At 70.5% G+C, this 43612-nt stretch carries 45 protein-coding genes (1 of these 45 running past the window's edge); 28 read left to right on the forward strand and 17 right to left on the reverse strand.

Annotation, left to right across the window (positions count from 1 at the left end; genetic code table 11):
- From ACFXPK_RS01435 to ACFXPK_RS01450, 4 genes are all read left to right on the forward strand, one after another.
- Positions 1-1364, forward strand: the 3' portion of a protein-coding gene (locus ACFXPK_RS01435) for a DEAD/DEAH box helicase (protein WP_384995485.1). It extends 1210 nt beyond the left edge of the window; only the last 1364 of its 2574 coding nucleotides appear in the window; its start codon lies beyond the left edge, outside the window; it ends in the stop codon at positions 1362-1364.
- A gap of 73 nt (positions 1365-1437) precedes the next feature.
- Entirely contained in the window at positions 1438-2310 is an 873-nt protein-coding gene (locus tag ACFXPK_RS01440) for an acyl-CoA thioesterase (protein ID WP_384995486.1), read from the forward strand.
- A 797-nt stretch (positions 2311-3107) separates the two neighbouring features.
- Positions 3108-3437 carry a hypothetical protein gene (locus ACFXPK_RS01445; RefSeq protein WP_385006058.1) on the forward strand — a complete coding sequence of 110 codons (330 nt, stop codon included), beginning with the start codon at positions 3108-3110 and terminating at the stop codon, positions 3435-3437.
- Positions 3438-3513: 76 nt separating this feature from the next.
- A complete protein-coding gene (locus ACFXPK_RS01450; protein ID WP_385070361.1) occupies positions 3514-3918 on the forward strand; it encodes a hypothetical protein in 405 nt (134 codons plus the stop codon).
- 90 nt (positions 3919-4008) lie between these two features.
- On the opposite strand, the gene ACFXPK_RS01455 is transcribed toward ACFXPK_RS01450, so the two are convergent.
- Both ACFXPK_RS01455 and ACFXPK_RS01460 read right to left on the reverse strand, forming a co-directional pair.
- Complete coding sequence (locus ACFXPK_RS01455; protein ID WP_385070364.1) at positions 4009-4209, reverse strand: hypothetical protein; 201 nt, start codon at positions 4207-4209, stop codon at positions 4009-4011.
- A 277-nt stretch (positions 4210-4486) separates the two neighbouring features.
- Positions 4487-4642: a hypothetical protein gene (locus ACFXPK_RS01460; RefSeq protein WP_385006054.1), complete on the reverse strand. Its 156-nt coding sequence runs from the start codon at positions 4640-4642 to the stop codon at positions 4487-4489.
- A 166-nt stretch (positions 4643-4808) separates the two neighbouring features.
- On the opposite strand from ACFXPK_RS01460, the gene ACFXPK_RS01465 reads away from it, so the two are divergent.
- The 3 genes from ACFXPK_RS01465 to ACFXPK_RS01475 are packed head-to-tail and all read left to right on the forward strand — an operon-like array spanning position 4809 to position 5816.
- A complete protein-coding gene (locus ACFXPK_RS01465) occupies positions 4809-5135 on the forward strand; it encodes a PadR family transcriptional regulator (RefSeq protein WP_385070368.1) in 327 nt (108 codons plus the stop codon).
- Positions 5132-5488, forward strand: a complete 357-nt coding sequence (locus ACFXPK_RS01470) for a DUF1048 domain-containing protein (protein WP_385006050.1) — start codon at positions 5132-5134, stop codon at positions 5486-5488. Before ACFXPK_RS01465 ends, ACFXPK_RS01470 begins: the two co-directional genes overlap by 4 nt.
- A gap of 1 nt (position 5489) precedes the next feature.
- Positions 5490-5816, forward strand: coding sequence for a DUF1048 domain-containing protein (locus ACFXPK_RS01475; protein WP_385006048.1), 327 nt, complete (start codon positions 5490-5492; stop codon positions 5814-5816).
- Positions 5817-5871: 55 nt separating this feature from the next.
- Here the strand turns inward: ACFXPK_RS01475 and ACFXPK_RS01480 are convergent, their stop codons facing one another.
- Genes ACFXPK_RS01480 through ACFXPK_RS01490 form a run of 3 tightly spaced genes read right to left on the reverse strand, consistent with a single transcriptional unit; the run spans position 5872 to position 8460 of the window.
- The gene (locus tag ACFXPK_RS01480; RefSeq protein WP_385070686.1) at positions 5872-6078 is read right to left on the reverse strand and encodes a hypothetical protein; all 207 of its coding nucleotides are present in this window, start codon (positions 6076-6078) and stop codon (positions 5872-5874) included.
- Positions 6075-7019 carry a LamG-like jellyroll fold domain-containing protein gene (locus ACFXPK_RS01485; RefSeq protein ID WP_385070372.1) on the reverse strand — a complete coding sequence of 315 codons (945 nt, stop codon included), beginning with the start codon at positions 7017-7019 and terminating at the stop codon, positions 6075-6077. Before ACFXPK_RS01485 ends, ACFXPK_RS01480 begins: the two co-directional genes overlap by 4 nt.
- Positions 7009-8460, reverse strand: coding sequence for a PQQ-dependent sugar dehydrogenase (locus tag ACFXPK_RS01490; protein ID WP_385070375.1), 1452 nt, complete (start codon positions 8458-8460; stop codon positions 7009-7011). Before ACFXPK_RS01490 ends, ACFXPK_RS01485 begins: the two co-directional genes overlap by 11 nt.
- Before the next feature lie 187 nt (positions 8461-8647).
- Between ACFXPK_RS01490 and ACFXPK_RS01495 the strand changes: the two genes are divergently transcribed.
- Positions 8648-9145, forward strand: a complete 498-nt coding sequence (locus ACFXPK_RS01495) for a MarR family transcriptional regulator (RefSeq protein ID WP_385006041.1) — start codon at positions 8648-8650, stop codon at positions 9143-9145.
- 267 nt (positions 9146-9412) lie between these two features.
- The gene (locus ACFXPK_RS01500; protein ID WP_385070378.1) at positions 9413-11530 is read left to right on the forward strand and encodes an MMPL family transporter; all 2118 of its coding nucleotides are present in this window, start codon (positions 9413-9415) and stop codon (positions 11528-11530) included.
- On the opposite strand, the gene ACFXPK_RS01505 is transcribed toward ACFXPK_RS01500, so the two are convergent.
- The gene (locus ACFXPK_RS01505) at positions 11516-13579 is read right to left on the reverse strand and encodes a hypothetical protein (protein ID WP_385070381.1); all 2064 of its coding nucleotides are present in this window, start codon (positions 13577-13579) and stop codon (positions 11516-11518) included. The genes ACFXPK_RS01500 and ACFXPK_RS01505 overlap by 15 nt on opposite strands.
- Before the next feature lie 301 nt (positions 13580-13880).
- Here ACFXPK_RS01505 and ACFXPK_RS01510 point away from each other — a divergent pair, with 301 nt between their 5' ends.
- The 6 genes from ACFXPK_RS01510 to manD all read left to right on the forward strand — a co-directional run bounded on the left by ACFXPK_RS01510 (position 13881) and on the right by manD (position 20198).
- Entirely contained in the window at positions 13881-14681 is an 801-nt protein-coding gene (locus tag ACFXPK_RS01510; protein ID WP_385070384.1) for a S1 family peptidase, read from the forward strand.
- A 133-nt stretch (positions 14682-14814) separates the two neighbouring features.
- On the forward strand, positions 14815-15600 hold the full coding sequence (locus tag ACFXPK_RS01515; protein ID WP_384994093.1) for a FadR/GntR family transcriptional regulator: 786 nt from the start codon (positions 14815-14817) through the stop codon (positions 15598-15600).
- A gap of 182 nt (positions 15601-15782) precedes the next feature.
- Positions 15783-17102: an ABC transporter substrate-binding protein gene (locus ACFXPK_RS01520; RefSeq protein ID WP_385070387.1), complete on the forward strand. Its 1320-nt coding sequence runs from the start codon at positions 15783-15785 to the stop codon at positions 17100-17102.
- Complete coding sequence (locus ACFXPK_RS01525; protein WP_384994089.1) at positions 17102-18088, forward strand: carbohydrate ABC transporter permease; 987 nt, start codon at positions 17102-17104, stop codon at positions 18086-18088. Before ACFXPK_RS01520 ends, ACFXPK_RS01525 begins: the two co-directional genes overlap by 1 nt.
- Positions 18085-18909 (forward strand): carbohydrate ABC transporter permease, encoded by an 825-nt coding sequence (locus tag ACFXPK_RS01530; RefSeq protein WP_384994087.1) that lies wholly within the window; start codon positions 18085-18087, stop codon positions 18907-18909. The genes ACFXPK_RS01525 and ACFXPK_RS01530 overlap by 4 nt, the downstream gene beginning before the upstream one ends.
- Before the next feature lie 74 nt (positions 18910-18983).
- Positions 18984-20198, forward strand: a complete 1215-nt coding sequence (gene manD, locus ACFXPK_RS01535) for a D-mannonate dehydratase ManD (protein ID WP_385070392.1) — start codon at positions 18984-18986, stop codon at positions 20196-20198.
- 55 nt (positions 20199-20253) lie between these two features.
- Here the strand turns inward: manD and ACFXPK_RS01540 are convergent, their stop codons facing one another.
- Together ACFXPK_RS01540 and ACFXPK_RS01545 are read right to left on the reverse strand one after the other, a co-directional pair.
- On the reverse strand, positions 20254-20700 hold the full coding sequence (locus ACFXPK_RS01540) for a PaaI family thioesterase (protein WP_385070669.1): 447 nt from the start codon (positions 20698-20700) through the stop codon (positions 20254-20256).
- A 98-nt stretch (positions 20701-20798) separates the two neighbouring features.
- Positions 20799-21419 (reverse strand): LysE family translocator, encoded by a 621-nt coding sequence (locus tag ACFXPK_RS01545; protein WP_385070394.1) that lies wholly within the window; start codon positions 21417-21419, stop codon positions 20799-20801.
- 111 nt (positions 21420-21530) lie between these two features.
- Here ACFXPK_RS01545 and ACFXPK_RS01550 point away from each other — a divergent pair, with 111 nt between their 5' ends.
- Positions 21531-21986: an Lrp/AsnC family transcriptional regulator gene (locus ACFXPK_RS01550; RefSeq protein WP_384994080.1), complete on the forward strand. Its 456-nt coding sequence runs from the start codon at positions 21531-21533 to the stop codon at positions 21984-21986.
- Here ACFXPK_RS01550 and ACFXPK_RS01555 read toward each other — a convergent pair whose 3' ends face one another.
- From ACFXPK_RS01555 to ACFXPK_RS01565, 3 genes are read right to left on the reverse strand one after another with little or no spacing between them, the layout of a single operon-like run.
- Positions 21987-23480 (reverse strand): tripartite tricarboxylate transporter permease, encoded by a 1494-nt coding sequence (locus ACFXPK_RS01555; protein ID WP_384994077.1) that lies wholly within the window; start codon positions 23478-23480, stop codon positions 21987-21989. It abuts the gene before it with no gap.
- Entirely contained in the window at positions 23480-24103 is a 624-nt protein-coding gene (locus tag ACFXPK_RS01560) for a tripartite tricarboxylate transporter TctB family protein (RefSeq protein ID WP_385070399.1), read from the reverse strand. The genes ACFXPK_RS01555 and ACFXPK_RS01560 overlap by 1 nt, the downstream gene beginning before the upstream one ends.
- Positions 24100-25086 (reverse strand): Bug family tripartite tricarboxylate transporter substrate binding protein, encoded by a 987-nt coding sequence (locus tag ACFXPK_RS01565; RefSeq protein ID WP_384994073.1) that lies wholly within the window; start codon positions 25084-25086, stop codon positions 24100-24102. The genes ACFXPK_RS01560 and ACFXPK_RS01565 overlap by 4 nt, the downstream gene beginning before the upstream one ends.
- Positions 25087-25239: 153 nt before the next feature.
- Between ACFXPK_RS01565 and ACFXPK_RS01570 the strand changes: the two genes are divergently transcribed.
- The 7 genes from ACFXPK_RS01570 to ACFXPK_RS01600 all read left to right on the forward strand — a co-directional run bounded on the left by ACFXPK_RS01570 (position 25240) and on the right by ACFXPK_RS01600 (position 30872).
- On the forward strand, positions 25240-26013 hold the full coding sequence (locus tag ACFXPK_RS01570) for an IclR family transcriptional regulator (protein ID WP_385070404.1): 774 nt from the start codon (positions 25240-25242) through the stop codon (positions 26011-26013).
- An 18-nt stretch (positions 26014-26031) separates the two neighbouring features.
- A complete protein-coding gene (locus ACFXPK_RS01575) occupies positions 26032-26613 on the forward strand; it encodes an RraA family protein (RefSeq protein ID WP_385070406.1) in 582 nt (193 codons plus the stop codon).
- Positions 26606-27517, forward strand: coding sequence for a hydroxyacid dehydrogenase (locus ACFXPK_RS01580; RefSeq protein WP_385070409.1), 912 nt, complete (start codon positions 26606-26608; stop codon positions 27515-27517). Before ACFXPK_RS01575 ends, ACFXPK_RS01580 begins: the two co-directional genes overlap by 8 nt.
- Positions 27518-27670: 153 nt before the next feature.
- Entirely contained in the window at positions 27671-28429 is a 759-nt protein-coding gene (locus tag ACFXPK_RS01585) for an IclR family transcriptional regulator (RefSeq protein WP_385070412.1), read from the forward strand.
- On the forward strand, positions 28429-29634 hold the full coding sequence (locus tag ACFXPK_RS01590; RefSeq protein WP_384994062.1) for a CaiB/BaiF CoA transferase family protein: 1206 nt from the start codon (positions 28429-28431) through the stop codon (positions 29632-29634). Before ACFXPK_RS01585 ends, ACFXPK_RS01590 begins: the two co-directional genes overlap by 1 nt.
- On the forward strand, positions 29631-30491 hold the full coding sequence (locus ACFXPK_RS01595) for a citryl-CoA lyase (protein WP_385070416.1): 861 nt from the start codon (positions 29631-29633) through the stop codon (positions 30489-30491). Before ACFXPK_RS01590 ends, ACFXPK_RS01595 begins: the two co-directional genes overlap by 4 nt.
- Positions 30492-30626: 135 nt before the next feature.
- On the forward strand, positions 30627-30872 hold the full coding sequence (locus ACFXPK_RS01600; RefSeq protein WP_385070419.1) for a hypothetical protein: 246 nt from the start codon (positions 30627-30629) through the stop codon (positions 30870-30872).
- Positions 30873-30949: 77 nt separating this feature from the next.
- On the opposite strand, the gene ACFXPK_RS01605 is transcribed toward ACFXPK_RS01600, so the two are convergent.
- A complete protein-coding gene (locus ACFXPK_RS01605) occupies positions 30950-31630 on the reverse strand; it encodes a GntR family transcriptional regulator (protein WP_384994057.1) in 681 nt (226 codons plus the stop codon).
- Positions 31631-31789: 159 nt separating this feature from the next.
- On the opposite strand from ACFXPK_RS01605, the gene ACFXPK_RS01610 reads away from it, so the two are divergent.
- From ACFXPK_RS01610 to ACFXPK_RS01630, 5 genes are all read left to right on the forward strand, one after another.
- Positions 31790-32986, forward strand: coding sequence for a 4-oxalomesaconate tautomerase (locus tag ACFXPK_RS01610; protein WP_385070423.1), 1197 nt, complete (start codon positions 31790-31792; stop codon positions 32984-32986).
- 49 nt (positions 32987-33035) lie between these two features.
- On the forward strand, positions 33036-34061 hold the full coding sequence (locus tag ACFXPK_RS01615) for an amidohydrolase family protein (RefSeq protein ID WP_385070425.1): 1026 nt from the start codon (positions 33036-33038) through the stop codon (positions 34059-34061).
- 25 nt (positions 34062-34086) lie between these two features.
- Entirely contained in the window at positions 34087-34770 is a 684-nt protein-coding gene (gene ligK / locus ACFXPK_RS01620) for a 4-carboxy-4-hydroxy-2-oxoadipate aldolase/oxaloacetate decarboxylase (protein ID WP_385070428.1), read from the forward strand.
- A gap of 64 nt (positions 34771-34834) precedes the next feature.
- Complete coding sequence (locus ACFXPK_RS01625) at positions 34835-35758, forward strand: amidohydrolase family protein (RefSeq protein WP_385070431.1); 924 nt, start codon at positions 34835-34837, stop codon at positions 35756-35758.
- A gap of 97 nt (positions 35759-35855) precedes the next feature.
- Entirely contained in the window at positions 35856-37208 is a 1353-nt protein-coding gene (locus ACFXPK_RS01630; RefSeq protein ID WP_384994045.1) for an MFS transporter, read from the forward strand.
- Positions 37209-37280: 72 nt separating this feature from the next.
- On the opposite strand, the gene ACFXPK_RS01635 is transcribed toward ACFXPK_RS01630, so the two are convergent.
- The 5 genes from ACFXPK_RS01635 to ACFXPK_RS01655 form a co-directional block, all read right to left on the reverse strand.
- On the reverse strand, positions 37281-38984 hold the full coding sequence (locus ACFXPK_RS01635; protein WP_385070434.1) for an alpha-amylase family glycosyl hydrolase: 1704 nt from the start codon (positions 38982-38984) through the stop codon (positions 37281-37283).
- Positions 38985-39022: 38 nt separating this feature from the next.
- Positions 39023-39919 (reverse strand): carbohydrate ABC transporter permease, encoded by an 897-nt coding sequence (locus ACFXPK_RS01640; RefSeq protein WP_385070437.1) that lies wholly within the window; start codon positions 39917-39919, stop codon positions 39023-39025.
- Positions 39920-39935: 16 nt separating this feature from the next.
- A complete protein-coding gene (locus tag ACFXPK_RS01645) occupies positions 39936-40895 on the reverse strand; it encodes a carbohydrate ABC transporter permease (protein WP_385070440.1) in 960 nt (319 codons plus the stop codon).
- Positions 40896-40902: 7 nt separating this feature from the next.
- On the reverse strand, positions 40903-42252 hold the full coding sequence (locus ACFXPK_RS01650) for an extracellular solute-binding protein (protein ID WP_385070443.1): 1350 nt from the start codon (positions 42250-42252) through the stop codon (positions 40903-40905).
- 237 nt (positions 42253-42489) lie between these two features.
- Positions 42490-43518 carry a LacI family DNA-binding transcriptional regulator gene (locus ACFXPK_RS01655; RefSeq protein ID WP_385070446.1) on the reverse strand — a complete coding sequence of 343 codons (1029 nt, stop codon included), beginning with the start codon at positions 43516-43518 and terminating at the stop codon, positions 42490-42492.
- Positions 43519-43612: the final 94 nt, after the last annotated feature.

Raw genomic sequence — 43612 nt, forward strand, 5'->3', positions numbered from 1 at the left:
CGCTGAACAAGGCGGGCGACGACCCCAAGAAGCGCCGCAAGGTGGTGCGCAAGAAGGCGCCCGAGGGGTTCGTCGCCTGGTCGGAGACGACCTTCGACAAGCTGATCGGCTCCGATCCCGAGCCGCTGAACTCGCGTTTCCGGGTCACACACACCATGCTGCTGTCGGTCATCGCCCGCCCCGGCAACGCGTTCGAGGCGATGCGCCGGCTGCTGGAGGACAACCACGAGCCGCGCAGGCAGCAGCTCCGGCACATCCGGCGGGCCATCGCGATCTACCGTTCGCTGCTGGACGGCGGGGTGGTGGAGCGGCTGGAGACCCCGGACGCGGAGGGCCGTATCGTCCGGCTGACCGTCGATCTCCAGCAGGACTTCGCGCTCAACCAGCCGCTGTCGACGTTCGCGCTCGCCTCCTTCGAGCTGCTGGACCCCGAATCGCCTTCGTACGCGCTGGACATGGTCTCGGTGGTCGAGTCGACGCTGGACGATCCGCGGCAGATCCTCGCGGCCCAGCAGAACAAGGCGCGCGGCGAGGCCATCGGCGCGATGAAGGCGGACGGGATCGAGTACGAGGAGCGGATGGAGCGGCTCCAGGAGGTCACGTACCCCAAGCCGCTGGAGGAGCTGCTCGTCCACGCGTACAACACGTACCGCACCAGCCATCCGTGGGTCGGCGACCATCCGGTCTCGCCGAAGTCGGTGATCCGGGACATGTACGAACGGGCGCTCTCCTTCACGGAGTTCACGTCCCACTACGAGCTGGCGCGCACCGAGGGAATCGTGCTGCGCTATCTCGCGGGCGCGTACAAGGCGCTGGAACACACCATTCCGGACGACCTGAAGTCGGAGGACCTGGAGGATCTCACCGCCTGGCTCGGCGAGATGGTCCGGCAGGTCGACTCCAGTCTGCTGGACGAGTGGGAGCAACTGGCCAACCCCGAGGTGGAGACGGCCGAGCAGGCGCAGGAGAAGGCCGACCAGGTCAGGCCGGTCACGGCCAACGCCCGCGCCTTCCGGGTCCTCGTGCGCAACGCGATGTTCCGCAGGGTCGAACTGGCCGCGCTGGACAAGGTGTACGACCTGGGCGAGCTGGACGGCGATTCGGGCTGGGACGCGGACCGCTGGGGCGAGGCGATGGACGGGTACTGGGACGAGTACGAGGACCTGGGCACCGGGCCCGACGCCCGCGGGCCCAAGCTGCTCGCCATCGAGGAGGACCCGGAGCACGGGCTGTGGCGGGTCCGGCAGAGCTTCGCGGACCCGAAGGGCGACCACGACTGGGGCATCTCCGCCGAGGTCGACCTCGCCGCCTCCGACGAGGAGGGGCTCGCGGTCGTCCGGGTCACGGCCGTGGGCCAGCTCTGACACATCCACGGCTGTACGGCGTGGTACAGCACCTGAGAACGAGCATGAACCGAGAACGGGAGCACAGCGCACCATGACGAACCCCGCCGAGCGGCTGGTCGATCTGCTCGACCTGGAGCGGATCGAGGTCGACATCTTCCGCGGGCGCAGCCCCGAGGAGTCCTTGCAGCGGGTCTTCGGAGGGCAGGTGGCGGGCCAGGCGCTGGTCGCGGCCGGCCGCACCACCGACGGCGACCAGCCGGTCAACTCGCTGCACGCCTACTTTCTGCGCCCGGGGCGCCCCGGCGTCCCGATCGTCTACCAGGTGGAGCGGATCAAGGACGGGCGGGCCTTCACCGCGCGCCGGGTCACCGCCGTCCAGCAGGGCCGGACGATCTTCAACCTGACGGCCTCCTTCCACCACCCGGAACAGGGCGGCTTCGAGCACCAGCTCCCGCCCCGGCTGGAGTTCCCCGACCCTGACTCGCTGCCCACGGTCTCCGAGGAGGTCCGCGCGCACCTGGGCGAGCTGCCCGAGCCGCTGGAGCGGATGGCCAGGCGCCAGCCGTTCGACATCCGGTACGTGGACCGGCTGCGCTGGACCAAGGAGGAGATCAGCGGCGCGGACGCGCGCAGCGCGGTGTGGATGCGCGCGGTGGGCCCGCTCGGCGACGACCCGCTGGTGCACACCTGCGCGCTGACGTACGCGAGCGACATGACGCTCCTGGACGCGGTACGCATCCCGGTGGAGCCGCTGTGGGGACCGCGGGGCTTCGACATGGCGTCGCTGGACCACGCGATGTGGTTCCACCGGCCGTTCCGCGCCGACGAGTGGTTCCTGTACGACCAGGAGTCCCCGATCGCCACGGGCGGCCGGGGCCTGGCGCGGGGCCGGATCTACGACCGGGAGGGCAGGCTGCTGGTGTCGGTGGTGCAGGAGGGGCTGTTCCGCAGGCTGAACGGCTGACCCGCGCCGATACCGGTACCCACGCGGTGGCGCCGCGAGCCGATGACGCGCGGCGCCACCGGCCCGCACACAGCCCTTCACAAAAGAGCTGAGCCCTGGCACCCGGGGGCGATCGATCCACCACGCCTCTCTCCGCTCCGCCCGACGGAGATGGTGCCCATGGTGTGCCGCCGAGGTTGAGTGGTCCGGTCCGCTCAACCTCGCAGTGCTCCGGGGTCTTCGCCAAGAGCTCCAATGATGCGCCGAACCATCGCCTCCCGCCGCCCGCGAACGCACTCGCAGTAGGTGTCCATCACGACTGCCACGCTGTGACCGGCCGTCTCCGCCGCCTCGGCCGCGGGCACTCCGGGGTTCAGCCGCGGCGACACCGCGGCGTGAAGCAGGTCGTACGGTCGCGGAGCAAGCGGTGATGCCGCCATACAGAGCGGGAAGGCGAGCGGCCCAGCCTCGCGTCAGACGCCGAGGTACCGGGTGCGAGCCGGCCGCCCGCCGTTCGAGCCGCGGAAGAGCCGTCCGTTTACGGCAACACCGAAGTCGTCCGCACTTGACGGAAGTGCAGCCTATGTCGAATTCTTCCGAAATCCACACAGGAAGGATTCCGGCTTATTCCATAAAGGGAATTACATATTCACCCCGGCGCGCACGGAGATATTTCGGCGCGTGCGCGACCGCTATCATACACGCCGCGTTCTCGTAAGGGTGGTAAGCGTCTCCAGGATCTGTTCCGCGCGTTCTCCGGGTGCCATAAAGGAGAGGAGAGTTTTCCCACCCGAGGAAATGAGTGAATGATGCACAAAATGCGCAGTCGCATCAGGACCGTCGCGGCGCTTTCCGTACTCGCGATCGCGGGAACCGGAGTCGCCGTGGCGGCCAACCCCACAACGCCGCACGCGGCCCCGGCCGTCACGTACTACACGGGCACGGTCGGCAATGCCGTCACCCCCATCCGCTACGACGCCGCGATCCGCGACGACAACGAGTGGGGCGCCATCTACGAGGGGGAGACCGTTCTCCTCGAATGCTACGTCCTGAACAGGACCGAGAACCGGCGCTGGTACCGCATTCCCGTACAGAACAAGTACGTCTCCTCCGAACTCGTCAGCGCCAGAAACGTCCCCGCCTGCTGATACCAGCCGGACCATCGAACAATCCGCATCACCAGCGCATGTCACGGTGACACCCGCCCGCGCCGTGCCGGATCACATGTCTCAGCCAGTGGTCCGGCTCGGCGTGTATTTCTTGCTGCCAGGTCCCGGCCGTGCGCAACGTGTTTCCGACTGGCGACGGAAGCGGCGCCGGCTCCCATCTCCTCGTCAGCACCGGATCCGCACAACGGGGATCGGCAAGGGGGCGGCTGCGTCGCTCAACACCGAGAAGGCGTACGGCATCCGGTCCGCGCTGCTGCTGACCTGCTGCTCCGAGCGGGGCCTGAACCGGAAGCAGCTCACCCTCCTGGACCTGGCCCGGTCCCTGCGATGGCTGGTGGACGAGCCGCTGCCGCCACGCAGTCCGCGGGTAGCGTCCCCGCCGTGGTTCCGGCTGGAGAAGTCGGCGAACCAGGTGCTCGGTCCTCCTGGCTCGACCCGGCCACTACGACACACCCGCTGAAGCCGATGCCAGGCTCCGCGCAGTTGGACGCCAGGAGCCGTGACCTGACGAGAGTTCGGCTGGTGACGATCCACCCGTTACCACCGTCTATCAGAGTGGCAAAGCCTCATCAACCACGGTCTTCAGGTCTGCCGGCAGATCAGGTGAGTCCCGCCAGTTCTGGGCGATCAGCAAGAGCGCGACCCATGCGTCATGCGCCTTAGCGTTCGATTGTCCGGAAAAAACCGCGTCCAGAACCCGCCTGGCGAGACCGTCGACAACCTCATACAGGGCATTGGAAACCTTGCTCACGTCATCCAGAGGCGAGCCCGCAGGTTGAGACGGTGCACCGTCCAGCCGGATGGTGGCTGAGGCAGCCGAGTGCATCCTTCCATGGAGGAACTCACGAAGGCTGCCAACTTGATGACGAGACGGCAGGAGCGGCTGATCAGGGCTCTGAGACACACCGTCATCCTATGTGAGGCGGGACCGTCACTCACGCCCCTCACACAGCAGCAAAGCCCTGAACTACAACGAGGGCCACATGGACCCGAGATAAGCGCAGCCCTCAGGGCGGTGACGTAGTAGATCACCCGTACGCCGTCGATCTCGTGCGCGTAGTCGCACAGCCGGGCACCGGGGTGCCGGCCTCGGGGTTGACGCTGACGGCGACGATCGCGCGGTCCCGGCGGTGCGTCTCGGACGCGGTGAGCTGCGCGAGTTGGGTGAGCGCGGGCTCCACCATGACGGCGCGCGAGCGGCGCGCCGCTCTCAGGCGACACAGGGCCGCTCGTCCGGAGCCTTCGGCACGGGGTTGCGTCCACCGGAGACATCACCGTTCCACTACTCGGTGATACGGTATAGCGGTACTCGGTATGACGTAGTAGTGGCCAAGCTGAGGAGCACCCGCGGTGGAGGACCTGACCGAGATGCTGAAGGGCACGCTCGAAGGGTGCGTGCTCGAAATCATCGGCAGCGAGGAAACCTACGGGTACGCCATCACCCGCCGGCTGAATGAACTCGGCTTCGCCGACGTCATCGAGGGGACGGTGTACACGATCTTGCTGCGCCTGGAGCGGAACGGGCTTGTCCGGGTGACGAAACGACCCTCCGGGGTTGGTCCGCCCCGCAAGTTCTACGCGCTCAACGACTCCGGACGCGAGGAACTCGCGACGTTCTGGGCAAAATGGCAGTACCTCTCATCACGCATCGACAGGCTCAAGGGAGACAGGAGTTGAACTTCTGGGAGAAGGCCACAGGCAACGATCTCACCAGGGAATGGAAAGCATTCGAGACCCGGGCCGAGGTCCTGCCAGACGACTACCGGGCGGCGTGGGGGCAGATCATCGTCCGTCTCTTCCCCTACGGGGACTTCACCGGCCGCAACCTGATGCCGATCCTCGACTCTGCCCTGGGGCTGCTCGAAGTGGCGGCGGCGGACGGCCAGAGCGTCCACGAGGTGCTCGGCGACGACATCCAGGGCTTCTGCACCGCACTGGCCGGCGGAGCAGGGGCCCTGACCTATCGCGACCGGTGGCGCGAGCAGTTGAACAGGAACGTCGCGAGAAAATTGAGCCGACTGGGAGGCTGACGTGAGCATCCAGGACATCATCGAAGGCAAGAAACAGTGGCGGGCACACGTGGCTCGGGTCAAGGCACTCCCTCCGGACTACCGGATCGTCTACAAGGAGATGCAGAAGTACCTGTTCAAGGTCGGACCGATCAGCCTGCCTGACGGGCCTCTGCTCCCCGGGATCGTCGACTTCTTCGAGGAGGGCGTCGCCGCAGGAAAGGGGGTTGTGAAACTCATCGGCACCGACGTCGCCGCTTTCTGCGACGACCTGGTCAAGGATTCCCCTACCTATGCGGATGTCTACCAGGCATCCATCAGCGCGGAACCCGGCGCAGACCAGAAGTGACGTGTGCGGGCCGAAATCGAGAGCCCTGTGTGACCGTCGGGCAGCACCCTCGCACTCACTCCTCGTCCTCTTCGTCCTCATCCGGCTCGGGCGCGTCCGGGTCGCGCAGCGGGCTCAGGGTCCCGGCGACCGGGGTCGAGGCGGTGAAGCTATGGCGGCCGAGCAGGTTCAGGTTGCGGTGCTGGAGGTCGACGGTGACCGCCGAACGAATGCGCCTGGGGTGTGCCAGGTGAGGGCCGACCGGGCGGCCGGAATTCCTCACCTGCTGCGTCGGTACTGGGCCAGGATCTCGTCCGGGGGCAGGGCCCGGTCGAGGAACATCAGGTCGTCCATTCGGCAGTCGCAGGAGTTGGCCTCCCTGGTGTTCTGCGGGTAGCTGCCGCCGATCTTGATGCCCCGGGGGTTGGTCGGTGACGCGGTGTCGGGTTCCGGTTCGCCCTGGACGGACCAGGGGTCGCCGGTGAGGGTGTAGGAGCCGGGCAGGGGGCGGCCGTTGCGGTAGAGCGCCATGGTGCCGTCGTCGTAGTCGAAGGTGGCCGCGAGGAACACCCAGTCGCCCCGGGGCAGCAGCGTCGTCCAGTCGGCGTCGGCGGCGAAGGTCTGTGAACTCCCGCCGTCCAGACGGCGGCCGAGCGCGACCACCTTCATCTCGCCGCCCACGGTGATGAGTTCGAGCAGGGCGCGCACATCGTGGCCCTGGGAGGTGCCGGAGAGGATGCCGGCCAGTCCGATGGCGCCGTAACGGTCGACGGGGTCGGCGGAGTTCGAGTTGAGGCCCGGGTTCTCGCCGGTCATCTTGAACCAGCCCATGACGGTGGTCTCCTGTACGCCGTTGAACGCGCGCAGGGAGGCCACACCGTCCTCGGCGTAGACCCCGGCCTTCCAGTCGTCGTTGCCCGCGGTGGCGGGCGCGATCTGTCCGGTCCGCAGGACGGGGCCGCGCTCGCGGTCCCATACCCGCATCCGGGTACCGCCGTTGACGAGCTGGAGGTCGGTTCCCGACCGGCCGCGGTCGCGCTCCCAGGCGGGATTTCCGCGTACCGGGTGGGCGAAGTCGTAGTACGCGACGAGGTTCGGCCGCAGGTTCGCCGGTACGGGAGCGGAGGCGGCGGTCGCCCGTTCGGCGGGGGCGAGCGTGGCGCCCAGCAGTCCGGCGGCCAGCACCAGCGCCCCCGCGGCTCTCAGAGCGCCGTTACCGCCCACCGGTCACCTTCCAGATCGTGCCGTTGGCCTTCGACAGGACGTACAGCTCGCCCGCCCGGTCCGTACCGAAGCGGAGGTCGACGCGCTCGTCGCCGGCCAGCGACCGCATCGAGGTCACGGCGCCCCGGGGGTCGAATATCCGGAGCTGGTGGACGCGGGCGAGCGGTCCGCCGCGGCGCATCTCGCGCACCTCCGAATAGAGGACGCGCCCGCTCACGCCCTCGGCGTAGACGTACTTGCCGTACAGCTCGGGAATCAGCCGTCCGCGGTAGACGAATCCGCCGATGAGCGCGTTCCCGCTGTCGGCGCAGGGGCGGTCCGCCGGCGGGTTGTGGTCGAAGGCCGCCACCGGGTAGGTGTAGCCGTTCCCGGCGTCGTCGGCCGGGAGCGGGAAGACCCCGCAGGTGGGGTTGTCGGCCTTGCGGTAGGCGAAGGGGCCCTCGCGCTCGCTCCAGCCGAAGTTGTCGCCCGCCCTGACCTCGTAGACGGATTCGATCCGGTGCTCGCCGATGTGCCCGACGAACATCTGGTGGCGTCCGCCGGTGTCCCAACTGAACCGGTGGGGGTCGCGCAGTCCGTACGCGTAGATCTCGCCGAGCCGGCCGGGCTGTCCGACGAAGGGGTTCGAGGCGGGGATGCCGTACTTCCCGCCCGGCCCGTCGTGGCCGCGGGGGTCGATCCGGAGAATCTTGCCCTGCGGCGCGGTCAGGTCCTGGGGGACGGTGCCGCCCGCGCCCGCCCCGCCGTCGCCCACGGCGACATGGAGGAGGCCGAAGTCCCGTTGCCCGGGGCGGGCGTTCGGGTCGAAGCCGATCTCCTGGATGTTGTGGAAGACGTCCTGGAATCCGAGCCGCATCACCTCGCGCCGGGTCCCGCTGAACGTTCCGGACGCGGGATCGTCCGCGGTCCATTCGGTGATCACGGAGTGGACGCGTGTGGTGGCGGGCGCCGGCAGGTCGACCGGCTTGGTGGTCAGCGCGTCGCGTGCCTCGGTGTGGACGGTGTAGAAGACACCGTTGTGCGCGAAGCCCGGGTGGAAGGCCACGAAGCCGAACCCGCTGCCCAGTCCCCGGTGCGACCAGAAGTCGGGGCCCACGGCCGCGCCCACGTCGAGGTACGCGCGCGGGGCGCCCGCGCGGTCCAGCAGATAGAGCGTGCCGTTGAGATCGGGGACGTACAACCGTCCCGAGCGGTCGGGGACCTCACCGAGGTAGTTGATACGGGCCCAGCGCTGCAACCGGGCATCGGTGGGGGGCGGGACCGGCTCCGACTTCGGGAGGGCCGCGAACTCTTCGAGCACCAGACCGTGCCGGGAGACGACGGGGTCCGGCAAGGGGTCGTCGATCGGGTCGCCGTCCTGGGCGAGGGCCGGTGGCGCGAGAAGCGCCATCAGCAGCACACCCGCGGAGATCACCAACCGGCTCCGGCCTGACCTGGGCATTCCGCTCACCTCATCGGTTCGCCGTGCGGAGAGAATGCGTAGAAAGCGCTTCCAGCAGCGCCTGCGCCAAGCTACAAAGCGCGACCGGGTGAGACAAGGGGTGCGACATCATGGATGTGATGTACACGCCAATTTCGGCCATCGACTCCTTCCGCGGCCCGCTTCGCCCACCGGCTAAGGTGAACGCGTGGCCAGCACAGCGGACCGAGAGAGCGGGGACACGGACCAGGACCGTCCGGCACCGGCGGATCTCCAGGCGTACGCGACCCAGTTGCGCCGGATGAACGGCGAGATCAACCGGCTGGTCCACGGCTTCGCGTCCGGCCAGGGGCTGCACGCCACCGATGTCCAGGCGCTCGCGGCGATCCTGGACGCCGACGAGCCGCTGACGCCCGGCCGGCTGCGGGACACCCTCGGGCTGACCTCCGGCGCCGTCACCGCCTGCCTCGACCGGCTGGAGCGCGCCGGCCATGTCCGCCGCTCCCGCGACAGCGACGACCGCCGAGTGGTCCACCTGCACTACGCGGCGGGGGCCCGCCCGGTGGCACGGGCCTTCTTCCGGCCGCTCGCGGAGGCGACCCGGCGGGCCCAGGAACCCTTCAGCGAGGCGGAGTTGTCGGTGATCCTGCGCTTTCTCACCGGCATGAACGACGAGCTGGAGAGCGCGCGCACCGCGAAGGCGTGAGCGGGCCCCACAACGGCGCACCGGCCCCGCACACCGCTCCCCGGCGGGGTTCCGCCCGAACACCACAGCCCCTCTTCGCGCACCCCCGCGCACACCGGCGGCACCACCGCACCGTAAAGTATTTCAATGATTGAGATACTTTATTGTTGAGATGGTTCCCGGGGCTCCCATGTGCCCCGGTCGTACGTTCCGTGTTGCCGTGCTGCTGTGTCCCCGCGTTTCCGCGTTTCTCGCGTTGCCGCGTCTACAGCGTTTCCGAGGAGAGCGATGTCCCGTACCCCGCGATGGGCCCGTTGGCTGGTCCCCGTCGTCCTGCTCGTCGTCTGGTGCGGTGTCGGGGGCACCCTGGGCCCGTACGCCGGCAGGCTCGGCGAGGTCTCCACCAACGACCAGGCCGCCTTCCTCCCCAGGAGCGCCGAATCGACCCGGGTCATCGACGCCCAACGGGCCTTCCAGCAGCAGGAGACGGTGCCGGCGATCGTCGTGTGGACCGCCGACGGGGACGGCGGCCGGATCGGCGAGGAGCAGCGGAGGGCCGCGACGGACGCCCTCGCCGCGCTCGCGGGCACCCCCGGTGTCGGCGACGCCGTCTCCCCCGCCCTGCCGTCGGAGGACGGACGCGCGCTGGAGGGCGTCGTCCCCCTGAGTCCCGGCCTCGGCGACGAGTTGCGGCCCACGGTGGAACGGATCCAGCAGGCCGCCGACGGTGTCGCGGGGACCACCGCGCGCATCGCCGGCCCGGCAGCCAGTCAGGCCGATCTCTCCGAGGCCTTCGCGGGCATCGACGGGCTGCTGCTCGGGGTCGCCCTCGCGGTGGTGCTGCTGATCCTGCTGCTCGTCTACCGCAGTGTGCTGCTGCCGCTGGTCATCATCGTGGGGGCGGTCTTCGCCCTGGGGCTGGCCTGCGCGGTCGTCTACGTCCTCGCCGACCACGAGATCGTACGGGTGGACGGTCAGGTGCAGGGGATCCTGTCCATCCTGGTGATCGGGGCCGCCACCGACTACGCGCTCCTGCTGACCGCGCGCTTCCGTGAGGAACTCGGGTCCGGCGGCGACCGGATCACGGCGATGCGCGCCGCGCTGCGGCAGTCGTCCGGCGCGATCACCGCCAGCGCCGCCACCGTCGCCCTCGGCCTGCTCGCCCTGCTGATCAGCGATCTCACCAACAACCGCGCGCTCGGACCGGTCGGTGCCATCGGCATCGTCTGCGCGGTGCTCTCCACACTGACCTTCCTTCCGGCCGCTCTCGTCCTGCTCGGCAGGGCCGCGTACTGGCCCGCCAAGCCCCGGCCCGCCGCCGAGAAGTCGGGCGGGCACGGTGTCTGGGTGAGGATCGCCGACCTCGTGGACCGCGCGCCCCGCAAGGTGTGGGCAGTCTCCCTCGCCGCGCTGCTCGCCTGCGCCGCCTTCGCCCCCACGCTGGCCTCGAAGGGCGTCCCCCTCGACGAGATCTTCGTCAACGACGCCCCGTCGGTCGCCGCCCAGCGGACGCTGGGCGAGCACTTCCCCGGTGGTTCCGGCAATCCGGCGGTCGTCATCGCCGACGCCGGCCGGATCGCCGAGGTCACCGCCGCCGCGGAGGCCACCGACGGGGTCGCCTCGGCGGCGCCGGTGACCGGGGAGGGACGGCCGGGCGCCGGGGAGCCGCTGGTCGTCGACGGACGGGCGCGGGTCGATGTGACCCTGCGGAGCGCGGCCGACAGCGACGCGGCGATGGACACCGTGGTCCGGCTGCGCGACGCCGTCCACGCCGTACCGGACGCGGACGCCCTGGTCGGCGGCTACACCGCCCAGCGGTACGACACGCAGCGGACCGCGGAGCACGACCGCTCGCTCATCGTGCCCGTGGTGCTCGTGATCATCCTGGTGATCCTGGTCGGGCTGCTCCGTTCGCTGATGATGCCCTTGCTGCTGGTGGCCACCGTGGCTCTCAACTTCCTTGCGACGCTGGGGATCTCGTCCCTGGTCTTCCGGCATGTGTTCGGCTTCGGAGGCACCGACTCGTCCGTGCCGCTGTACGGGTTCGTCTTCCTGGTGGCGCTCGGCGTGGACTACAACATCTTCCTCATGTCACGGGTCCGGGAGGAGTCGCTGCGGCACGGGGTGCGCGAGGGCGTTCTGCGGGGGCTGACCGCCACGGGGGGTGTCATCACCTCGGCGGGTGTCGTGCTCGCCGCGACGTTCGCGGCGCTGGGCGTCATTCCGCTCGCCTTCCTCGTGCAGATCGCGTTCATCGTCGCCTTCGGTGTCCTGCTGGACACGCTGGTCGTCCGCTCGCTGCTGGTACCGGCGCTGGTACGCGACATCGGCCCGAAGGCGTGGTGGCCCGGCGCTCTCAGCCGTGGGGAGCACGACCCCGCCACGTCCCGCTCAGGCGAGGCGTGAGCGGTCGGGACGCGGGGTGGTCCTGAAGCCGTCGCTCAGGTCCTGCAACGCGGTGACCAGGCGTCGGCCCTCCTCGTCGACGGGTGCGAGACGGTCGATGACGGCGCGGCTGTGGGCGGTGTCGTCCGCGTCCATGCGTTCCATGATCTGGGTCAGGGTCGACCTCAGCCGCGCCTGGTGCCGTAGATGATGGTTCTCGACGGCGTCGACCAGGAGCAGGCCCTGGCTCCGCGCGACGTCCTCGAAGGTGGCGCGCGCCTGCTTCACCTGTTCGTCGATCATCTCCTTGCGTTCCTGGCGTGCTTTGTGGACCTTGGACTCACGGTCCTTGAGCAGGTCAGTGACCTTGGCGATGGCGATGGCCGTGACGACCGCCGCGCCCGCGGGAACGGCGATGGTGGCGAGGCTGAGGCTGGTCGTCAGCCAGACGGCGCCGCCCGCGATGGGACCGGCGACGCTGACGGTGTTGGCCACGGTCTGCACCAGACCGTAGACGGTCAGGGGCCGGCGGCCGTCCGACCGCATCGGGAAGAAGCTCGTGTCCAGCGGATCGGCGGTGACCAGATGGGCGTCGGTCTCCACCCCGAGGTCCGCCCGCAACAGCCGGCGGGCGTTGCCGTCGAGCGTCCGCAACTCGCTCTCCCAGAGGGTCGCCGGACCCCCGGGCGCGGTCATCCACCGGCTGAACACCTGGACCTGACGCACATCGATCTCGTTGACGTGCTCGGCGCTCAGATTGCCGTCGTCGATCAACGGGTCGAGCTCGCGGTGGAGTTCATGGGCCAGATCACCGAACGGCTTCTGCGCCGCCCGGATCCTGCGCTGCATCTCACGGTCGAGCTCCGCCCGGATACGCTCCAGGGAGTGCTCCGCGCCGTCCACACGCTCGCGCAGGCCGTCCCGCTGCGCCATCAGGTCGCCCACGGCCACCTGGTGGGTGTCGAGCGTGTCGGCGATGTCGCGCTGACGGCGGCGGACCAGCCAGCGCGCCTCGTCGGCCACCTTGGTGAGGTGGACGTTTCCGGCGCCGGACTCCATCAGTTTCCGGAGACGGTCGCGCAACGCCTCCATGCCGCTGAGGCGTCTGAGGGAGCCTCCGTCCTCGCCCCTGGCCTCCTTGAAGTCCGCTTCGGCCTCCCAGGCGGCCGAGACCGGCAGGAACCCCTCCCCGATGAACTGTCCGCCTTGGCCCCCGAAGTGCGTGTGCAGGTACTCGTTGTTCGTGGCCAGCACGCTCTTCCAGGCAGCCTGGCCCTGCTCCCGCTGGGTGGCGAGGTCGATCCCGGTCAGGACCCACAGCACCCGCTTGCCGGCGTTGCCGTGCATGTGATGGGCGTACAGGTCCCTGATGAGCTGGAGTTCGGTGGCGGTCAGCGCCGAGGCCGCCTGGCTCGCGTAGATGAAGCAGTCCGCCTCTCCCCATGCCTCCCGCATGATGAACTCGTGCTCCTCGACCGGCGACTCCGAGCCGGGCAGATCGAAGAGCTTGACCGGCAGGCTGGCTCCGGAGACCAGCATCTCGATCGCCTCGACACGGCGTCCGATGTGCTCGGGCCTGCGGTTGGTGACGTCACCGTCGGCCGCTCCGTAGGCGGCCACCACGGCGGGAGGCAGATCCGTGCCGATGTCCGCCACCTCCCCGCCCTCGAACCGCACCCGCAGCAGGGCCTTGCCCTCCGGAGCGGCCGGCTCGTCGTCCCCGACGGGGATGACCGTGCTGGGACAGGCGGTGGAGGGACGCGCCGACGACGGAAGGATGCCGAGGTACTCGGCCGCGGGCATCCCGTCCTCGTCGGTGATCGGGACGTACCGCAGGCCGCCTTGGACTCCGCTGATCAGGAAGCTCTTGCCGGAGGACTGCCGGCCGAGCAGGGCCACGTTGAGCATGCTCGACAGGGCACGGGTGCGCAGGGCTTCCAGCCGTGTGATGTCCCCGGCCAGGCCCTCGGTGTCGGGAAGGAGATCGCGCACCGCCTCCTCCATGCGTAACCACCGTTCGCAACGGCCCAGCAGGTGCTTCAGTTCGTCCCGTACTTCTTCCACCGGCATCATGTCTCCCCTTTTATCGCGGAACATCGCCCACCACCGCGGATTCCGTCAGAACGCATTCTTCCGGGTCGAACTGTGATAATTCCGCGGTCGTTTCGTGATGCGTCCCGGATTCCGGGAAGGTGCGGCCCCTCGGGCGGCCACCGGCCGGAGCGCCGAATTCCGAATTCCGGTGCGCACAGAGGACCGACGGAACTCCGGTAAATACCGAACACACATTCAGCGGTATCCGGTAGCTTCATCGTCACGTCACGCGCAAGGGCGTCAAAAGGCCCTTGCGCACCATGTTTCAGGGGGGAACATGCGGAGGAACAGAATCCGTCCGGCCGCCGCGCTCGCGGCGCTGCTGCTGCCGCTCGCCGGCGTACTGACACCGGCGTCGGCGCAGGCCCAGGAATCCCCGGGCGCACCGTCCTCGCCCGTCGCCGTCGAACAGGACAGCGACGACGGAAGCCTCGAAGCGCAGATCATCGGAGGGACCAAGCCCGAGTCCCGCGGAATCGCCGCGATCTCGCTCGACGGCAGCCCGCATTGCAGCGGGTCGATCATCGACAACTACTGGATTCTCACCGCCAAGCACTGCGTCAGGGAGAACGGCGGTGACGGCCCGAAGATCGCCTACAGCCGGCTCAAGGTGCGGGTGAAGAGCGTGTACTCGGACACCGGTGGCGGGGTCGTGGCCGTATCGCTGACCAAGTCGCGCGATCTCCAGGATCTCGCGCTGATCAAGCTCGGCCGGTCCGCGAACGCCGAGCCGGTGTCCATGGCGACGAAACACTCCGCGATCGGTGCCACGACCTATGTCTTCGGTTACGGAATCACCTCGTCCAGCGGCGCGAACGACAACCGGCTGCGCCGGGGCACCGAGCGCGTCGTGGACAACTCCTTCCCCGGGATCCTGACCACCGCGATCGACGGCAAGCCGTGCTACGGGGACTCCGGTGGCCCGCTGTTCAAGCTGGTGGACGGGGCGCGCTACCAGATCGGCGTGGTCTCGCGGCCCCCTCAGGGCGACCCGGCCGACTGCTCGGGCGGCCGTACGGTCTACTCCTCCGTACCCAACAGCCTGGGCTGGATCAAGGACACGATGCGGGACTTCTGACCTCCCTCGTACGGTGATGCCCGCCGCCGGGTCCCCGGGGCGGGCATCACCGGTCCGGTCCCCGGGGCGAGCATCACCGCGCCCCTCCGCTCCCGCCCCACGGGCGCGCGTCACCCCCTGTACTCTGCTGCGTATGCCGTCTGCCCCTTCCCCGCAGCCGGATCGTGGTGCACCTCCCGCCCAGCGCGGGCTCCTGACCGAACGCATCGCGCGTCAGCTGGAGCATGACATCCGGTCCGGAGAGATCGCCGTCGGCACGAAACTGCCCTCCGAACGTGAACTCGCCGCGCGGTTCGGCTCCAGCCGGAACGTGGTCCGCGAGGTGCTGCGGCGCCTTGAGGCCCAGCATCTGATCGAGGTCGCGCCGGGCCGCGGGTCGTTCGTCCGGGAGCAGACACCCGGCCAGGCCCGCAGCTACGACTCCCTGTACCGCGCCGGCCGGCCCACCGTCCGGCAGCTCATCGAGGCGCGCGTACCGCTTGAGGTCGAGACCGTCAGACTGGCGACGGAACGCGCGAGCGCCGAGGACATGTCGGCGATGCGGGCCGCCAGGGACGCCGTGGAGACGGCCACCGATGTCGTCGCCAAGGCGCAGGCGGACGTCGACTTCCATGACGCGATCGCCGCGGCGAGCGGCAATCCCGTTCTGCGGATCATGCTCTCCTCGATCAGCGGGATGATGTTCGAGATGATGCTCCGCTCGAACTCCGACCCGTCGATCGGTGAGCCCGGCGTCCCGCACCACCCCGAGATCTTCGAAGCGATCCAGGCCCGTGACGTGGAGCTGGCCTGCGCACGGATGCGGGCCCATCTGACACTCGGGCTGCGCACGTACGGCGCCGATCTCGATGTCAGTGTGAACGCGATGGCCCGGCAGCACATCGAGTCCCTGCTCGGCCGCGACGACCACCAGGGCTAGGGCCACCGCCCCGGCACGTTCCGTGGCGCCGCGACGGACACAGCGTCATACCGGCGCCGGAGCCTGTTCAGCGCGTGGTGTCTCTTGCTACGGTCCCTGTCACTGCCCCAACTGGTCCTACCAGTTGGACCAGACGGATCGGATGGATCGGGACGTACCGCACCAGAAAGACGAGGACGATGATGTCCACGAGCAGCCAGTTCCTCAGCCGGCGCTCCTTCGGCAAGGCCGCCGCCGGTCTCGCGGCCGCGGCGGGCATGGGGTCGCTCGGTGCCTGTTCGACCGGGGGCGGCACCGCCTCGGCGAACGCGCCGTTAAGGATCATGGCGATCAACCATGTCTGGTCCCAGGCGATCAGACAGCGCATCGAGGAATTCGAGAGCCGCGTCGGACGCAGGGTCTCCATGACCCTGCTCACCGCCGACCAGCTCACCAACAGCTACAACGTCAAGCTCAACGCCTCCGGAACCGACGTGGACGTCATGATGGTCCGGGCGCTCCAGGACCAGCTGCTCTTCGGGCGCAACGGCTGGCTCGCCGATCTCACCGGCCTGGTGAAGGGCGACGCCTCGTACGGCTGGGCGGACTTCCAGGACGCCCCGCGCGAGGTGTCGGTCACCGCGGGCAAGGTCCTGAGCGTCCCCGTGGTGACCGAACGCCCGACGCTCTACTACCGCAAGGATCTGGTGGAGTCGCTGGGCGGACCGCCCGGAACGCTCGACGACCTGATGGAGATGTCGCTCGAACTCGCCGACCGCCGCCGGAACTTCTTCGGCTATGTCGGCAGGGGGCAGCGCAACGGCGCCGTCAGCCAGTGGTCGAGCTTCCTCTACTCCCACGGCGGTGACTTCGTCGTCGACGGAGCGTCCGGCATCGGATCGCCGGAGGCGGTGGCCGCGTACACCTACTACGGCAGGCTGCTGGAGCGGGCCGGGCCGCCCGGGGCCACCAACATGAGCCTCGAACAGGCCATGCCGGTCTTCGCGCAGGGGAAGGCGGCCTTCTACGTGGACGCCGACGCCATCTACAGCAACTTCCTCGACCCGAAGATCTCCACCGTGGGAGAGACCGTCGGCTTCGCCCCCTTCCCGGCCGGTCCGGCCGGGGCCCGGCCGCACAACATCCCTTCCTGGAGCCTGGGCATCAACCGCTTCTCCCTTCTGCGCGACGAGGCGTGGGAGTTCATCCGGTGGGCCTCGGGACCGGAGATGGTGGCGGAACTCCAGGCGGCCGGGATACCCGGAGCCCGCCGGTCGGTGTGGTCGGACCCGAGGACGCTGGCCGCGTTCCCGCCCGAACTCGCCGCGGCCATGCGGACCAACGCGCGGCGCGGCATCGGTTACGACCGGCCCCAGGTCCTCCAGGTCGGCCGCTCGCGCGACATCGTCGGACGCCCGCTGGTGGCCGGGATCCTCGGCAAGCGGGTGGCGCCGGTCGCCCGTGACGCGGACGCCGAGTTCAACGACTTCCTGGTCCGCGACAACCGCCACAGGGAGTCCTGATGCACACCACCGAGACCACCACGACCACGCCGGACGGGACGCCGCGCGCCGTGCGCGACACGCGGAAGCAGCCCGTACGAGGCTCCCGCCCGCGCGCGGCCCGGTCCTTCGAGCAGGCCAACCGGCGTCTCCGGTGGGCGATGCTCGCACCGGCGCTCGGCTTTGTCGGTCTGATGATCGTCTTTCCGCTGGCCTTCACACTCAACCTCAGCCTCACCGACGCCTTCGGCGCGGTGAACTCCGACAAGAACTACGTCGGTCTCCAGAACTTCTTCGAATCCCTCGGCGACTCACGCCGCTTCTGGCCCGCCGCCCGGCGCACGGTGATCTTCACCGTGGGCGCGGTACTGGTGGAGACCGTGCTGGGTCTCGCCCTCGCGATGCTCATGCGCAAGCCGTTCCGGGCCATGCGCTGGGTCCGTACGGTGCTCATCATCCCGCTGCTCACCACACCGGTCGCGATCGGCATCCTCTGGCTGCTCATCCTCGACCCGAGCAACGGCATCGCGAACCATCTGCTCACCTCGCTCGGGCTGCCGCCGCAGGAGTTCCTCGGCTCGGTGAGCCAGTCCCTGCCGACCCTGATGCTCATCGACGTGTGGCAGTGGACCCCGATGATGACGCTGCTCCTGCTCGCCGGTCTGACCACGCTCCCCGCGGAGCCGGAGGAGGCGTCCCTGGTCGACGGGGCCAACGGCTGGCAGCGGTTCCGCCATGTCATCCTGCCGATGCTCGGGCCGACACTCGCCACCGCCCTGGTCCTGCGCGCCGTGGACGCGCTCAAGACGTTCGACGTCCTCTACGCGACCAAGGGGGCGGGCGGAGGCTCCGACTTCGAGGCGGAGACCCTCAACGTCTACGCCTACGGCCTGACCTTCGACTACCAGGAGTACGGCCTCGCGTCGGCGGTCCTGGCCCTGTTCACGCTCTTCATCATCGGCGTCGTGGTCCTGCTGCGCCGCCGTACCGGAAGGAAGAACGCATGAGTCCCGCCGCCCGGCGCCGTTACGGATCCTGGCTGCGGGGCATCGCCATCGCCGTCGTGACGCTCGTCTTCGCGCTGCCCGTCATCTGGATGTTCGCCGCCGCCTTCAAGACGAACGTCCAGGTGACCGACCCGACCGTCGGCCTGTGGTTCTCCCCCACCCTGGACAACTTCCGCAACGTCCTCGGAACGGGGCAGATCCTGCGGCCGATGGGCAACTCCCTGCTCGTCGGCGTGGTGTCCACCGTGCTCTCCGCGATCATCGCCGTACCGGCCGCCTGGGCCGTGGGACGGTTCCGGATGCGCCGTACCGGCTCCCTCATCCTCGTCGCGCGCATCGTCCCCGCGGTCTCCCTGCTGGTCCCCTGGTACTACCTGTTCGCGCAGGCGGGACTGGTCGGCTCCTACACCGTGCTGATTCTGAGCCATATGTTCGTCTCGGTCCCGCTGATCCTCTGGATCATGATCAGTTTCTTCGAGGGGCTGCCGGTCGAGCTGGAGGAGGCGGCGCGCACGGACGGGCTGTCCGCCTTCGGCGCGTTCCGGCGCATCACGCTGCCGCTGGCCGCGCCGGGCACCGCCACGGCGTCCCTGCTGGCCTTCGTCTTCAGCTGGAACAACTTCATGTTCGCGCTGATCTTCGCCGACGAAGACACCCGGACGGTGCCCGTGGCGCTGTTCAACTTCATCTCCTACGCGAGCACCGACTGGGGCGGTCTGATGGCCGCCGCCGGCCTCATCACGGTGCCGGTACTCCTCGCCGCCGTCCTCGGACAGAAGTACCTGGTGGCGGGGTTGACCTCAGGTGCCTCCAAGGGCTGACGCCCTCCCGCCGCCGACCACCGCCTGTCCCACCGTCCACCGTCCGCTCCACACAGCTCAGGAAGAACGCATTCATGAAGATCGTCGACGCGAAGGTCGTCGTCACCAGCCCCGGCCGTAACTTCGTCACGCTGAGGATCACGACCGACGACGGCCTCTCCGGCCTCGGGGACGCCACCCTCAACGGGCGCGAACTGGCCGTCGCCTCGTATCTGCGCGACCATGTGGCGCCCCTGCTCATCGGCACCGACCCGCACCGCGTCGAGGACACCTGGCAGTCGCTGTACCGCGGCGCCTACTGGCGTCGCGGACCCGTCACCATGGCCGCGATCGCCGCGGTCGACGTCGCGCTGTGGGACATCAAGGCGAAGGCCGCCGGTCTCCCGCTGTACCAACTGCTCGGCGGCGCGAGCCGGGAGCGCGTCGGAACGTACGGACACGCCGACGGGAGGGACATCCCGGAACTGTTCGACTCGATCCGTGCCCGCCTGTCCGAGGGCTATCCCGCGATCCGGGTGCAGACGGGCATACCGGGGCTGAAGACCGTGTACGGCGTGCACAGCAGCCCCGACCGGACCGAGGCCGCCCCGCACCAGCAGGCCCGTCCCGTGGTCGAGGACTGGGACACCGCGGCCTACCTGCGCCACATCCCCACGGTGTTCGAGGCGGTGCGGGGCGAGTTCGGGCCCGAGCTGCCCCTGCTCCACGACGCGCACCACCGGCTCACCCCCGTACAGGCGGCCCAGCTCGGCAGGGATCTGGAGCCGTACCGGCTCTTCTGGCTGGAGGACTGCACCCCGGCCGAGAACCAGGAGGCCCTGCGGCTGGTCCGCCGGCACACCACCACGCCCCTCGCGATCGGCGAGGTCTTCAACACCGTGTACGACTACCAGACGCTCATCGGCGAGCAGCTCATCGACTACGTGCGCTCGGCCGTCACGCACTTCGGCGGGGTCTCCCCGCTGCGGAAGCTCTTCGACTTCGCCGCGCAGTACCAGATCAAGAGCGCCATCCACGGCCCGGAGGACATCTCGCCGGTCGGCATGGCCGCGGCCGTCCATCTCGACCTGGCGGTGCACAACTTCGGGATCCAGGAGTACGCGGGCCACACCCCGCTGACCCATGAGGTGTTCCCGCACGCCTACACGTTCACCGACGGGCACCTCCACCCGGGCGAGGCGCCGGGCATCGGGGTGGAGCTGAACGAGGAACTGGCTGCCGCGCACCCGTACGAGGCCGCGTACCTGCCGGTCAACCGGCTCCAGGACGGCTCCGTACACGACTGGTGAGCCCGCCCCTCAGGGGTGGGGGCGGGGCCCGTCCCGCCGGGGAAGGGCCCCGGTCTCACCGGCTCCGCCGGTCGAGGCGGATCAGGGTCTGCTGGCCGGTCGCGACGAGGGTGCGCTCCCCGGTGCCCCGGACGCCGTACACCTCCAACTGACAGACGGTGAGCGTGCGTCCGGACCTCAGGACCGTCCCGACCGCCTCGACATGGTCGCCGGCGGCCGGCGCGAGGAGGTTGATCTTGTACTCGACGGTGAGGACGTCGCACTCCTCGGGGAAGAGGGTGAGCGCCGCGTAGCCGCCCGCGCTGTCCGCGACGGCGCTGGTGGCACCGGCGTGGACATAGCCGTTCTGCTGGGTCACCTCCGGGCGGACCGGGAGCACGAGGTGCACGCGGCCGGGCCCGACATGGGTGATCCGGGCGCCGAGATGGGCCATGAGGCCCTGGCGTTCGAAGCTGTCCTGGACGCGCGCGCGGACCTCGGGGGCCGCCTGTTCCCATCGCATCGGGTCTTCCACGGCTCTCTCCTTCGACGGGCCGCGCGCGTACGCTCGACGCGACGCACGGGACAGGACGGGTCAGGACGGGTCAGGACGGGACGGGTTCACCCGCCGGCCAGCCGTTCCACCAGCAGGAACCCGCCGATGCCGATCATCATGGCACCGGAGGCCCAGGTGACGGCCCGGGCCGCCGAGGGCCTGGCCTTCAGGACCGTACGGGCGAGCAGACCGACGCCGAGGTAGACCACGGCGCAGGCCGCCATGTGGAGCGCGCCGAGCAGGCCGGTCTGCGCGGCGACCGGCCAGCCGTCACCGGCGTCGATGAACTGCGGGAACAGCGAGAAGTACAGCAGCAGCGCCTTGGGGTTGAGCCCGCTGATCCCGGCTCCCCTGAGCAGGATCCGGGTCCGGGAGGAGGCCATGGCCTCCTCGGCCGCCGCCACCGTGGCGGGCCGCCGCAGCGCGCCCTGGCCGAGCCACACCAAGTACCCCGCGCCTGCGACGGTCAGCACGGTGAGCGCGGCCGGTGAACTCGCCACGATCACCACCAGACCGGCGACCGCGAGCAGTGTGTACCCGGCGTACCCGGCTATCAGCCCGAGGACCGCCGGCCCGAGCGCCCGGTTCCGCAGGCCGGCGGAGATCGCGTAGGCCCAGTCGGCGCCGGGGGTGCACACCAGCAGCAGGTCCACTGCCAGAAAGGCCGCCAGTGTGGTCGTGTCCATCGATCGTTCCCTCTCTCGTTCCGTGCCCGAGAGGGAAGAATAGGTCGAATATGTCCGAAAATGTTTGCGTACTTACCTCATGATCGCTCTGTTAGGGGGAGAATCTTCTTCATGGATGCCCTCGACCGCAAGATTCTTACCGAGCTGCAGATGGACGGCCGGCTGACGGTCACCGAGCTGGCCGCCCGCGTGCGGCTCAGCGTCTCGCCCTGCCACCGGCGCCTGCGCGACCTCGAACGCGCGGGCGCCATCCGCGGCTACCGCGCGGTCGTCGACCCGGCCGCCGTCGGCCTGGCCTTCGAAGCCCTCGTCTTCGCCACGCTGCGCTGGGAGAGCAGCGACACGGTCACCGCCTTCGAGGAGGCCGTCACCGCGCTCCCCCATGTCATCCAGGCGCAGCGCCTCTTCGGCGAACCCGACTACCTGCTGCGGGTGGCGACGGCCGACCTCGCCGCCTACCAGCGGCTCTACGACGAGCAGTTGGCCTCACTGCCCGGTGTCCGGCGGCTGACCTCCACCCTGGTCATGAAGAACGTCGTCGCCGACCGGCCGCTGCCCGCGCAGTGATCACCGGGCCCGGCGGGCGCGCTGTACGAGCAGGCCGACGACACCGAGGGCGAGGACGAGATAGAGCGTGATGGTGATCGGGCTGGAGACCAGCGCCGTGGGGTCGCCCTCGCTGACCGCCATGGCACGGCGGAACTCGGTCTCGGCGAGGGGGCCGAGGATGACGGCGATGAGGACCGGGGCGACGGGCAGCCCGTAACGGCGCATCGCGAAGCCGAGCAGCCCGATCGCGAGGACGAGGACGAGATCGAGGAGCTTGCTGCTGGTCGCGTAGACGCCGAGCATCGCGAAGACGGTGATGCCGCTGTAGAGGTAGTGGCGCGGGACCTTGAGGAGTTTGGCCCACAGCGGCGCGAAGGGCAGGTTGAGTACGAGCAGGACGATCATGGCGATGAAGAAGCTGGCCAGCAGCGCCCAGACCAGCTCGCTCGCCCGCTCGAAGAGCAGGGGTCCCGGCTGGAGACCGTACTGACGGAACGCGGCCAGCAGGACGGCGGCCGTCGCGGAGGTGGGCAGTCCCAGGGCCAGCAGGGCGCCCATCGCGGTGCCCGCGGTGGCGTTGCCCGCCGCCTCGGGTCCGGCGACGCCCTGGATGGCGCCCTTGCCGAACATGGAGTCGCTGCGGCGCGAGCCGAGCCGGCGTTCGGTGCCGTACGACAGGAAGGTGGGCACCTCTGAGCCGCCCACGGGGATGATGCCGAACGGTACGCCTATGGCGGTGCCGCGCAGCCAGGCGGGCATCGCCTGGCGCAGCTCTCCCCGGGAGAGCCACAGCCGGCCGGTGGACGGCATGACGCGCAGGTCCTCCTGGGTCCCGCGGCGCGCGGCGACGGAGATGACCTCGCCGAGGGCGAGCAGGCCCACGGTGATGACCACGATGTTGATGCCGTCGAACAGTTCGGGGAGCCCGCCGGTGAAGCGGGCGGCGCCGGACATGCCGTCGACGCCGACGAGGGCGATCGCGAGGCCGATGACCAGGGCGGCCAGTCCGCGCAGGATCGAGTCGCTCACCACGGCCGAGATGGCGACGAATGCGAACACGGCGAGCGCGAGGTATTCGGCGGGGCCGAAGAGCGTGGCGAGTTCGGCCAGCGAGGGCGCGAAGAACACGACGAGTACGGAGGAGAGGATGCCGCCGATGAACGCGCCGATGGCGGCGGTCGCGAGAGCCTGGGCCGCGCGCCCGGACTTCGCCATCCGGTGGCCTTCGATGGATCCGGCGATGGCGGTGCTGTTGCCCGGGGTGTTCATCAGGATTCCGGCGGTCGAGTCGCCGAACAGGCCGCCGAACAGCACACCGGCGAACATGATGAACGCGCCGATGGGGTCGAGCGAGAAGGTCACGGGCAGCAGCAGCGCCACCGCCATCGCGGACCCGAGGCCGGGGAGTACGCCGACCGCGGTGCCCAGCAGGGCGCCGACGAGTACCCACAGCATGTTCATGGGTGTCAGGATCGTGAGGAACCCGTCACCGAGGTTGCTCAGTGATTCCATCAGAGCACTCCTGCCAGGATGCCCGGGGGCAGATTGAGGCCCAGCCCCGCGGAGAAGGCCAGTTGGACGGTGGACGAGATGGCGATCGACAGGAAGAGGTCGAACACCGGCCGGCGGCTGCCGAGAGCGCGGGCGACGCCCCAGAAGAGCAGCGCGCCGGAGAGCAGCCAGCCGAGGGGGACGAGCAGGGCGATGAAGGCGGCGATCGTACCGACGAGCCCGGCCAGCGCCCGGTGGTTGCTGCGGGTCCTGACCGCTCCGTCGGTGTCACCGGCGGTGGCCCCGCCGGAGAGGGCGGAGACGGTGGGAGCTGTGTCGGCGGACGGGGTGTCGTCGGCGGTCTGTGCGGCGCCCGGGTCCGCCGGGGCGGCGACCCGCTCGGGCTCGGGGCGGCGCAGGACGTCGACGCCGAGGAGGACGGCGAAGACGAGGCACGCGACGGCGACCACGGTGGGGAACATCCGCGGCCCCGGCGAGGCGACGTTGGCCGGCACCTCCATGGTGAGCGTTCCGGCGCCCAGTACGACACCGGTGACGAGCAGCAGCAGCGGGATGATCAGGCCGGTGCGGCGGCGCAGGAAGGCGGCGGGACCGGTGTCCGCCGGCCCGGGGTGGGTGGTCACAGACCCAGCTCCTTGATGATCGTGTTCACCCTGGCCTGGTCCTGGCGGATGAAGTCGGCGAACTCGTCACCGGTCAGCAGGCTGTCCACCCACTTGTTGCGGGAGAGCGCGTCCGCCCACTCGGGGGTACGGGTCGCCTCGGTGACGATGTCGGTCAGTTCCCGGCGCTGTGCGTCGCTGATGCCGGGCGGGGCCACGAGGCCGCGCCAGTTGGGCAGCGACACGTCGACGCCCTGTTCGATGAAGGTGGGGGTGTCGATGCCCGGTACGGGGGTGTCGGCCGAGACCGCCAGCGCCCGCAGGTTGCCCGCCTCGATCTGGTCGCGGAAGTCGTTGTAGCTGCTGACGCCGATCTCGACGGTGTCCGACAGCAGCGCGGTCAGCACCTCGCCGCCGCCCGCGAACGAGATGTAGTTGACGTCCTTCGGATCGATGCCGGCCTCCCGCGCGGCGAGTCCGGCGAGCAGGTGGTCGGTGCCGCCGAGACCGCCGCCGCCGACGGCGTGGCTGTGCGGATTCTTCTCCCAGGCCGCCATGAAGTCCTTCAGCGTCCGGTACGGGGAGTCCGCGGGGACGATGAAGACCTGGTAGTCCTCGGCGAGCCGGGCGATCGGGGTGGTGTTCTCCAGGTCCACCCGTGACTTGTTGACCGTGATGGCGCCCTCCATCACGGTGCCGGTCATCATCAGCCGCGTCGGGTCCTTGCCCAGTTCCACGAACTGTCCCAGGCCGATGGTGCCGCCGGCGCCGGGCACGTTGACGACCTGGACGTTGTTGACGATCGAGCCGGCCCGCAGGGCCTGCTGGAACTCGCGTGACGCGAGGTCCCAGCCGCCGCCGGGGGCGGCCGGGGCCGTGACGGTCAGCTTCGACCTCGGGGTGGCGCCCGAGGTGGAGTTGCTGGCGTCGACTGCGGCGGCCCCGGCGAGCACCGCGGTGCACAGGGCACCGGCGACGCCGAGCATGAAACGTTTCCTCTGCACGACCACTCCCTTGTGATCTCGTACCGAGCTGTCTGCGATGGCCGGTGGTGTTACCCCAGTGTGTCCATCTGGTGGATATTAATGACCGCCAGATGGTAAACATCATGGGCGGGACGAAGCAATGGAGATGACACGGTGAGGAAAGGGAATCCGATGTCCCCGACGACCGACGGTGGTGGCATCCGGGCCGTGAGCCGGGCGTGGCAGGTACTGCGCGCGTTCACACCGGAACGTATGTCACTCACACTGACCGACCTCGTCCGCGAGACGGGACTGCCGAGGACCACCGTCCTGCGGCTGGTGGAGACACTGGCCGGCGAGGAGCTGGTGGAGTACGGGGCGGACGGGCGGGTCCGGGTCGGCACCAGCCTGATCGCCTTCGCCGCCTTCGCCGACACGGCCTGGACGGTTCCGCCCGCCTCGCTGGCGCGGATGCGGGCCCTCGCCGCCGAGACCGGGGAGACGGTGAGCCTGTACGTACGGCAGGGCACCCGGCGCGTCGTGGTCGGTCAGGCCCCCAGCCCCAACACGCTGCGCCATGTGGTGGAGCCGGGCGACTCGCTGACGATGTCCGTGGGGTCCGCCGCGTACGTCCTGCTCAGCCTCGAACCGCCGCAGGAGCGGGAATCGCTCGTCGCCCGGATCGCCGAGGAGTGCGGCGGTGACGCCGAGGCGCTGCGGGCCGGGACCCGGGCCGCGGCCGAGCGGGGCTGGTGCGTCACCCACGGCGAGCGCGAGCCGGGCAACAGCGGTCTGGCGGTGCCCGTCCCGTTCCCCGGCGGCGCCGCCCCGGCCCGTCCGCCGGTCCTCGCCGTCGGTGGTCCCACCGTCCGGTTCACCGAGGAGAAGATCCCCGGCTTCGTCCACGCGGTGAGCCGCTGCGCCGAGGACATCGCCCGCACCGGTCTGCCACCCGCACTGTACTGACCTCGTCGAAGGAGAACCGTGCACAACTATCCGCCCCCCGGGGCGCTTCCCGTCGCCACCGTGTCCGACGCGATGGACCGGTTCGGCGTCGCCGACGGCATCCGCCCCCTGTGGCCGGGCGCCGTCCTGTCGGGGCCCGCGTTCACCGTGTGGACCAGGCCGGGCGACAACCAAGGTCTGCACGCCGCGTTCGAGACGATCAGGCGCGGGGAGGTCCTTGTCGTCAACGGCGGCGGGGACGCGACCCGCGCGCTCATCGGCGAGTTGGTGGTGCAGAAGGCGAAGGCTCTGGCGATAGGCGGGATCGTCCTCGACGGCGCCGCCCGGGACGTGGTCGAGCTGGCGCGGCTCGGTATCCCGGTGTTCGCGCGCGCCGTCACACCGGCGGGGCCCTGGAAGACCGGTCCGTACCGTACGGCCGTCCCCGTCGCGGTCGGCGGGGTGCCGGTCAGCCCCGGGGACTGGGTGCTCGGTGACGACGACGGGGTGGCGGTCGTCCCGGCGGGCGAGGTGGCGGACGTCGTCGCGCGGACGCACCAGCTCATCGAGGGCGAGTCCGAACGCCGGGCGGCCAACCAGAGGCTGGTGCCCCGTGACTGAGCGCCCGCTCGTCTGGATCCCGCGGCCGGTCCACGAGGACGCGCTGGCCCGCCTGCGCCCGCACGCGGAGGTGCGTCCCGGATACGGCGCCGACGGCGTCACGTTCGACGAGGTCCACGACCGGGTCACCGCCGTCCTGCTGCGGACCGAACGCGTCGACGGCGCGATGATGCGGCGCGCGCCCCGGCTGCGGATCGTGGCGCGGCACGGGGTCGGTCTCGACACCGTGGACGTCGACACCGCGCGGGAGCTGGGCATCGCCGTCACCACGACCCCGACGGCCAACAGCCGGTCCGTCGCCGAGCACGCGGTGGCGCTGCTGCTCGCGGTGCGCCGGGGCATCGGCATCGCGGTCCGTGACGAGGGGGACACCCGCGCCGCGATCCACGGCCGGGAGCTGGGCGGCGCGGTGCTCGGGCTGGTCGGTTTCGGCCGTATCGCCCGTGAGGTCGCCACGATCGCCGGCCGGGGGTTCGGGATGCGGGTGGTGGCCTACGACCCGATGGTGCCGGCGTCCGTCATGACGGACGCGGGCGTCGAACCCGTGGATCTGCCCACGCTGCTGTCCCTGGCGGAGAACCTCAGCCTGCACGTCCCGCTGGTGGAGGAGACCCGTGACCTCATCGGGCTGCCGGAGCTGCTGGCGCTGCCCGAGGGCGCGGTGGTGGTGAACACCTCGCGCGGGGGCATCCTCGACGAGTCCGCGCTGCTCACGGCGGTCCGCCAGGGCCATCTGGCGGGCGCCGGTCTCGATGTCACCGCGATCGAACCGCTGCCGTCCGACCACCCGTTGCGCGCCGAACCGACGGTCGTCATCACCCCGCACACCGGCGCGCAGACCGCGCAGGCGCTGCGCCGGATGGCGACCGAGGCCGCCGACCACATCATCGCCCACCTCACCTGACCCGGCGCCGGGCCGCGCCCAACACCAGCGGCGTACCACCAGGTGGTTCGCTTGTGCCGCTGGACGGTTCCATGGTGTGATGGCGCGGCCCACGCATCCGGTGGGGTGATCGCCCCACCGGATGCCGGGACACCGAGACACGAGGGAGACGGCATGCCCGAATCCGACACCGGCGGCGTCCGCAGTGTGCAGCGCGCGGTGGACCTGCTCGCCCTCTTCGACGCCGAGCACCCCAGCCGCTCCGTACGCGAACTGGTCGACGCCACCGGACTGCCGAAGACCACCGTGGTGCGGCTGGTCCACACGCTGGAACAGTGCGGTCTGCTCTGGAGCCGGGGGGACGGCCTGCTCGTGCCCGGCACCGGGCTGCTGAGATGGGCCGAACTGGCGGGCCGCACCTGGCGGTTGCCGGAGGAGGCGCTGCGCCGCCTCGCCGCGCTGAGCGAGGCGAGCGGCGGCGAGACGGCCTCGGTCTACGTCCGCCAGCAGAACACCCGGGTCTGCGTGGCCCGCCACGAAGGCACCCGCACCCTGCGCCATGTCGTGCGTATCGGGGCCGAGATGCCGCTGTGGTCGGGGGCGGCGAGCCATGTCCTCCTCTCCCGCGCGGACCGCGCCGACGTCGCCGCGGTGGCCTCCCTGGCACCGGACGAGGACCGGGACGCACTGCTCTGGGAGCACACCAGGAAGGCCGCCGAGGACGGCATGGCCGTCAGCCACGGGGAACGGGAGCCGGGCGTCTCCGGTGTCGCCGCCCCGGTCTTCGCCGCGTCGGGCCGGCTGACCGCGGCGGTCGCGCTCGGCGGCCCCACCACCCGCTTCACCGACGCGGCCGTCGCCGCTCTCGCCCCGGCCCTGCTGGACACCGCACGCGCCCTCACGGCGCTCGACTGCATCGGAGGCACCGCCTGATGACGACTCCCCTTCTGGAGGGCGTCCGGGTCCTCGATCTGACCAATGTCCTCGCCGGCCCCTTCGCGGGCTATCAGCTCGCGCTGCACGGCGCCGATGTCATCAAGGTCGAGATGCCCGAATCCGGGGATCTCGCACGCCAGTTGGGCGCCGACCGGGCGCTCGGCGAAGAGCTGCTGGGGGCCTCCTTCCTGGCGCAGAACGCCGGCAAGCGCTCCCTCACCCTCAATCTGAAGGACCCGGACGGACGGGAGGCGCTGCTGCGCGCGGTGCGCGAGGCGGACGTGCTGCTGGAGAACTTCCGGCCCGGTGTGATGGACCGGCTCGGCGTCGGCTGGAAGACCCTCAGCGCCGAGAACCCCCGGCTCGTCTACTGTGCGATCTCCGGCTTCGGGCAGACGGGGCCGCTGCGCGACCGTCCCGCGTACGACCAGATCATCCAGGGCCTGAGCGGGATGATGAGCGTCACCGGCACCCCGGGGACCGCTCCGCTGCGGGCCGGGTTCCCCGTCGCGGACACCCTCGGCGGCATGGCGGCGGCCTACGCGGTCGCGGCGGCGCTCGTCCGGCGCGGCCGCACCGGGGAGGGCGCCTTCGTCGATGTCTCGATGCTGGAGTCCGCGCTCACCGCCATGGGGTGGGTCACGTCCAACTACCTGATCAGCGGGCGGGTGCCCGAGCCCATGGGCAACGAGAACTTCACCGCGGCCCCCTCGGGCACCTTCCGTACCGCCGACGGCCATCTCAACATCGCCGCCAACCGGCAGCAGCAGTTCACCACCCTGTGCCGGCTCATAGGACGCGAGGAGCTGACGACCGACCCGCGCTTCGCCCACCCCGCCGACCGCAAGACACACCGCGACGCCCTGCGCGACGAGATCGAGGCGGGGCTCGCCGCCCGGCCGGCGGCGCAGTGGGAGGAGATCCTCTCCGACGCCGGGGTACCGGCGGCGCGGGTGCTGTCGGTGCCGGACGCCCTGGGCCTGGACCATCTGGCCGCCCGCGGCTTCGTCCACGACCTGCCCTTCCCCGACGGCCGCGAACGCTCCCTGCACGTCCTCGGCAGCCCGGTACGGGTGGACGACGCACCGGCCGCCGCCCCCTCGCCCCCACCACTGCTCGGGGAACACACCGACACCGTTCTGGCCGAACTCGGCTACGCCCCGGTGGAGATCGCCGCGCTGCGCGAAGGCGGTGCGGTGTGAGCGGCACCACGGCCCCGGCGGGCGGCGGACCGGCGCGGGAGACGGCGGACGGCGGCGAGCCGATGATCGCCGAACGCGCCGTCACCGACTGGTGGTCCACGGCGGTCAGCGAGATCCGGCCCGGCGAGATCAGGCTGCGCGGCTACCCGGTCCAGGAGCTGATCGGCCGGATCACCTTCGCCGAACAGATCTGGCTCATGCTCCGCGGCGAACTGCCCACCCCGGTCCAGGGACGCCTGCTGGAGGCCGCCCTGGTCGCCGCCGTCGACCACGGGCCGCAGGCCCCGTCGATCGCCGCGGCCAGGATGGCGGCCACCTGCGGTGTCGGCCTGAACAGCGCCGTCGCGACCGGCACGGGTCTGCTCGGCGACGTCCACGGCGGGGCGGGCCAGCAGTGCATGGAGGTCCTGCGACGGGTGACGGACGGCGAAGAGGCCACCGACATCGTCGCCGAGTACCGCGGCCGCCGCGCCTACATCCCCGGGTTCGGCCACCGCTTCCACCCCCGGGACCCCCGGCGCGACCCCCTGCTCGCGCTGGTACGGGAGGCCGTCGACGCGGGTGAGGTCCCCGGACACGCCCTGTCCGCCGGGCTGGCGCTCGAAGCGGCGCTCGCCGCGGGCCGGGACCGCCCCGTACCCATGAACATCGACGGCGCCACCGCGATCATCTACGCGGAACTCGGCTTCCCTCCCCAGCTCGGCCGGGGCCTGTTCGTCCTCTCCCGCAGTGTGGGCATCCTCTCCCACGCCTGGGAGGAGACGGAGAACGGAACCCGTATCAAGGGACCGCTGCCGCGCCCGCTCCTCGCGGGCTACCACGGCCCGCCGGAACGCCACCTGGACCGGGACTCCTGACGGGCGGCGGGACGGTGGCGTCCGGGCTTTCGTGGGGGTGTCGGCGGCCTGTGTGATGACGGGGGGACGCCGACCGGTCCGTCTGCCGCCGGGAGCTACGAGGTCGTACGGACCATCGTGCGCCGGGAGACCGTGATGAGCCGGGACGACCCGGCGAAGGTGATCACCGAGCCGGGGACCTTCTCGCTCGTCTCCTGCACGGTGGACACCGCCAACGGCGACTGCGGCGCCCACACCGGCTGCTTCACCCCCGTGTTCGGCGCCGACCGCACGGGCCCGGGAAGCGGCGCCGCGGCCGCCCCGTACGACCGGAGTACGCCGATGGACGCGCGCCTGCGCGAGGGCGGCGACACCGCGTGCGGGTCCGCCACCCGGTCCTGAGCGCCAACGGCCGCCGCCCGTACGGACGCTGACGGCCAGGAAGGACGGGTACCAGCGCCCGGGGCCGGGGCGGCTTCTCAGGCGGTACGGGACTCCTCGCGGCCCCGGTCCGGGGTCGCCCCCAACTCCTCGATGACGCTGTCGAGATGGGCCCGCGCCGCGGCTTCCGCGGCCTCGGGGTCGCCGGCCACGATCGCGTCGATGATCGCCAGGTGCTGGGGCAGCGACCGCGTCGGGCGGCCCGGTCGCAGGGCGAGCCGGAACTGGTAGCGGACCATCTGTCCGTTCAGCCGTTCCAGCAGTGTCTTCGCGACGTCCTGCCCGCTCACCTCGGCGACCAGGTCGTGCAGACGCCGGTTGAGTCCCGAGTAGGTGTCGAGTTCACCGGCGGCCACCGCCGCCCGCATCCCCGCGCCGATCTCCAGCAGCCGCTCGTGGTGTGCCCCGGTGGCCCGCTCGGCGGCGCGCCGGGCGCACAGGCCCTCCAGCGAGGCCCGGCACTCCGTGATCTGGACGGCCTCCTCGACCGGGATCACCCGGACGCGGGCGCCCCGGCGCGGGATCAGCTCCACGAGCCCCTCGGCGGCCAGGTCCTGGAGCGCCTCACGGACCGAGCTGCGTGTGGCCCCGAACGTCTCGGACAGCTCCTGCTCGATCAGCCGCTGCCCCGGGACCATATCCCCCGTGGCCAGCGCCGCCCGGATCCCCGCGCCGACCACACTCCGGCCCGCCTGCCCGGTGACCTGCTTCTGCGCCACCCCTACCGCCTTCCCCGGTTTACCGTCCGTCTCGTCGCACCGCAGTCTATGGGGCGTCACCGGTCACGTGAACAACGCCTGAAACTTTTTCGTCAAGCATATTGTCAACAATCTGGTCGACGGTTAAGTTGGCGAGCGAAATCGCACGGAGGGAATGCAATGACGCAGCCCACGGCGGCCGAAGCCGCCCCCGCTCCCCGCCCCCGGACCCACGGCGGCCAGACCGCCGTCCCCTGCTGGTTCCTGCGCGGCGGCACCTCACGCGGACCGTTCTTCCGCTCCGCCGACCTGCCCGCGGACCGCGCGGCCCGGGACGCCGTGCTCCTGGCGGCCATGGGATCGCCCGACCCGCGCCAGATCGACGGGCTGGGCGGGGCGAACCCGCTGACGAGCAAGGCGGGCATCGTCGGCCCCGGCAGCCGGCCCGATGTCGACCTCGACTTCACGTTCGCGCAGCTACAGCCCGGCAGCGATCTCGTGGACACCACGGCGAACTGCGGCAACATGCTCGCGGCCGTGGTCCCCTTCGCCGTCGAGTCCGGCCTGCTGGTCCCGGACGGCGACCTCACGACGGCCCGCGTCCTCACCCGGAACACCGGACTGGTCGCCGAGATCTCCATCCGTACACCGTCGGCCGAGCCGTCCGAGGACGGCATACCGGCCGGACGGTACGTCGCATACGCCGGTGACACGGCCATCGACGGCGTGCCGGGCACCGCGTCGGCCGTCACCATCGGCTTCCTCGACACCGAGGGCTCGGTGTGCTCCGCCCTGCTGCCCACCGGGAACGTCCGCGACCGCGTGGAGGCCCCGGGCGTCGGCCCCGTCGACGTCACCTGCATCGACAACGGGCAGCCGCTCGTGATCGTGAACGCGGCCGACCTCGGACGCACCGGCCACGAATCCGCCGAGGCGCTGAACGCCGACGCCCGGCTCAAGGAGCGCCTGGAGGCACTGCGGCTGGTCTGCGGCGAGCTGATGGGGCTCGGGGACGTGACCGCGAAGAACTACCCGAAGATGACCCTGGTCTCACCGCCCGCGCACGGCGGCACCATCACCACCCGCAGCTTCATCCCGCATGTCTGCCACGCGTCGATCGGGGTGCTCGCCGCCGTCACCGCGGCCACCGCCTGCGTGCTCGACGGATCGGTCGCCGCCGAACTGGCCGACGTCCCGCCGGGCGACGACGTCGACGTCTCGGTGGAACACCCCTCCGGCGAGTTCACCGTACGGCTCGGCCTGAGCCAGGACACCCCACGCCGGGTGGAGCGGTCCGCCCTGGTGCGCACCGCGCGGCTGATCATGGCCGGCGACGTCCTGATCCCCCGCGGTGCCCACCGCCCCACGCAGCCCTGATCCACCGGAACGACCCGAACGAACCGTACGAGCCCCAGGAGGAGCAGCGATGATCATCGACTGCCACGGCCACTACACCACCGCGCCCCCGGCGCTGGAGGAGTGGCGCAACCGTCAGATCGCCGGACTCACCGACCCCGCGCTCGACCCCGACCCCGCCGAGCTGCGGATCAGCGACGACGAACTGCGGCGGAGCGTCGAGGACAACCAGCTCCGGCTGATGGACGAGCGCGGCATCGACCTGACGGTGTTCTCCCCCCGGGCGTCCTTCATGGCCCACCACATCGGTGACTTCCGCACCTCCGCCCGGTGGGCGGCCCTCTGCAACGAGCTGATCGCCCGGATCTGCGCGCTGTACCCGGAGCGCTTCGCCCCCGCCGCGATGCTCCCCCAGTCCCCCGGCACCGACCCGGCCACCTGTCTCCCGGAGCTGGTCCGCTGTGTGGAGGAGTACGGGGCGGTCGCCCTGAACCTCAACCCCGACCCGTCCGGCGGCCACTGGACGGCGCCCCCGCTGACCGACCGCTCGTGGTACCCGGTCTACGAGAAGATGGTCGAGTACGACATCCCGGCGATGATCCATGTGAGTACGAGCGTCAACCAGGCGTTCCACACCACCGGCGCCCACTACCTCAACGCCGACACCACGGCGTTCATGCAGCTCGTCCAGGGCGATCTGTTCGCCGACTTCCCGAACCTGCGGCTGGTCGTCCCGCACGGCGGCGGCGCCGTCCCGTACCACTGGGGGCGTTTCCGGGGGCTGGCGGCGGCGCTCGGCAAGCCGCCGCTCGACGAGCACGTGCTGGGCAACGTCTTCTTCGACACCTGCGTCTACCACCAGCCCGGCATCGATCTGCTCCTCGACGTCGTCCCCGCACGTAACATCCTCTTCGCCTCCGAGATGATCGGCGCCGTCCGCGGTGTCGACCCGGACACCGGCCACCACTTCGACGACACCCACCGCTATGTGAAGGCCGCGGGGCTGTCCCCGGAGACACTGGCCGACCTCTGCGAACACAACGCGCGCACCGTCTACCCACGCCTCGACGCCCTGCTCAAGCGGCAGGGACGCTGACCCGAGCGGAAGGAACCACACGATCGTGTACACACTCGGAGTCGTCCACCGGAACATCGTCAGGGCCGCCCGCGAGGACGTCGACGCCCTCGCGCCGTTCGGTGTCAGCACCCTCCACGAGGCCATGGGCCGCACCGGCCTGATGCGCCCCTACCTCAGGCCCGTCTACCTCGGCGCCGCCTTCTGCGGGACGGCCGTCACCGTGCTGCTCCAGCCCGGCGACAACTGGATGCTGCATGTGGCCGCCGAACAGCTCAGGCCCGGTGACGTCCTCGTCGCGGCCTGCACCACCGAGTCCGAGGACGGTTTCTTCGGCGAGCTGCTGGCCACCTCGGTCCGCGCCCGGGGATGCGCCGGTCTGGTCATCGACGGCGGCTGCCGCGACGTGGCCGCGCTGGAGGCGATGGACTTCCCCGTCTTCAGCCGGGCCGTCCACGCGAAGGGCACCGTCAAGGCCACGCTGGGCTCGGTCAACGTGCCGGTCGTCTGCGGCAACGCGCTGGTGCGCCCCGGTGACGTGGTGGTCGCCGATGTCGACGGTGTGGCCGTCGTGCCGGCCGAGCGGGCCGCGGAGGTCGCCGAGGCGTCCCGGGTCCGCGAGGCCAACGAGGAGGGCAAGCGGCAGCGGTTCGCGGCCGGGGAACTCGGCCTCGACATGTACGCGATGCGCGAACCGCTCCGGGAGGCCGGTCTCCGGTACGTCGACTGACCCGCCCGGCCAGGCCCCCTGGCCCCTGTCCGCCCGCATCCGCACCCGTACGACCGGAGTCCCGATGAGCACCCGCGCCCCCAAGACCCCCGGCTGGCTGGACTGGTACCCGAACCCGTCCCGGCCCGCCTTCACCCTCCCGCCGGGAACCGTCGACACACACTGCCATGTGTTCGGCCCCCAGGAGGAGTTCCCGTTCGCCCCCGAGCGGAAGTACACGCCCTGCGACGGCGGGAAGGACCAGCTCTTCGCGCTGCGCGACCGGCTCGGTGTCAGCCGTAACGTCGTCGTCCAGGCCACCTGCCACGGCGCCGACAACAGCGCCATGGTCGACGCCGTCCGCGCGTCCGGCGGCCGGGCCCGGGGCATCGCCACCGTACGCCCGGACATCGAGGACGCCGAGCTGCGCCGCCTCCACGAGGCGGGGGTCAGGGGCGTACGCTTCAACTTCCTGAAGCGGCTGGTCAACACCGCGCCCCAGGACGAACTGGCCGCCGTGGCGCGGCGGATCGCACCGCTGGGCTGGCATGTCGTCCTCTACTTCGAGAGCGCCGACCTGCCGGAGCTGGAGGGTTTCTTCGGCTCGCTGCCCACGCCCCTGGTCGTGGACCACCTGGGACGGCCGGATGTGACGGCCCCGGCCAGCGGCCCGGAGTTCAGCCGCTTCCTGCGCTTCGTCGAGCGCGGGGACGTCTGGGTGAAGGTGAGCTGCCCCGAGCGGCTGAGCGTCACCGGTCCCCCTGCGCTGGACGGCGAGCGGCACGCGTACACCGATGTGGTGCCCTTCGCCCGCCGGGCCGTCGAGGAGTTCCCCGACGCCGTGCTGTGGGGCACCGACTGGCCGCACCCCAATCTCACCCACCACATGCCCGACGACGGGCTCCTCGTGGACCACGTCCCCCACATCGCGGTCACCGCGGACCAGCAGCGGAAGCGGCTGGTCGACAACCCGATGCGGCTCTACTGGCCCGGCGAGTCCACCGGCTGAGCGCCGGCTCCGTACCGCACCCCCCACTGTCACCGCTGCCGGCTGGACCCGTTCGCCCCCACTCCTTCTCCCTCTCCTCACTCCGACAGAGGCCCCCATGTCCCACTCCAACGCGCTGAACCGGCTGAACCGTCTGCCGCTCTTCCGGTTCCACAAGACCACCCTGCTGGTGGTGTCCTTCGCCTACTTCTTCGAGTTCGCGGACATCAACAGCTTCGCGACCACAGCGCCCAAGCTGATCAATCTGTGGGGCGTCACCGTGAACCAGGTGGCCTATGTCACCTCCTTGTCCTTCGTCGGCATGTTCTTCGGTTCGATCATCGCCAGCGGCATCGCCGACCGGTGGGGGCGCAAGAAGGCGCTCACGCTGACGACGGTGTTCTTCGGGGTCTTCTCGTTCACCTCGGTCTTCGCCTGGGACATCGTGTCCCTCGGTGTGTTCCGTGTGCTCACCTCGGCCGGACTCTCCGCGATGACGGTGGTGGCGGTCATCTACGTCAACGAGATCTATCCGGCCGCCTTCCGCGGCAAGTACCAGGCGTACGCGATCGTCATCGGCATCTGCGGCACGCCCGTCACCAATCTGATCGCCAGCGCGGTGGTGCCGCTCAGCGACTGGTCCTGGCGGCTGGTGTACCTGTGGGGTTCGGTCGGTCTGCTCTTCGTCTTCTTCGCCCGCAGCCTCAAGGAGTCCCCGCGCTGGCTGGAGAGCCGGGGCCGGCACGCGGAGGCCGACGCGATCCTCACCGAACTGGAGGCGCGGGCCACCGAGGAGAAGGGCCCCCTGCCCGAACCCGCGCCCCCGGTCGACGAGGAGCCGGCCGCCAAGGCGACCCTGCGACTGCTGCTCCAGAAGAAGTACCTCGCGCCGACGCTGCTGCTCACCGTGGTGTGGGTCACCCAGACCATCGGCTTCTTCGGCTATTCGAGCTGGGCGCCCACCCTGCTGGCGAAGGAGGGTTTCAGCGTCGAGAAGTCGGTGTTCTACGTGGCCCTGACGACGGTCGGCGCGCCGCTCGGCTCCTTCCTGGCCTCGCTGGTCACCGACCGGTTCGAACGCAAGTGGTGTCTGGTCGCCTTCGGTACGGTCATCGCGTTCTGCGGTCTGCTCTACGGGCTCACCTTCGACCCGATCCTGATCGTCGTCTTCGGCTTCCTGGTGAACCTCTTCGAACGCGGCTACACCGCGCTGGGGTACGCCTACTCCCCCGAGGTCTTCGACACCCGCAGCCGTTCGCTGGGCACCGGAGTCTCGTACGGGCTGGGGCGGTTGTCGAACGCGGCCGGGCCGCTGATCATCGCGGCCCTCTACAACAGCTCCGGGTACCAGAGCGTCTTCTACTTCATCGCCGGCACCTGGCTCTTCGGCGCCATCGCCCTGGCGATCTTCGGCCCCCGGACCAGGGCCGCCCGGCTCGCGCAGGCGGCGAAGGCCCCCACGGCGGCCTGACCTCGGCCCCCGTCGCCGCCGGTGCTCCCCTCACAGGGCGCACCGGCGGCTCGTGCGATGCCTCCTCGTAGCTCAGGGCGCGGCGCGCAGCCAGACCGCCGTGTCCCGGGGCAGACGGCCGGCCACCAGCGGGCCGCTGGTGAGCAGCACCTCGGTGTACGGGGGCAACGGGGCGGGCTCCGCCGAGAAGTTGACCACGCAGACCAGCTCGGTCCCGGAACCGTCCCCCGGCCCGGAATCATCCTCCGGCCCGGAACCGTCCCCCGTTCCTGAACCGTCCCCCGTTCCCGAACCGTCCCCCGTCCCGGGCCGTGCGAAGGAGAGCACCCCCGGCGCCGACTCCCGCCAGCGCATCGGCCCGTCCCCGAAGCCCGGGACGGTACGCCGCAGCCGCAGGGCCTCCCGGTAGAGCGTGAGCATGGAGCCGGGGTCGGCCGTCTGGCGGTCGGCGGCGTACGCGGGCCAGAACTCCGGCTGCGGCAGCCATGGTTCGGTGGCCGAGCCGAACCCGGAGTACGGCGCGTCCGCGGTCCACGGCAGCGGCACCCGGCAGCCGTCGCGCCCCGGATCCGTGCCCCCGGAGCGCGCGTGCATCGGATCCTCGATCCGGTCCAGCGGGATCTCCGCCTCGGGCAGGCCCAGTTCCTCGCCCTGGTAGAGGTAGACGGAGCCGGGCAGGGCCAGCGAGAGCAGCGCGGCGGCGCGCGCCCTGCGGGTGCCCAGTCCGTGATCGGTCGGGGTGCCGAACTCCTTGGCCGCGAAGTCGAATCCGCTCTCCTCGCGTCCGTACCGGGTGACCGTGCGCGTCACGTCGTGGTTGCAGAGCACCCAGGTGGCGGGCGCGCCGACGGGCGCGTGTTCGGCGAGCGTCGCCTCGATCGCGGCCCGCATCCGGCCGGCGTCCCAAGGGCAGGCGAGGAAGCTGAAGTTGAACGCGGTGTGCAGCTCGTCCGGTCGGAGGTAGCGCACGAAGCGCTCGGTGTCGGGCAGCCACACCTCACCGACGAAGACCGCGCCGTACGTGTCGGCGATGGCGCGCCAGGAGCGGTAGATCGTGTGCAGTTCGTCGAGGTCGACATAGGGGTGCGGGTCGCGGCCCGCGGTGAAGTCCGGCAGGGCGGGGTCCTTGGCGAGGAGCGCGGCCGAGTCGATCCGTACGCCCGCGACGCCCCGCTCGAACCAGAAGCGCAGCACCTCCTCGTGCTCCCTGCGTACCGAGGGATGGGCCCAGTTGAGGTCGGGCTGCTCGGGGGCGAAGAGGTGCAGGTACCACTCGCCGTCGTCCAGCCGTGTCCAGGCCGGTCCGCCGAACTCGGAGACCCAGTCGTTGGGCGGGATCTCGCCGTGCTCGCCGCGCCCGGCGCGGAAGTGGAAGAGGGCGCGTTCGGGGCGGCCCGGTCCCGCGGCGAGGGCCGCCCGGAACCAGATGTGCCGGTCGGAGACATGGTTGGGCACGATGTCGATGATCGTGCGCAGCCCCAGTGCGCGCGCTTCGGCGATGAGTTTCTCGGCCTCGGCGAGGGTGCCGAACGCGGGGTCGATGGTGCGGTAGTCCGCCACGTCGTAGCCGCCGTCGGCGAGCGGTGAGAGGTACCAGGGGGTGAACCAGAGCGCGTCGACGCCGAGTTCGACCAGATGGGGCAGCCTGGCCCGGACCCCCGCGAGGTCCCCGGTGCCGTCGCCGTCGCCGTCGGCGAAGCTGCGTACGTAGACCTGGTAGATGACGGCGTCACGCCACCAGAGGGTGTCGCCGGGCGCGGGCGGGCTGCCTTCCATACGGTGGTTCCTTTCGGGGGTGGGTGAGGGTGTCCAGGTCAGCCCTTGGTGCTGCCGGCGCTGATCCCGGCGATGATGTGCCGCTGGAACACCAGGAACATCAGCACCATCGGGACGCTGGCGATCACCATGGCGGCGATGAGTACCGAGAGCGGGATGTTCTGGGAGAGCTGGACGAGCGCGACGCTGATGGGCTGCTTGTCGGTGTCGGAGAAGACCATCAGCGGCCAGAGGAAGTCCTGCCAGACGGCGACCAGCGCGAAGATCGACACCACTCCGAGCACCGGCCGGGACATGGGCAGCAGGATCGACCAGAGGGTACGGAGCCGGCCCGCCCCGTCGATCTCCGCGGCCTCCAGCACATCGCGCGGGATCTGGTCGAAGAAGCGTTTGAGCAGGTAGAGGTTGAAGGCGTTGGCGACGGCGGGCAGCCAGATGCCCAGTGGGTCGTTGAGGAGGCTGAGGTGGATCAGCGGCAGGTCGGCGATCGTCAGGTACTTCGGTACGAGCAGCGCCTGGGCGGGCACCATCAGGGTGGCGAGGATGCCGCCCAGGATCACCCTGCCGAACGCGGGCCGCAGCTTCGACAGGGCGTAGGCCGCGGCCGTGCAGAAGACGAGCTGGAGGATCCAGGCGCCCGTGGCCTGCACCACCGTGTTCCCCAGATGGGTGGGGAGGCGCATCAGCTCCCAGGCGTCGGTGTACGCGCCGAGGTTCCAGGTCCCGGGGACCAGGGTGGGCGGTGTGCGGACCAGTTCGTCCGGGGACTTCATCGCGCCGGAGGCCATCCAGTACACGGGGAGGAGGAAGGCGAGCACGAAGGCGAGGACGACACCGCAGAAGACGGTCCAGTAGAGCGCCTTCCCCCGGGTGGTCGCGAGGGAGAGCGGCGAGACGAGGGTGCGTACGGCCTGGGCGTGTGCGGCTCGGGGCATGGCGGCGCGGTTCCTCTCAGTCGTCGGTGCGGGTGAGCCGCAGATAGAGGGCGGAGAAGACGCTGAGCACGCTCAGCAGGAGGACGCTCAGGGCGCACGCCCCGCCGAAGTCGTTGTAGAGGAAGGCGTACTTGTAGATGAGGTAGAGGACCGTGACGGTCGAACTCTCCGGGCCGCCGCCGGTGATCACGAACGGTTCGGTGAACACCTGCATCGTCGCGACGATCTGGAGGAGCATCAGCATCAGGATGATGAAGCGGGTCTGCGGGACGGTCACATGGCGCACCCGCTGCCAGAGCGAGGCGCCGTCCAGTTCGGCCGCTTCGTACAGCTCCCCGGGGATGCCCTGGAGGGCGGCGAGGTAGATGAGGACCGTGCCGCCCATGTTCGCCCAGGTCGCCACGATGACCAGGGAGAGCAGCGCGGTGTCGGCGCCGTTGGTCCAGTTCGAGGTGGGGAGGTGGAGGAAGCGCAGGGCCTCGTTGGCCAGTCCGGCGCCCGGGTCGTAGAACCACTTCCACAGCAGGGCGCTGACGACCGGCGGGATCATCACCGGCAGGTAGACGACCACCCGGAAGAAGGCCTTCGCGTGGCGCAGTTCGTTGAGGACGAGCGCCATCAGGAACGGTACGGCGAAGCCGGCGAGCAGGGCGATCACGGTGAAGGTGAGGGTGTTGCGCCAGGCCGCGCCGAACTCGGGGTCGTGGAAGACCTGGGTGAAGTTGGCGGTGCCCACCCACTCCGGTGGTGATCCGGGGGTGTACTTCTGGAAGGCGATGATCACCGCGCGGACCGCCGGGTACCAGGAGAACAGCGCGAAGCAGATCAGCCCGCCGACGAGGAAGGCGTAGGCACGGAGCTGGTGGCCGAGGGCGCGGCGCAGGGCGCCGGGGGTTCGGCGGCCCGCCGGTGCGCTCCGCCCCGGCGGAGGCGGGGCGGAGGGCGCGGGCCGCTGGGGAGCCTGGGCGGTCTTCATGGGTGTGTCAGCCCCGGGCCAGGATTCCGTCGATCTTCGACTGGGCGTCCTGGAGGAGCCGGTCGATATCGGCGTCCTTCTTGGTGAGGACGGCGGAGACCGCGCCGTCGAGGACCGAGTAGATCTGCTGGGCCTTCGGCGGTTCGAGCTTGGCGGTCAGTCCCTGGCTTCCGTCCAGGAAAGCCTGGTAGTTCTCGACGGGGACGTTGGCGTACCGCTTCTTCAGCTCCTGGTCGCGGGTGTCGGTGGCGCCGCTCCACAGCCGGGGCTCGGGGAGGCCGACCGGGGCCTTGCGGTCGGCGGCGCGCTTCCAGTCGTTGAGGCCGGATCCGGGGGTGTTGGTCTGGAACTCCAGCCACTTGAGGCCGGCCCTGATCTGGTCGGGGGACGCCTTCTTGTTGAACATGTAGCCGTCGCCGCCGATGAGGGTGCCCTTGCCGCCGGGCATCGGGGCGAGGGCCAGGTCCTCGTAGCTGCCGCCCTTCTCCTTGACGAGGATCGGCACGTTGTCGGGCGCGGAGAGGTACATGCCGAGCTTGCCGGAGCCCATCATCTGCTGGACGTCGTTGAGGATGAGCAGTTGTTTGGTGCCCATGGAGCCGTCGCTCCAGCGCATGTCCTTGAGGTTCTGGAGGACCGCCCGGCCCGCGGGGCTGTCGACGTCCGCCTTCTTGCCGTCGGGGGTGACGACGTCGCCGCCCTGCGCGTACATCTCCGCGGTGAAGTGCCAGCCGCCCTGGTTCTGGGCGCTGTAGTCGGCGTAGCCCACGTACCCCTTGCCGAGGCCGGCGATCTTCTTGGCGGCGGTGCGGACCTCCTCCCAGGTGGCGGGGGGATCGGCGGGGTCGAGTCCGGCGCGCTGGAAGAGCTTCTTGTTGTAGAGGAGGCCCATCGAGTAGTTGGTGCGCGGGACGCCGTACACCTTGCCGTCGGCGCTGTACACGTCGCGCAGGGACTGCTGGATGTCGCCGTAGCCCTTCATGTCCTTCACGTACGCGGTGATGTCCGCCGCCTGGTCGATGTCGACGACGTGCCGGGCGTCGGTGAAGTACGTGTAGAAGACGTCCTCCATCTGGCCGCCGGCGAGTTTGGCATCGAAGGTCTTGGGGTCCTGGCAGGGGAAGGCGTCGCGGCCGACGATGTCGATGTCCGGGTGGGCCTTCTCGAACGCCGCGATGTCGTCCTCGAAGTTCTGCCGGTCGATCCTGGCGCTCTTGGGCGGCATGCAGTTGACGGTGATACGCGTCTTGCCGTCGGCCGAGCCGCCCCCGCCCCCGCCGCAGGCGGCCAGTCCGGTGAGGGCGAGTGCGGTGGCTGTGGCGGTGGCGAAGGTACGGCGGAACCCGGAACTACTCATCTGCGGGACCCCTCTTGGGCAGGAGCGCGGGAAGCCCACAGCCGCTCGCTGTGTGGCGGCGCTCACTCAACCACCATCACCGGATGCCCGCAATATCTCGCTCCGATTTCGCAAATAGTTGACAGGCCGTCGTCCGCATCGGGACGCGGCGGCGGAAGCACCCGGTACGCCACCGGCCCCGTACACCGGGGGTGTACGGGGCCGGGTCGGCCGTCCGAAGGGGGCGAGGAGGCGCGGTCAGCCGCGGGGCGCCTGGCCGGTGGAGCCCCGTACCACCAGCTCCGGCTCGAACAGCAGCTCGCCGGGGGGTACGGAGCCGCCCTGGATCTGGGCGTTGAGCATCTCGACGGCCGCGCGGCCCATCGCCTCGATGGGCTGACGGACCGTCGTGAGCGGGGGTTCGGTGCAGTTCATGAACGCGGAGTCGTCGAAGCCGACGACCGAGACCTGGCCGGGGACCGTCAGACCGCGCCGACGGGCCGCCCGTACCGCGCCCAGGGCCAGCGGATCGCTCGCGCAGATGATGCCCGTGACGCCCCGGTCCAGCAGGCGCGTGGCCGCCGCGTGGCCGCCCTCCAGGGAGAACATGGTCCGCTCGACACGCTCCTCGGGGAGCGCGGGCCCGGCCGGTCCGGTACCGGCCGTCGCGGCGTACGCGGCCCGCCCCGCCGCGAGCTTGCGCCGGGACGGCACGTGGTCGGCCGGGCCGAGCACCAGCCCGATGCGCTCGTGGCCGAGCGAGGACAGATGGCGCCACGCCTGCTCGACCGCGACGGCGTCGTCGCAGGAGATGCAGGGGAAGTCGAGGTTCTCGATGGGCGCGTTGATCAGGACGACCGGGATACGGCGCTCGGCGAGCAGCCGGTAGTGGTCGTGCGGGGCGTCCGCCTGGGCGAAGAGACCGCCGGCGAAGACCACCCCGGAGACCTGCTGCTGGAGCAGCAGCTCCACGTAGTCGGCCTCGGAGACGCCGCCCTTGGTCTGGGTGCACAGCACGGGGGTGAGGCCCTGCTGTGCGAGCGCGCCGCCGATCACCTCGGCGAACGCCGGGAAGATGGGGTTCTGCAACTCCGGCAGGACGAGACCGACGAGCCGGGCGCGCTCGCCGCGGAGCTGGGTGGGGCGCTCGTAACCGAGGACGTCCAGGGCGGTCAGTACGGACTGCCGGGTGGCCGGCGAGACACCGGGCTTGCCGTTGAGCACCCGGCTGACCGTGGCCTCGCTGACCCCAACCTTCTTCGCCACCTGAGCAAGTCGTCGCGTCATGCGCGCAAGAGTAGCGCAAGAAATGCAAGCGGCTTGCTTCATCTGTCGCGCCATCCGGCGGACGGGACGGGGCGGCGCCGCCGGTGGCTCCGGA

Source organism: Streptomyces sp. NPDC059142, assembly GCF_042755665.1.
Taxonomy (GTDB): Bacteria; Actinomycetota; Actinomycetes; order Streptomycetales; family Streptomycetaceae; genus Streptomyces.

Bases quoted from the DNA above. Each gene is read 5' to 3' on its own strand.
- ACFXPK_RS01440 (WP_384995486.1), top strand. From the start codon at position 1,438: ATGACGAACCCCGCCGAGCGGCTGGTCGATCTGCTCGACCTGGAGCGG.
- ACFXPK_RS01445 (WP_385006058.1), top strand. From the start codon at position 3,108: ATGCGCAGTCGCATCAGGACCGTCGCGGCGCTTTCCGTACTCGCGATC.
- ACFXPK_RS01450 (WP_385070361.1), top strand. From the start codon at position 3,514: ATGTCTCAGCCAGTGGTCCGGCTCGGCGTGTATTTCTTGCTGCCAGGT.
- ACFXPK_RS01460 (WP_385006054.1), bottom strand. From the start codon at position 4,642: ATGGTGGAGCCCGCGCTCACCCAACTCGCGCAGCTCACCGCGTCCGAG.
- ACFXPK_RS01490 (WP_385070375.1), bottom strand. From the start codon at position 8,460: ATGCCCAGGTCAGGCCGGAGCCGGTTGGTGATCTCCGCGGGTGTGCTG.
- ACFXPK_RS01500 (WP_385070378.1), top strand. From the start codon at position 9,413: ATGTCCCGTACCCCGCGATGGGCCCGTTGGCTGGTCCCCGTCGTCCTG.
- ACFXPK_RS01505 (WP_385070381.1), bottom strand. From the start codon at position 13,579: ATGCCGGTGGAAGAAGTACGGGACGAACTGAAGCACCTGCTGGGCCGT.
- ACFXPK_RS01510 (WP_385070384.1), top strand. From the start codon at position 13,881: ATGCGGAGGAACAGAATCCGTCCGGCCGCCGCGCTCGCGGCGCTGCTG.
- ACFXPK_RS01515 (WP_384994093.1), top strand. From the start codon at position 14,815: ATGCCGTCTGCCCCTTCCCCGCAGCCGGATCGTGGTGCACCTCCCGCC.
- ACFXPK_RS01520 (WP_385070387.1), top strand. From the start codon at position 15,783: ATGTCCACGAGCAGCCAGTTCCTCAGCCGGCGCTCCTTCGGCAAGGCC.
- ACFXPK_RS01525 (WP_384994089.1), top strand. From the start codon at position 17,102: ATGCACACCACCGAGACCACCACGACCACGCCGGACGGGACGCCGCGC.
- ACFXPK_RS01530 (WP_384994087.1), top strand. From the start codon at position 18,085: ATGAGTCCCGCCGCCCGGCGCCGTTACGGATCCTGGCTGCGGGGCATC.
- manD (WP_385070392.1), top strand. From the start codon at position 18,984: ATGAAGATCGTCGACGCGAAGGTCGTCGTCACCAGCCCCGGCCGTAAC.
- ACFXPK_RS01540 (WP_385070669.1), bottom strand. From the start codon at position 20,700: ATGCGATGGGAACAGGCGGCCCCCGAGGTCCGCGCGCGCGTCCAGGAC.
- ACFXPK_RS01545 (WP_385070394.1), bottom strand. From the start codon at position 21,419: ATGGACACGACCACACTGGCGGCCTTTCTGGCAGTGGACCTGCTGCTG.
- ACFXPK_RS01550 (WP_384994080.1), top strand. From the start codon at position 21,531: ATGGATGCCCTCGACCGCAAGATTCTTACCGAGCTGCAGATGGACGGC.
- ACFXPK_RS01555 (WP_384994077.1), bottom strand. From the start codon at position 23,480: ATGGAATCACTGAGCAACCTCGGTGACGGGTTCCTCACGATCCTGACA.
- ACFXPK_RS01570 (WP_385070404.1), top strand. From the start codon at position 25,240: ATGTCCCCGACGACCGACGGTGGTGGCATCCGGGCCGTGAGCCGGGCG.
- ACFXPK_RS01585 (WP_385070412.1), top strand. From the start codon at position 27,671: ATGCCCGAATCCGACACCGGCGGCGTCCGCAGTGTGCAGCGCGCGGTG.
- ACFXPK_RS01590 (WP_384994062.1), top strand. From the start codon at position 28,429: ATGACGACTCCCCTTCTGGAGGGCGTCCGGGTCCTCGATCTGACCAAT.
- ACFXPK_RS01600 (WP_385070419.1), top strand. From the start codon at position 30,627: ATGAGCCGGGACGACCCGGCGAAGGTGATCACCGAGCCGGGGACCTTC.
- ACFXPK_RS01610 (WP_385070423.1), top strand. From the start codon at position 31,790: ATGACGCAGCCCACGGCGGCCGAAGCCGCCCCCGCTCCCCGCCCCCGG.
- ACFXPK_RS01615 (WP_385070425.1), top strand. From the start codon at position 33,036: ATGATCATCGACTGCCACGGCCACTACACCACCGCGCCCCCGGCGCTG.
- ACFXPK_RS01625 (WP_385070431.1), top strand. From the start codon at position 34,835: ATGAGCACCCGCGCCCCCAAGACCCCCGGCTGGCTGGACTGGTACCCG.
- ACFXPK_RS01630 (WP_384994045.1), top strand. From the start codon at position 35,856: ATGTCCCACTCCAACGCGCTGAACCGGCTGAACCGTCTGCCGCTCTTC.
- ACFXPK_RS01635 (WP_385070434.1), bottom strand. From the start codon at position 38,984: ATGGAAGGCAGCCCGCCCGCGCCCGGCGACACCCTCTGGTGGCGTGAC.
- ACFXPK_RS01640 (WP_385070437.1), bottom strand. From the start codon at position 39,919: ATGCCCCGAGCCGCACACGCCCAGGCCGTACGCACCCTCGTCTCGCCG.
- ACFXPK_RS01645 (WP_385070440.1), bottom strand. From the start codon at position 40,895: ATGAAGACCGCCCAGGCTCCCCAGCGGCCCGCGCCCTCCGCCCCGCCT.
- ACFXPK_RS01650 (WP_385070443.1), bottom strand. From the start codon at position 42,252: ATGAGTAGTTCCGGGTTCCGCCGTACCTTCGCCACCGCCACAGCCACC.
- ACFXPK_RS01655 (WP_385070446.1), bottom strand. From the start codon at position 43,518: ATGACGCGACGACTTGCTCAGGTGGCGAAGAAGGTTGGGGTCAGCGAG.